Origin of the sequence: Methylobacter sp. sgz302048 (genome assembly GCF_052162025.1) — a bacterium.
Classification (GTDB): Bacteria; Pseudomonadota; Gammaproteobacteria; order Methylococcales; family Methylomonadaceae; genus Methylobacter.
Genome location: NZ_CP197401.1, coordinates 2,506,927 through 2,564,597, shown reverse-complemented (window position 1 = coordinate 2,564,597; position 57,671 = coordinate 2,506,927). Strand labels below are relative to the sequence as shown.

The window sequence follows — 57,671 nt, the reverse complement described above, 5'->3', positions numbered from 1 at the left end:
GCGGGGCAATCCGGGCGAACTGCTGACTGTTAAAGGCGATCTTCAGCAGGACGGTTTGGGGTTAGATGCCGAACTCTACAGGCAGCTTCAGTCCTCCGTGGATAGGGTGCTGCATTCGGCGGCCCTGACCAGCTTCGGACGTCCCGAGGAACGCTACGAAGCCATCAATGTGGCCGGCACGCAGCGGATGATTGACTTTGCCATGAAAAAGCCAGGCGCCTGCATTCCTTTCATCTACATCAGCACGATGTATGTCTGCGGCGAGCGGCCCGGCATTTTTTCGGAAACGGTGTTCGACCGCGGGCAAAGCTTCGGCAGCCCTTACGAAGCCAGCAAGTTTAGAGCCGAAGCGCTGATCAGGAAGGCCCAGGACAATGGGCTGCCCACGGTCATCGTGCGCCCCGCCATTATCGTCGGCGATTCTGTCGACGGCACGATGCGCAAATTCGACACCATCTATGCGGTTTACCGCATTACCACGGCCGGGCTGGTGCGGACCATACCCGGCGATTACGGCGCGACGCTGGATATCGTGCCGATAGACTGGGTGGCGGACGGCGTGGTGGCCGCGCTGGAAAATTTCAGTCAAGCGCAGGGCAGAACCCTGCACCTGTGCTCCGATCAGCCGCTGGCCTTGCGCGAAATCAACGACGTCTGCGCCTTGTTTCCTTCTTTCAGCGTGCCCCGGTTTGTGCCCGGCCACGTGTTTCACAGCTACGGCATGAAAGGCCTGGAAAAGCGCTACTACGATGAAGTGATCAGCCTGTACGAATCCTACTTTCGCCGGCAGACGGTTTTTGTCCGGGATTCGACCTGGGACATTTTTGCCAAGGCGCCGCCGGCGCAGGGCAAGGAATTGCTGCACAAAGTTTTCAGCTACGCCGTCAAAGTCGGCTATTTCAGAAGAACAACCCATGAAATCTAACCGTCAGGGAGAATGTTGATGTCGCTTAATCATTCATTTCTGCTGCAGCTCTGGGAGCAGTCCCGCCAGCAGCTATACGCTCAGCTGGGTCAACGGCAGCCATCGGCGGTCTTTCTTGAAGGCTCGATCGCCGAAGGTTTTGGCAACGAGCGTTCGGATATCGACTTCGTCGCCATCATTGACGACGGCACGGAAATGGCCACCATGCCTTATATCTTGTTTCTGGAAAACCGGCGCGTCGAAGTGCGTCTGCTCAGCCGGGAGCGGCTGCAGCGTGAACTACTGCAAGTAAAAGAAGCCCTGAATGCGGGCATCGAATCCGTGGCGCAGATATCCTGGAACCAGCTGGAGCGCTGCCAGCGGTTCATCGGCTGCCTGCCTATTGAAAACGAAGCCTGCATCAAATCCTTGCAGGATCTGCTGGGCAAGGAGTCGCTAGGCAGGGCGGTCGCGCTGTGGTTCGAGGATTTTGCCCGGCAGACCGGACGCTATGCGGTGGCCATGCTGGCGCTGGAGCAGGATGATTATGCCCGGGCCTGGATAAAGACGTCGGTTTTTCACGCCGCCAAAAGTTTTGTCGCCCAGCGCGGCGAACGCTATCTGGGCTCCAAATGGCTGTCGCTGCAGCTGGATCGCGCCCAGGTCGATAAAAAGCTGGTGCAACGCTTTTGGGATTTTTATACCGAAAAATCCCAAGACAGCAGCGCCATCGACTATTTGCATAAAGGCATTGCCCTGCTGGAAGAATTCTCGGTTTCCGGCGTTGAGCTGAATTTTGAAAAAGTGCTCGCCGACAGCCGGGCCGGTGTCAGCACCTGGCAAATAGGCCGGCATCTGCACATTCTTCGCGACGAAGACATCTTTCGGCTGGACGACGGATCTGCCCGCGTCTGGCGCCGAATTATCTGGAATACGCCCTGTATACAGATAGCTCATGACAAACGCAGTGTCCAGGCGACAACAGACGCCAAAAATCATTTGGCCGATTTCAGCCGCGCCGGTCTAATTTCCCTGTGCTGGGGAGGCGAGGGCGAAATTCGGGCCCGGCAGCTGGGAACCTCGTGCCCATTACTGACGGGTAAGGCAGCGCTGATCTCTGTCGACGGGGCGCGGCTGTCCGCCAGTAGCCCGGCCGGCATTCAACTGCTGCCGGTTCCTGCCCGCCGCCTGGCGGAAGCCGGCGTCGAACTGACCTGGGCGAACATAGGCGTGGAAAACTCCCGGGAAGATTCGGAAGGCGCACTGCGCAGCGGCCAGCTGCGGGTGCTGCAGTATACCCTGCAGCGCATGATTCAGACCGCCAGCATGGTCGCCCTGGCCGGGTACGGCATCACGCCGCAGCCGCCGCTGGAAGAAGCGGTTCTTGAAGCCTTGCGCCTGCTGCCGCTGAATCCGTCTCTGGTCGAAGCCATCCAGCGCATTGAGACCGAGTCCATCCATTCCAGGGAACAAGGGCAGGAACTGTTCGAGCTTGCCGGACAAATTGTCAGAGAACTGCGGCAACTGGGCGGCGATGAGCAGTTTCCGGCCAGTTTTGATACGGCCTCGGGCTGGTGCGAAACGGTCATGTATGGTTATGACTGGATTAATCTGGCCACGCATTTGAACGCACGTTTTCCGGCCAGTGCGGTGGGCGGGCGAGGTTCCGCTGAAGAAGCCCGTGATTTGCTCGCCTCGAACATCGGTTGAAACAGGACAGGATATGGAACATAGCATGATTGCACCGCTCACCCCGGCAAATCGTCTCGAAGATATTGAACGGTTCGCTGGCAACAAGGGGAAATCCCTTTACCTGCTGGGAAACAATGGGGTTCCTGTGCCTGCCTGGATCATCCTGGGCACGGACGTCTTTCAATACTACCGGGAAGCGGCCGGTCTCGATAAGGTGATTGAGGCTCTTTTAGAAAATTTCAATGCGGACAATGCCGGCGACATAGCGGCTCAGATTCAAAATGCCGTGCTGTCGGCGCCGCTGCCCGAAACGGTCAGCGCCTTGATCAAGGAAGCGCTGACTTCATTAGGGCAGGGGCCTGTCGCCATTCGCTCTTCCGGCAAAGAGGAGGACAGCAAGGACTTTTCCTTTGCCGGCCAGTTTGATACGTATCTGGGCATCGAAGGCTTGGATGACATCCTGCTCCATGTGCAGAAATGCTGGGCATCGGTGTATTCGGAGCGCTCGCTGATGTACCGGCACCGTCATAATCTGGGCTTTGCCCATGCCGATATTGCCGTCATTCTGCAACGGCTGGTCATGGCCGACCGCAGCGGCGTGGTATTTACCGTCAATCCCGCCAGCGGCAATGCCAATGAACTGGTCATCAGCGCCGTTTACGGCTTGGGGGAAGGACTGGTTTCAGGATTGGTGGACGCGGATACGGTCGTCGTCGACAAGCGTAACGGCGCTCTGATCAGTCAGGTGATTGGGGAAAAAGCCCAGCAGGTAGGGCCGAACGGCAACATCAGCGATGTCCCGCCTGAGGCCCAGCAGCAATTGTCCCTGAGCAGCGAAAACATACAGGCGATCTGCGCGTCGGCCAGGCAGATCGAGCAGAACTTCAAGGCGCCGCAGGATATTGAATGGTGCCTGCAGGAAGGCCGTTTATGGATACTCCAGGCCAGGCCGGTCACGGCTTTCAAAGAGGAACCGAAAGGCGATTTTCAGATTTGGGACAATTCCAACATTATCGAGAACTATCCCGGTATCGTCAGTCCGTTGACCTTCACGTTCACACAAAACTTGTATTCGACAGTGTTTCGGGAATACTGCCGCCTGTTGCGCATTCCCGAAAAACAGCTCAAGGAAATGGACGGCTTCCTCGGCGCGGTGCTGGGCTATATGAACGGGCGGGCCTATTACAACCTGCTGCATTGGTACAAACTGGTCGGCACCAGCCCGTTTTATAACCTGGGTCATAAAATGCTGGAAGTCCAGATGGGGCTGGACGAGTCGCTGGACCTTGTCGCCTGCGAGGAAAAAATCCAGCCTTACCACGCCGATTCCCGCCTTGAGTATCTTTGGATTCGCGCTTTGAGCGGGGCAATGTTTTTCTGGTATTTTTTCACGCTGAAAAAGCAGGTGCGCAAATTCCGTGCGGCCTTTTACAAACTGTACGAGACCTTCAATGCCATTGACTACAGCGAATTGCCCGCCGACCGGATCTATGCCCACAGCAAGCAGTTCGAGCAGGCGATCATTGCCCGTTGGGGCATCATGATTTCGCTGGAATCCTCCATCGGCTTGCCCTATGGCTTGTTAAGGCTCCTGATCCGCCGCTGGCTGCCCGATGCGCCTGACTGGCTGGAAGTCGCCGTAATCGGCGGCATTCATGACATGGAATCCATGGAGCCGGCCTTGAAAATGGCTGAGCTGGCCGGCCATGCCAGACAGAATCCCGAATGGGAGCGCATTATCAGCCAGACGCCGGCAAAGCAATGCAGCCAGGCGTTGGCCGCAGCCGGAGCCGATGCGTTTCTGGCCCGGATTGACGCCTACATTGCCGCTTACGGCTATCGCAGCAACAATGAGCTGAAACTGGAAGAGCCCGATTTGCGCGAGGAGCCCGGCGTCTTGTTTGACATGCTGAAAGTGGCCCTGGCCACGGGCGCTAAAGAACAGGGCGTGCCGGCGGCCTATGAGCGCGATCTGAAAGCGCTGCTTGATAAGGGGCTGAATCCCGTGCAGCGCGTTCTGTTCAACATCGTCTTGCGCAAAGTCCAGTCTGCCATTCAGGCGCGGGAGACCGTGCGTTTTTGCCGCTCCCGAACGTTCGGCGTCTTCAGAAACATGTACCGGGCCATAGGCAATGATTTTGCCCGCCATGGGGTGTTTGAGGACGGGCGGGATATTTTTTATCTGCGCCTTGAAGAATTGAAAGGCTGCTTCGAAGGCATGGTTTCGGCCCGTGAGATAAAACCTTTAATTGTCCAGCGCAAGGCCGATATGGACGCTTATCGCGCAATGAAAGCCTTGCCGCCGCGTTTTGTCACCTTCGGCTCGGTGCTCGGCTGGCTGCAGCGATGGCCGGCAACGGATGGCCAGCAGCATGAATCGGCCGCAGCCGATGACGATAGCCGCGAGCTGCGCGGCACGGCCTGTTCCCCCGGCTTTGTTGAAGGCCATGTCCAGATCGTTCAGGAGCCCGGCGAGTTCAAAGGCGGCATCCTGGCCACTTACCGCACAGACCCAGGCTGGGTGGCCGTGTTTCCGTTTGCTGAGGCGCTGCTGGTCGAGCGCGGCAGTCCGCTGACGCATGCGGCGATTGTCGCCAGAGAAGTCGGTTTGCCCACGATCGTGCAAATACCGAAACTGACCCAAATGCTCAAATCCGGCATGCGGGTCAGAGTCAACGGCCAGTCAGGAACGGTCACCATTCTGGACTGAGGGCTGAATCGATCAGTCCTTTATTGCCGAACGATCCCTTATCCATTTTGAAAAAGCCGGTTTGCATTTATGAGTGAAACCCTTGCCGATATTTTGTTTGCACTGCCGCACGACGAAGAGCGCGGCATGCGTTTCATTACGCAACAAAACGAAGAACACTATTATCCCTGGCATTTGCTGAGGCGGCAGGCGCAACGGGTCGCCGCCAATCTGCAGTTTATGGGCGTTAAAAAAGGCGACCGCATCGCGCTGGTGATTGCCGAGCAGGAATATTTCATGCTCGGTTTTCTCGGCGCCCTGCTGGCGGGCGCGGTGCCGGTGCCCATGTCCTCGAATTTTATTGCCACGACCCGCAGCCGGCACAGCTATTTCGCCACGCTCGGCCACATTATTCAGGCCGCCGGCGCCCGTATGCTGCTGTGCATGGCGGCGCATGAAACTTTCTTGCAGCAGGGCCTGCGCGATGCAAGCGGGGCAGCCGTCAATCCGGCTTTGCTGGCCGTCGAAACCTTGCTGGCAGCAGAAGGCGGCGCTTTTAATCCGCCCAAAATGACCGGCAGCGACCTGTGCTTTCTGCAGTTCACCTCCGGCAGCACATCGATGCCCAAAGGGGCGATGGTCAGTCATGGCAATGTCATCGCCAACGCCAGAGCCTTTCTCGGCAATAAAGGCAGTCTGAAAAGGCGCGATGACGATATTACCCTGGGCTGGGTGCCGTTCTACCATGACATGGGACTGATGTGTTTCGGTCTGGGGCCGTTGGTGGTTGATCTGCCGGCGGTCCTGATTCCCACCGATCGCTTCGCCAGACAGCCCTGGTACTGGATGATGGCGATATCCCAGTATCGCGCGTCCATCACGTTCGCCCCGAATTTTGCTTTCGATATCGCCGCCCGCCTGACGCGCGAGCGGCACTTGGCCGGCATGGATTTGAGCCGGCTGCGCGCGGCCGGCTGCGGCTCGGAACCTATAAACCCGAAAGTCCTGCGCCAATTTTCTGCCTGTTTCGCGCCGGGAGGTCTGCGTGCGACGGCCCTGATGCCTTGCTATGGCATGGCCGAAGCTACGGTAGGCATTTCTTTTCATACTGTCGATGCGCCGATCATCACCGATCTCGTCGATGCCAGCGCCTTGCGCAACGGTGAAGCGCTGCCGGCTCAGGCCGGCAGCGGGCAGACTGCGGAAATGATCAGCTGCGGGCACGTCATTCCTGGCCACCAGCTTAAAATTGTCGGCCCGGACGGTCAGACCTTGCCTGAGCGGCAGGTGGGGGAGATCTGTTTTTCCGGTGCAAGCGTTACGCAGGGCTATTACCGGAATCAGGATGCAACCCTGGAAAGCTACCGGGACGGCTGGCTGCACACCGGGGATCTGGGCTATATCGCCCAGGGCGAACTGTATATCTGCGGCCGGCTCAAGGACCTGGTCATTATCCATGGCGTCAACTACTATCCGCAGGATATCGAGTGGATCGCCTCGCAGGCCGAAGGGATCAGGCCCAATAAAGTGGTTGCCTTCAGCGTCATGCGCAAAGGCCAGGAATGCCTGATACTGTGCGTCGAGCCCAATAGTTATAAAAATATCGAGGCCATTAAACATGCTCTGGTTGAAGACGTCGAGAAAGGGCTAGGGCTGCGCATCAGCGAAGTCGTGGTCCTAAAATCGGGCGCTCTGCCCCTGACCTCGAGCGGCAAGGTACAGCGGCGCAAAACCAAAGCCCTGTTTGAGAACGGGGAGCTGCAGGCCTATGAGGAATTGGGTGAGGCGGAAAGCCTCCCGGCGTAATCCCAGGCGATCGCCGGCATGCCCATTGCCAGAAACATAATTCATATTCACAAAAGCCATGACTCCTAGATTGATTCAAATGACTATCCATTCCATTCAGGCCTGCCATGTTCCGTTATAAAGATCCGTTCGTACAAAATCTGGCTGAGCAGATAGCCGCCCTTATTTTAGGCGAAGCCATCGATAGAGAGTCTGTCGAGCAGGCATTGGAAGAGCTTGCCTTGACCAACCTGCCTCAGCTTGCCGACTACTGGCGAAAAACCGGTTGCCGTCTGGGCATACCGGATGCCGCCTTTAAAAACAGTCATGTCTACTATTTTCCGGACCAGCCCGCGGCAAGGGTTTTTCGAACCAGCGGCACCAGCGGCGCCGATAGGGGAGCCGCCTGTTATTCGCCCTTGGGACTGAAGCTGATGGACCTTTCGATCATCGAAAACGCCAGACGGCATCTTATTCAAGAACTGGACAGACCTGTCATCATTCGCTTCGTGCCTACCGTTTCGCAGGCGCCGGAGATGATCATGGCTTATGGCATGGAACTGATCGCGACGACGTTTGGCGACAAGTCCCGCAGCGCTTCGGTCATCACCGGCAACGGCGTCGATTTCGAGCGTCTGCGTTCCATTCTGGACCAGGCCGTCAGCGACGATCAGCCTGTGGTTATGCTGGGCGGTTCGTTCGCGTTTGTAAACATCTGCGATGCGCTGGAAAAGCTCGGGTGGTTATGGCAGTTGCCTGAAGGTTCAAGAACGCTGGACGGCGGGGGCTTTAAGGGGCGTTCCCGCGTCGTCAGGGCCGGCGAGCTGAGATCGGCCATCACGAAAACGTTCGGCATTCCGGCCGGACGGGCTTTCAATGTCTTTGGCATGACCGAACTGGCGAGCCAGCTTTATGACGCCAATGACCGCGAGATAGGCCCGCTCGACGAACGCCCCAAACGCAATCTGCCGTTTCTGCAGGCGCGGGTCCGGGACAGTTATACGCTGGCCTACTGCGATAGGGGCGAGGGGCTGGTTGAAATTATGGATTCGTGCATCATCGACCGTCCTCATCGCATATTGACCGGCGACCTGGGGCTGGCGTCCGAGGACGGCGTAGCCATTATCGGCCGAGTAGAGCGCGGGCAAGCCCGCGGCTGCTCTTTGTCTCTGGAAAGCATCAAATTCTGACTTATGCCTACTAATCGTAATATTTCCTGGATACCCGCCTGGGTGGGTGCCAGCCAGCTGGAAACCTTCAATGCCAATATCATCAATGACCAGGGTAGCCAGCCGTGGCGGTGCACCCGGCCCTTGAGCGATCGCTGGGGCGTTATTGCCGATGGGCTCAGAGAGTCAACGGCCGCGCTGCGCGCCATGCCCATCGCCCATATTGTCGAGACGATCGATAAAGTCACCGCCAAATGGTGCGATCATAATTGGTCGGTGCGGCAGGCCGCACGCGCAGCCGTCGTTGAAGCGACCGGCTTTTCTGCGCAAGCGGTTGACAGAAGCTTCGATGTCGAACTGAAAAACTACCGGGCCGATTCCTTGTGGCGGGTGTTATACCGCGAGCTGGGCGATGCGGCAGCACTGGACGGTTTCGTGGCCGATGCCAGACTGCCGGGGCGCACTTACGCCATAGGCCCCGAGCTTACGTTGGCGATCTTTACCGGCAACGTACCGGGCTTGCCGGCGCTGTCCATGGTCAGAGCCTTGCTGGCCAAGTCGGCAGTCATCGCCAAAGTAGCCAGCGGGGAACCTACTTTTGCCGCCCGTTTTGCGGCAAGCCTGGCTGAAGAGGACGCGCGCATAGGCGACGCCCTGTTGGTCACTTACTGGGAACGCCATGAGCGCGACCTGCTGAAAACCGTTCTGTCTCAGGCAGAAGCCGTCATCGCTTATGGCAGCATCGAAGCCTGCCGTTCGGTTCGGGAATTGGCCCGCGATAACCGCATTTACATGGAACACGGCCATAAGTTCTCCGCGGGGCTTTTGGGGCGCGACTATCTGGCCCGGGTCGGGGCGCCGGTCATTGCCGGGCGCATTGCCGAGGATGTAGGCACATTCAATCAGCATGCCTGCATCGCGCCGCAGGTTTATTTCGTGGAAGGCGACAGGGCGGCCGTCCATAAGCTGGGCGATGAACTCAGCCGGGCCATGCAGGCTTACGCCGAAAAATACCCTTTGGGCAACTTAAGGCTCAAGGATGCCCAGACCCTGCAATTGCAGCGTGCGGCGCAGGCTTGGAAGGCGACCGTCGCCGATGCCGATAGCGGCTTATGGCAGGATTCCGCGCTGAACTGGACCATAGCGATTGAAAAAGACCTGGCTGAGCACAGCCTGTCAGGCAACCGTTACATCGGGCTTATTCCCGTGGACAGTCTGGAACAGGCACTGAAAGCGCTGCGGCCCTATGGCGAATTTCTGCAGAATCTTGCCTTGGGCGCTGATGAGCCTGAACTGTCGGTTCTGGCGAGACGGGCGGCATTGCTGGGCGCCAGCCGTATCTGCCAGCCGGGACGCATGGCGGAGCCCAGCATGATGTGGCATCATGACGGCCAGATGTGCGTCGCCGGGCTGTTGCGCTGGTGCGACATAGAAATGCACGACGCTTTACATGAACAGGAAGAACAATAATGCGCAGATTTCATTTGTTTGAAACAGTCGACTTGAACTGGTGGCCGCAGGTTTTGCGCGACGGTGTCATGGACTGGCTGCGGTTTATGATAGACAGCCACAAGAACTTCAATCTTATGGCGCCCAGGCTGCGCGATACGCTGGATAAAATGGGCACCAGCCAGATTATCGATTTATGCGCCGGCGGTTCCGGGCCTTGGCTGACGCTGGCGGCGGAACTGGAGAAAACCGGCGAGGTGCAGATTCTCCTGACCGATTTTTTCCCCAATGAGAAAGCCTTTCGCTACACGCTTGAGCAGTCCGGCGGCCGCATCCGCTTTCATCCTGAGCGCGTGGATGCCAGGAACGTGCCTTCATCGCTGAAAGGCGTGCGCACCATCATCAGCGCGTTGCATCATTTTCGTCCTGACCAGGTGCAGGCGATTCTCGCCGATGCCGTCAACACCCGGCAGGCGATCGTGGTCATTGAGGGTTCCGACCACCGCCTGTACGGCAGTCTGTTAATGCTGACCATGCCGCTGTTCATGCTGCTGTTGATGCCTTTCGTCAAGCCGTTTCGCTGGTCGCGCCTGTTTTTTACCTATCTGGTCCCCATCCTGCCAATAGCCGGCCTGTGGGACGGCATGGTCTCCATGCTGCGCACCTACACACCTGATGAACTGCGCGAAATCATCGACCGCATTCCAGGGCAGGAGGCGTTTTCCTGGGACATCGGCACGCAGGCGATCCCCGGCTCGCCCATCGGCATTACCTATCTTATCGGCACTCCAGACTCAACAGTTTCTTAAACCATGAATACAAAACCGCAAACAGTGCGCAGAACGCTCCGGCAGTATTTTTCAGAATTGGGGCTGTTGCTCGACAATCCCCTGTCGGGCTTTGAAGTTTACCAGCAACGCTGGGGGGACGTGGTCCCGCTGCCGATTCCCGGCTTGCGGGCTTTTCAAATCACGCATCCTGAACAGGTGGGCGTGGTCTTGAAAATACCCCATCGGGACCAGATGGCGACCAAGTCCCTGAAAGACCTGCTGGGCGAAGGCTTGCTGACCAATCAGGAAGACGACTGGCACTGGCGGCGGCGCATCATTGCCAAACCGCTGGGGCCCAAGGCCATCACGGCCTTTGTTGATGATATGTTTCGCCTGACCGAAAGCTGGTTTGCCCGGCTCAATCCGGAGGGCAGGGAAGTCGACGTGACGCCCGAATTAATGGGGCTGGCTTTCGATATTCTGATACACACGGTTTTCGGGGCCAATATCAAAATCGACAAAGACAGCATATTGTCCTTGCTGGAACAGTATATGCGCGAATTTACCCTCGACAATACCGGCTGGCGCCGCTGGCTGCCTCCGTTCATTGTCACGCCGGGCCGTCGTCAGCGGCGCCGGGCGATTGCCGGCATGCAGGATTTGATCCGCACCGCCATCGCGCAGCGCCGGGCTGCGCCGGAAAGCGATGATCTCCTGTATCGCCTGATGACCGCCCGTGATGAAGAAGGCAACAGCCTCAATGACGAGCAACTGCGCGATGAATTGCTGACCATGATTCTGGCCGGTTACGACACGGTAGCGTTAATGATCGGCTATTCCTTGTGGCTGTTGGCAAGGCATCCTGCCATTCAGCAGCAGGTTCATGAGGAATTGAAAGCGATTATCGCCGACGGGCCCATCAATGCCGAAACGCTCGCCAGACTGCCGCTGCTGAATACGGTGTTGGATGAGTCGCTACGCCTGTTTCCGCCCGCCTACATCATCGGGCGCGAGGCCGATAAAGACCTTGATCTGAACGGTTTCCAGATAAAGCGCGGCGACCAGTTGCTGGTTCCGCTGTGGGTCGTGCACCGCGATCCGCGCTGGTGGCAGGCGCCGGACGCCTTCAGGCCGGAGCGGTGGCTGAACGGCGAGACCGCGCACCTGCCGGCCAACGCCTTCTTCCCGTTCGGCGGCGGGCCGCGCCTGTGCGTGGGTGGCCATTTCGCCAAACTGGAAGGGGCGATTATTCTGGCGACGATTTTGCGCCACAGCCGCGTCAGCGACGTTAACGATGATCAGCTGAACTTGCTGGCAAGCGTCACATTAAGACCGGTTGACGGCATTCGTCTGCGTTTTCACAACCATTCGCCTGCGTAAATTTCAGTCAGGTTTTACGGGTTTCAGGCTTAACCGGATGCCTTCCCGGGCGCGCAGCGTGATGCTCGGGATCAGATCCAGCTTGTAGCCCGGCACAGGGCTGATTTCAAAATGCTGCAGAATGAGCGATAGTACGACCATGCCTTCGTATTTGGCAAAATAACTGCCCACGCACAGGCGCGGCCCGCCGCCGAACGGGAAGAAGGCGTTGGCCGGCAGGTGCGCGGTCTCGCCGTTCAGCCACCGCTCCGGCCTGAAGGCGTCCGGCGCCTGCCACCAGCGCGGGTCACGGTGGATCACCCAGGCCGGCGCCAGCAACTGATCGCCTTTTTTGACTGCAAAGCCGCCTATTTCCATATCATTTTCAGCCTCTCTGGCAACGACATAGGCGGGCGGGTACAGGCGCATGGCTTCATTCAGGACCGCATCCAGACGTTGCAGCGCGGGCATGTCATCCATATCGGCATGGCGGCCGCCGAGTTTTTCCAGCAATTCCTGCCGCAATTCATCCTGAAAATCCGGTCTATGCGCCAACAGCCATAAAGAATAACTCAGCATTAATGCCGTGGTCTCATGGCCCGCCAGAATAGCGGTCAGCACATGATCGCGCAGTTGTTTGTCGGTGAGGCGCTCGCTTTTTTCATCGCCGGCGGTCAGCAGGCGATACAACAGATCATTATCGGGTTCGGTTTCTCGGCGTCTGGCTATGGCCTGATAGACAATACCCTCCAGTTCGCGCATTGCCTGCTGGCGCCGTTTTCTGCCAGGGGTACTGATAGCTTTGGGCAACAAGCGCCGCCAGCTGCTGGTATCCAGATAAAATTCATACATGTACTCATCCAGCGCTTTAGCAACGATAGTCCTGTCCACCGGAATTTTTGAACCGAATACCGTGCTGATCAGAATATCAAGCGTCAGACTCAACATGGAGGCGCTGATGTTAAGGTCATGGGCGGAAGGCGTTACCGTAGCCATCCAGTCCTGCGTGATTCTGGCCATCGTACTGATAAACCCTTCGATAACGCGCGGCGCGAATGCAGGCGAAATGAGACGGCGGTGTTTTTTCCACTCAGGGCCATTATTGGTTAACAGGCCATCGCCCATGATGTCCGATATGGAACCCGTCGTGGCGTCTTTGCGGGGCAGATTGAGTACCGCGCTGACATGCGCCGGATGGAAAAATTGAATGGCGCGCATGCCGGGCAGCGGCAGAGGCACTATATCTCCCCATCTGTTTTTGGAATGCAAAAAACCATTCAAAGGATTATTTATAAAACCAAACATTTCCGTAAGATAACTCACAGAGTTCCTTTGTACGGAACGCACATTGGGGGTATTCATAATCAATTCCTTAACATGACGGGAAAATAAAGGCAGGTTTCAAATCGAATCCTAAATTAAAAGGGAGAGCGCCTGATCATCATCGAATGATTACCAGGCGCCAGGGTAAGCGCTTAAAATTAGATTCAGGTGAATCTAGTTGCCGTTTTTATCAGAGAAAGTCAGCACATTGCGCACGTTGTACTGTAATGTCTGGCCCTCGTCGGTTAAAGTGGGCTGGCTGAAACCGCCGGAGACGCCTATTCCAAAGGTTTCACTTCCCAGTTCGCACATGATAGGGAACGTGATGATGCCTGGAATGTTTGGACCAGCCGGTATCATAGGCTCCTTCGACCGGTAGGACATGGTGATTTCCCGTTTCTTTTCGCAGTGCTTGCCATGATTCTTCTCACATTGATCAGTCAGGATGTTGTAGTTGCCGTCAACAAAGAATGTACCGGGCGGCACAAAATGGCCGGCCAGATGGCCGCCTAAAACTTTGCCGTTAGGATCGATCACGCGCGCTTCCCAGCCGCCATCGCGTACTTCCCAGCCGGAGGATGGTATTTTCTCGCCGGAAATGACATAAGCGCGATAATGGGAAGCTCTCTCGACCCGGTAAGGGTGAAACCAGATGCCTGGGTCGTTCTCGGCATCGATGCCAAACTGCTCTTTGAAAAAGGCCAGCGCTTTTTGGCGGACCTCTTCAACTTCAGCATCGGTACGGTGCATGATGTTGTATTGAAAATCCCAGGCCACTTCTTCGGGTTCAGGGCCCGCTTCACTGAGAGGAATAGAACCGTTTGCCATAAAAAGCATCATGGATTTGAAGTTGTCAGGCAATATGCCTTTCTTGGGTTCTGCATTGATGGAATCGGCTTGGGCCGCATTAATATTGAAAGCCAATGCCGCAATGCCCAGGATAATTTTTGTGCGTGTAAATTTTTTCATTTTTATCCATTATCGATTTGAGTTAATAACAGTATTTCCTTTAGGTAAAGAACATTAAATAAAATTACCCTATCAAATTTTCGCTCCTTGTTGACGCCTGAAAATTAGTACGAAAATTTACTTTAGATTTCCTCAGACATCGTTTATTTAATTATCTTTAAATAAAGGAATTTATTGTTTTAATTATGCCCAATACTGTATTGGGCAAGTGACATTAATTTTATATATAAATATTTTTATTATTTACCTGATAGTTAATGGTTGAGCTTATTTAAAATTTTTATAATTATCAATTATTTATGCTTATTGAGGCTCTGTCTTGGGCTTGCGCTGCATTTTTCAGATCGCCATAAGCCGCAGAATTAAAATAATTTTTCCGATTATATGCGTTGAGTGATTCTATGGTTTTCTTCGGCTTCTTCTTGATAATCAATGCATATGATAACTACAGATGATTCATGTGCAATGCGAATATGTATATGCATGCTTCATAAGCCTTACAAACTATTATGGGGCCAATCCGGCTTTCAGAACGGCTATGGTTCTGATGCTTCGACAAGACAAGCCATGCAACCCCAACCGACACCATTCAAATTACCCATGTGATCGAGTTCCGTTGAACATCGAACTTTGTAGATAGTATGGAGAAATGGATCGTTGGAATCTGTGAAAAATTACACAGGCAATATGTGATTTATTTACATGAACAGAACCGATTCCGTTGCATTAATGAACTGATGAGATGGATTTCACCATATTTCCTTGCTTGATAATGCGTCAAATAGCAGAGATGGGGCAAAGAGAGGGATTTTCATTAATGAGCTTTCTATGATCAAACGTCGAATTGCAAGCTCGCAAGCCTGGCGTAAAGCCCGCTCTGTTTGCGTAAATCTTCCGGCGCGCCGATTTCGACGATACGCCCCTGGTCCATCACAATGATGCGGCTGACCTTTTTTACCGTGGCTAACCGGTGGGCGATGATCAGGGTTGTGCGGCCCTGCATGGCAGCATTTAATCCCTCTTGCACAAGAATTTCGGATTCCGCATCCAGGGCGCTGGTGGCTTCGTCGAGCAGCAACAGCGGCGCATTTTTTAAAATCGCGCGGGCGATGGCGATGCGCTGGCGCTGGCCGCCGGACAAGCGCGTGCCGCGCTCGCCCAGAAATGTCTGATAGCCTTCCGGCAGGCGATGGATGAATTCTTCCACCTGCGCAGAACGGGCGGCGGCCATGACTTCATCGTCACTGGCCGTGGGGCGGCCATAGCGGATATTCTCCAGGGCGTTGGCCGAGAAGATGACCGGGTCTTGCGGCACGATGGCAATTTTGTCCCGTAAGTCATGCAAGGAAATCTGACGGATATCCTGCCCGTTGAAGCGAATGGCGCCGTCTGTTGCCTCGTAAAAACGCAATAACAGCTGGAACAGGGTGGACTTGCCGGCGCCGGAAGGGCCGACCAGCGCGACGCTTTCGCCGGCGGCAATATCGAGCGTGATGTTGTCAAGCGCAGCCACCTGCAGGCGCGATGGGTAATGGAAGGTGACATTTTCGAATTGAATTTCTGCTTTATCGGGCTGCGGCAGCGGTTGACGCGGATAGGCATCGACAATGGCGGGCTTGGCATGGAGCAGTTCCAGCAAGCGTCCGGTTGCGCCGGCCGCCCGCATGATATCGCCCCATACTTCTGCCAAAGTGCCTGATCCGCCCGCCACCAAAGCCGCATACAGGATGAAAGAAGCCAATTGACCGCCTGTCATGAGGCCTGTTTGCACCTGATTCACGCCGATCCATAACACGAAGATAATGACGCCCATGACCGCCATGATAATGAGCGCCGTCAGCAGCGCCCGCACGCGGGTACGCCGGATAGCCGTCATGAAGCTGACTTCCGCCCGGTCTGCGAAGCGGCGGGTTTCCTGTCGTTCCTGGGTATAGGCCTGAACTGTCGGTACCGCGTTGAGGATCTCGCCGGCTAGCGCCGAGGCGTCGGCGATTTTGTCCTGAGCTTCGCGCGAGAGCTTTTTCACCCGACGGCCGATGACCAGGATAGGCAGCATCAGCAAGGCCATCAGGCCCAGATTCAGCGAGAACAGATAAAAACTGGTCACCGCCAGCATGACCATGCCGCCGGTCAGTTGGAACAGGCTTCGCAAGCCCATCGAAACAGAGCTGCCGACCACAGTCTGGATCAGGGTGGTGTCGCCGGTCAGGCGCGACAGCACTTCGCCGGTTTGCAAAGTCTCGAAAAACTGCGGGGTCTGCGTCAGCACGCGCGCATACACGGCACTGCGCAAATCCGCCGTGACCCGCTCACCCAGCCAGCTTACCATGTAATAACGCGTCGAGATTGTCACTGCCCACAGGCTCGCCAGTCCGAACAGAACCGCGAAGCGTCCGTTCAGGCTTAGCGAGTTTAACAGTCCGGTGCCGGCATTCTGTCGCTGCCCGAAGCCAACATCGATCAGGTCGCGAAACGCCAGCGGAACCAGCAGGATCGTGGCCGAGCCCAGGCACAGCAGAATAAACGCCAGGGCCATCCGTCCCTGGTAAGGCTGGAGAAACGGCCACAGCCCCCTCAGGGAAGACAGGTGTCGGGTGGAGTCAGGCTGGATTGATTTCGAGCTAAAGGGTCCCGGTCGTGTTTTGGATGCTGTGTGTTTCATCTTCTCATTTTAAAGCATAAGCACGAAAAACTATTCGGGTAAAAGTATTGGCATTCTGTCGCAAGGCTGTAAAGAACGGGATGCCTGCGAGCTTCAGCAGCAATGATTGCAAGCAATGAATCGAGTTCGTGCTTCATCGTCTCTTCATAACTATATACTTGGTGTGGCCGGGGCTGGAGGGTTTGGTTCGGGTACGTAGATATTGGCCACAACCTGTCCATGGTCTGTCACGTGGACCGGTTTTTTATCCATTGACGTTTTGTCATCGATAACGTGGTCGTTATATAAGCGGACATCAATTATCCGGCCTATTTTCCTGGCGTTCAGGTCGGCGAAATGATTGCTGGCAAATAGGTTGTCAAGGCTTTCATAATGTCCGTTGTGAATGTAGGTATAATGAAAATTTTCAATGCTTTTGCGTGCCTGGATGTCCTTGCAGTTTTGGAAGACGTGCTGCCATTTTTTTACTCTTTCCTCTCTCGGAAGCTTATGGAAAGGGTCTTCGCCAATGATGGCCTGATTGGTCACGGCGGTGTCGTTATCGTTTAAATCGCCTAAAATAAAAATCGGTTTTGTCTCGTCTTGATCGATTTCAGCTGACAAAATTTGTCTGACGCCGCAGGATTCAATTGCCCTTCTGATTAGAGAACGCACATTGCCTTTTGCCAGTTCAGGATAAGTCGCTGTATCACGGTCAATGCCGTCAGGCAATAGAGGTCTTTTTGATTTTAAGTGCAGGACAACCACTAAAAACAGGAGATTTTCATTGATTTTGATTTCTGCCTTTAAAACGCCTCTTGAAAACCTTTTCAAAGGGATATTGACCGGGGTGCTGTCCAAAGGCTCAGTCATCTTCTTGTCATCGAAGAAATCAAAAACGAACGGCAAATCCTCAATCACCTCCGTTTTAACAATAGGGAATCTGCTTACAATAGCATTCACAGGATTTTTGCCTGTAGGATTAGCTACATAGAGAGGCCAGTTTTCCATGTGGGTTCCTGTTAAACAATCCCTGAGCGCCTGTTCCTCAAAGATTTCCTGAAAGCCGATAATGTCGGCATTCATTCTCAAAAGCTGATTTCTTATCCAGTCTGTTTTCTTCCGGTATTGAGCCTGGCTGTAATGAGGGTGGGAGTCCTCATAAATTGGCTTATCTGCTGTGACAAGGTTTTCTGCATTGAACGTAGCAATCGAGATTTTCATTTTATTGCTCACTGTTTATGGTCAATTGATGTTTTTTCTTGATTACTTATTTCTGACTGGGCAAAAAAAGCGGCTGGCTGTCCGGGTAGATTAATTGTTTACGTACCCATCGTGTTATCAGCGCTCTTACCGCTCTCAATTCTGACAGTGGCAGTTTTACAAATAGCCTCTATCAGATTAAGCGGGAATTTAGATATTTTAATTGCAGTATATATGGCGTTTATGCGGGTCTGCCATAAGACGAGCTGCTTTATTCGAGAAAGTGCGGTTCGGCCGCGAATTGTGTAAAAACTCATGACTGAGCCCGTCAGCGATAGAGAATGCCTCGTTAGAAAGGGAACATTTGGCCTTCGCCTGAACAAAGTGAATTGACCGGCAGCTTACATTAGAGCACTGCTAAATACTAATATGCGTTACTACTTAGGTAGTTGTACGAAGTTGTGATGTTAGGCAAAAACTAGGAATATGATGACCAACAGCAAGAAGCAGTAACCCTTGGGTAGCGTACTCAAAATACATTAAGCAGAGTGGGTTTCCTATCAACGTTCATGTATTTAAGTCGTAACCGATGGATATATCTAACAGTAAAAATTAATTGGGAAGGCGATCCCAAAATCAAGATTTAAGTCGTAGTTGCATGTATTTTGCAAAAAGTATGTGGAACGAAAGCAATTGAGGATTATTAGAGAGACTAGGAGTTTATACATACTTATTCGATATGTATCTTGAGCAATGTTCCATGTCATTATTCCTGAACATCTGGATTTAAGAGGAATAAATTATTTAAACTTTGCTCAGACAGCTAGCATGGGGATGAAAATGAAGAAGAGCGAAGATTTATTTGTAGAGTCAGCGCCATTTCCCGACCCAATCGATAATCCAGCCCTTTATCAGGCTAATTTCGATGAATTTTTTTACGATGCTAATTTTATAGAGCAGCTGCGCCTTGAGAAGCAGCGGGCGCAACGGTCTAAATCCACATTGTCAATTCTATTGCTGACGCTTGATAAAGAGATTGACGATCAATTCGTTAATATGAACAAGGTTTTAGATATTGTTCGGGAAAAAATACGAAATACTGATATTTGCGGCTTTGTCAATCATAAAACCATAGGCGTGCTCCTGCCCGATACGGACGAGCGAGGCGCTAAAGAACTCTGCGACAAGCTGCTTTATGAAAATAAAAATCCACAATTTTTTTCTACCGTATCAACTTATCCTGACCATATATTTGAGAGCCTGGCAAAAAACGGAAGCATCCACCCAAGCTCTTTCCCTTTCGAGCTGGAGAAAGCAACAGGCACTTTATGGTTTAAATTCTTGTTAAAAAGAGGTATCGATATCGTAGGCTCGATTACAGGCATGCTCATTTTTATGCCTGTCATGTTAATTACGGCACTAGCCATTAAAGCCACTTCCCCGGGACCTGTCATTTTCAGGCAGACGCGCTTGGGCAAGCAAGGAAAGCCTTTTACATTCTATAAATTTCGATCCATGCATGTGAATATGGATGATCAAATACATCGTGAATATGTCCGAAGTCTGATCAACGGTGATCATGAAAAAGTGAATCAGGGCGATGTGGAAAAACCGTTTTTTAAAATTAAATCCGATCCCAGGATCACTAAGGTCGGAAAATTTATCCGAAAAACCAGTGTTGATGAATTGCCGCAGTTTTTTAATGTGTTCAGGGGCGATATGAGCCTAGTAGGGCCGAGGCCGCCACTTGCTTATGAGGCTGAGAAATACCAGGCCTGGCACCTGAGGCGAATATTGGAAATGAAGCCTGGAATCACTGGACTCTGGCAGGTGCAAGGGCGGAGCAAGACAGGATGGGATGATACGGTGAGGCTCGATATTCGGTATATCCGGAATTGGTCTCTAATACTCGATCTAAAGATTTTATTAAGAACCGTCAAGGTAGTCTTAAAGTGCAGAGGTGCCGTGTAATGTAAAGCCACTAGAATCGATTCAGGGCTTTAAGCCAAATACTTGGGAAAGACGTAATAGTGTATTGACTCGCTAACAAACTTGTTATGCGCATTAGCTTGTCTGTAAGAGTATATCGGCAAAATATTTAGATGGCCTAACTCATGGTTGTCTTGTTTGATTAACTTAATCTCTATGAGAGCGTGCGGGTTAAGAGGTTAAACATAATCAACAACACCTGACAGTTCTCATCTTTAAGTTATTTTCAGTAGATAGACAGGCTAACTTAGAGGAAAAAGAATGATTAAAGAGAATGTAGTTTTAGGCGAGGGGGTTGCTATATATCACCCCGAGCTTGTAAATCTCTACGGTTGTACGATTGGAGAAGATACCAAGATCGGTACATTCGTTGAGATACAAAAAGGCGCTTCCGTGGGAGCCCACTGCAAAATATCCAGCCACACGTTTATTTGCGAAGGTGTCGACATCGAAGACGGTGTTTTCATAGGCCATGGCGTTATGTTCACCAATGATGTGTATCCAAGCGCTGTTAACTCGAATGGCGGCCTGCAGACTGAGGAGGATTGGCAGGTAGTCAAAACCCATATTAAGACTCGGGCGTCGATCGGCAGCAATGCAACCATTCTTTGCGGCATCACGATAGGCGAGGGCGCCCTGATTGGCGCTGGCGCCGTGGTAACCCGCGATGTGCCTGATTATGCGATCGTCACCGGCGTTCCTGCCCGAGTTGTCGGGGATATACGGGTGCGAGATAAAGGCGACGCGGCGGCGACCAGTCTGGTCTAGGCCATGACCATGGGGATTATGACAGCCGCTATAAACAATTACTGCATCTCGGCATTGAAAAGTGCCTGGCTGCTCTTCCCTGAGAGGTACAAGTTAAAAATATAAGATTAAGGCTGTTTGCGAATCACAGGCTTTATCAGTGATTCAATGATTTGTTGGTGCTGAGCAAATTGGTCAGCTTTTAGCAATACCGAAAGCAATGCAATTATTTCCATCCAACAAGGAGAGCAGGCATGTTAAGAATAGGTATTATCGGTTACGGTTACTGGGGGCCCAATCTGGTGAGAAATTTCGCCGAAACACCGGGGCTTGCAGTGGCCGGCGTAGCAGACCTGGATCAGAAAAGACTCGAAACCGTTCAAAAACGCTATCCGGGCGTCAAAACCACAACTCGTTTTCAGGACCTGCTTGAGGACCTATCCATCGATGCCATTGCGGTAGCGACTCCAGTCAGTACCCATTTCGAACTGGGGATGGCCGCTCTGAAGGCCGGCAAGCATTTATGGCTAGAAAAGCCTATGACAGAGTCATCGTTGCAGGCACGCAAGCTGGTCGACGAAGCCGAGATGCGGAAGCGCGTGTTGATCGTTGATCATACGTTTATCTACACGGGAGCAATCCGCAAGATGGCGGAAATCATACAGAGAGAAGATCTTGGCGACGTTTATTACTACGATTCGACCCGGATCAATCTCGGCTTGTTTCAGCGCGACGTCAACGTAATCTCCGACCTGGCCGTGCATGACTTTTCCATTCTTGATTATTTACTCGGAGAACAGCCGGTGGAAGTGTCGGTCGCCGGAACCAATCACTTTCCAGGTACGCCGGAGAATCTGGCCTACATCTCGCTGTTTTATAATTCAGGGATGATCGCGCACAGCAACGTAAGCTGGCTGGCGCCGGTGAAGGTGCGTCAGATCCTGCTCGGAGGTAGCAAGAAGATGATCGCTTACGATGATCTTGAGCCGAGTGAAAAGATCAAGGTTTACGACAAGGGCGTCAGCTTCACTGATGACCCTCAAAAAATCTACCAAATGCGGGTCGGCTATCGCACCGGAGACATGTGGGCGCCACAGTTAGACACAACAGAGGCCTTACTCGTCGAAGGAGGGCATTTCGTCGACTGCATCGAAAACGGCAAAGTACCACTGACTGACGGCACTTTGGGCTTGCGCGTGGTGGAATTAATTGAAGCGGCGACCCGCTCGATGAACGAGCGCGGCCGAGCCGTCAAGATCAACGGAACGCCCATGTGGCAAGGAAGGGTAGTAGCATGATTCCATTTGTCGACCTTAAAGCCCAGTATGCCGGGATTAAGGATGAAGTCAACGCCGCCATTCAGGGGGTATTGGAAACCAACCAGTTTACCCTGGGAAGCGAAGTGGCAGCGTTTGAAGAGGAGTTCTCCGCCTTTTGTCAGGCTCAATACGGGATCGGCGTGAACACCGGAACCAGCGCTTTGCACCTTTCCCTTCTCGCGGCCGGGATTGGTCCCGGCGACGAGGTGATAACCGTCCCATTCACATTCGTGGCGACTGTGGCGGCCATTCACTATACCGGCGCCAAGCCCGTGTTTGTGGACATCGATCCGCGTACCTTTACGATAGATGTGAATGCGATCGAAAGCGCAATCACCGACAGGACCAAAGCTATCATTCCCGTGCACCTGTATGGTCATCCGGCGGACATGGACCCCATTCTGAACATTGCCAGGCAACACGGCCTGATCGTGATTGAGGATGCCTGTCAAGCCCACGGCAGTGAATACAAGGGGCGGCGCGTAGGCAGTCTAGGCGATATGGGTTGCTTCAGTTTTTACCCCGGCAAAAATCTCGGCGCTTATGGGGAAGGCGGCATGGTGGTTACCAATAACACCGAATATACCCGTACCATCCGAATGCTCCGCGATTGGGGCGCCGAGCAGAAATACCAGCATGTCCTCAAGGGGTACAACTTCCGCCTGGAAGGCATTCAGGGCGCAGTGCTCAGAGTCAAGCTGCGCCATTTGCATAACTGGACCGAGGCAAGACGGCAAGTTGCTTCCTATTATGACGAGTTCTTATCCGGCAGCGGCGTACCAACGCCTGAGGCAATGCCTTATGCGCGGCATGTCTACCATATCTATGCGATTCGCACCCGGCAGCGAAGTGAATGGCAGCAGGCACTGCAAGCCAAAGGGATTCAGACTGGAATCCATTATCCCATTCCCGTGCATCTTCTGCCGGCCTACGCCGACCTGGGCTATACGAGAGGGGATTTTCCTCATGCAGAACGGGCAGCCGATGAAGTGCTTTCCCTTCCTATGTTCGCCGAGTTAAGACAAGCGCAGTGCGAGGAAGTTTGTGAAGCCATAGCAGAGATGCTCTCGGATCAGGTGGCGTCTGTCGAACTTTGATTGAGCATTAAAAATCTGCGATCACGAAGCTAAAGAAGAGAATAATGATACTTATCAAGAAAGCTTTTAATCAATACGTGCCAGCTAAGCTTCAGCAACCGCTCAGACGGTTCTTCATCAGGCCGCTGAAAGGGATTATCCGTCTCGTTATAAAAGATATCTGGCTGCCGATTTATCGAATTGAGCAATCCGGATTAACGGCAATCCTGATTGGTCACCAGGCGTGCGATTCCTATTTAATAAACTTGATATATGGTGAATACCTTAAGCCTATAAGAATCGGCACTGTGCCGATCTGGAGTCTGAGCCGGGTGATGCGGCATTGGCAAGAGAAAGCGGATGTCATTATTTTTCGGCACAGAAGATTCCGGCCTCAAGGCGCATTTGCCCGCCGCATGCTGATCATGCCGTACTATGTCGCGCAATCCATTGATCTTCCCCCCCCGGATGCCGACTTGCTGGCCTTCTTCTATAACTCTACAACCCGGCGCGATCTGAAGAGAATCCGAGACTCTGAATTTAAATATGAAATCACCCAAGACCCGGCACAACTGGATTTCTTTTATCACCAGATGCTCCGGCCATTTATCCAGTATCGACACCGCGACGCCGCTGATATTCTTCCATGGGACGCCTTCAGGCTGGCTTATGAAAAAATGGAATTGCTGCTGATTCACAAGGCGGGCCTGCCAGTAGCCGGCAACCTGAATTTACAAACCAACGATTGTTATACTTTGCATGTGCTTGGCGTTCTCAATGCCGACAAGGAGTTGCTCAAGGCAGGCACTATCGCAGCCTGCTATTGGTTTTCGATAGCCGAGGCGCACCGCCGCGGCTGCGCCACAGTGAGCATGCAATGCGCGCGCCCTTTCCTTAAAGACGGCGTTCTGGTTTACAAGAAGAAGTGGCGCGGCCGAATTGTCGCGGATCACAGAGAACATGAACTGTGGCTTCTGCCCTGCGGCAACCGTCCGCCAATGCACCGCTTCCTGGAAGAGAATCCGTTTATCTGTGAACAGGACGACCGGCTAGTGAGCCTGATTTTTCTCGGATCCCACACGGTCCTGAGCGACAAGGAACTATCCAGTTACTTGAGAGACTGCCATTTCCAGGGCGACCGACTGTCGACCTGGGTCGTGCTGCTGGATAGCGAATGGGCGGCGCGGACGGAAACAATCAAAAATATAATGCGCGAACTTCCGCAGCCCAGCCACATACTGGACCTGTCCCATGGCTCTCTGGCCGAACTTCCGGAACTGATCAGCAATTGGCAAGACCTGCGCCATGGCTCCTCGAGTGAGTTTCCGGAACTGGCCTATTCAAGATCATGATCAATATGAGAGAGGTTAAAAACAGAAAGCTAATTCTTCGATTGCTCAATGAACCGATTGAAGATTGTGGCGGAACCCCGACAAAGATCAGAAGAAACTTAATAACAAGGGAGATATAAAATGGAAGCGAATAAACTGAGTATGCTGAAATTTATCAAAAAAAGTTTTAATCAATATGTGCCGGCCTCGCTGCAACAGCCGCTCAAACGGTTCTTCATTTGGCCACTCAGTAGATCCATAACTTTCCTTAGGGATTTGTGGTTGCCGATTTATCGGATTGAGCGGTCCGGGTTAACGGTAATTCTGATTGGTCACGAAGCATGCGATCCTTTTAGTGATAAGGTATGCGACCCTTACATCATGCATTTACTCTATGCTGAATACCTTGACCCTCTAAGAATTGGCACTGTTCCGCTTTGGAGCCTGAATCGGGTGATGCGACGCTGGGAAAAGAAGGCAGATCTGATCATTTTTCGGCACAGAAGATTCCGGCCTCGAGGCGCAGCTGCTCGCCGCATGCTGATCATGCCGTACCATGTTGAGCAGATCATTGAACTTCCGCCCCCGGATGTCGACTTGCTGGCCTTCTTAATTAATTCTACAACCCGGCGCGATTTGAAAAAGATCAGAGATGCTGAGTTCCAATATGAAATCACCCAAGACCCGGCACAACTGGATTTCTTTTATCACCAGATGTACCGACCGTTCGTTCAGGACCGGCACCGCGGATCCGCTAGAATCATTCCATGGGAGGTATTCCGTCGAATTTATGAAAAAGGTGAATTAATGCTGATTCGCAAGGCGGGCTTAGCAGTGGCCGGCAACTTGATTTCACAAACTGGCGATTGTTTATACAACAATCTGTTCGGCGTCTTGCATGCCGACAGAGAATTATTCAATGCGGGAAGCATTGCAGCCATCTATTGGTTTGCGATGGTCGAGGCACGCCGCCGCGGCTGCGCCACGGTGAGCATGCAATGCGCGCGCCCTTTCCTTAAAGACGGCGTTCTGGTTTACAAGAAGAAGTGGGGCAGCCGAATTGTCGCGGATCATATAGATCGCGAATTTTGGCTTCTGCCCTGCGGCAACCGTCCGCCAATGCACCGCTTCCTGGAAGAGAATCCGTTTATCTGTGAACAGGACGACCGGCTAGTGAGCCTGATTTTTCTTGGATCCCACACGGTCCTGAGCGACAAGGAACTATCCAGTTACTTAAGAGGCTGCCATTTTCAGGGCGACCGACTGTCGACCTGGGTCGTGCTGCTGGATAGCGAATGGGCGGCGCGGACGGAAACAATCAAAAATATAATGCGCGAACTTCCGCAGCCCAGCCACATACTGGACCTGTCCCATGGCTCTCTGGCCGAACTTCCGGAACTGATCAGCAATTGGCAAGACCTGCGCCATGGCTCCTCAACTGAGTTTCCGGAACTGGCCTATTCATGATGAAGATCAGCATGAGGGCGATCCAAGACAAGAAGTTAATTTTTCGATTGCTCAATGAACCGATTGAAGATTGTGGAGGACTTTTCGAAAGGGTAGAAGGAAAAAGCTGGTGACGAGGGAAACATAAAATGAAAGCTCAAAAATTGACTATTGGGACTAATTTCTCACCCGTTTTGTATCCATTTCTGTCGAATGTCGGGCCAGGTTCGCCTACGCTTAGAAGGTCTTTTGCCGGTAATCGGACCCGGTTTTCTTAGAAGGAGCGTTAATTATTGACGTTATGGACAACAACTATGATTCCCACGCTGCATAATTAAGCGGCGGGATCAGGGGCGGCATGTGGACGAATACAAGTTCATACGTTATGTCACTTGAAAAAGTTATCGTGCGGACTTTGGCTAGAGTGCATTTGATTATTTCGATGTTAACTTTTGTACGTTAGGAGGAGTCATGAAACACTTTGAGTCCCGCTCCGATCTGGCTTTGTTTGGGGCTCCGCCGGCGTTCCCGGAGCCGCTGCACGTCGGACGGCCGAACATGGGAAGCCAGGAAACCTTTCTGTCGTATATGAATGATATTTTTAACCGGCGCTGGTTGAGCAACAACGGCCCGCTGGTCCAGGAGTTCGAGCGTCTGTTGGCGGAATTCCTCGGTGTGAAACATTGCGTGGCCATGTGCAACGGTACGGTCGCACTGGAGATTGCGATTCGCGCGTTGGAGTTGAAGGGGGAGGTGATCATGCCGTCCTATACTTTTGTTGCAACGGCTCACGCGCTGCAATGGCAGGAGATTACCCCCGTGTTTGCGGATATCGATCCGAATACCCACAATCTCGATCCGGAGGCTGTGCTCAGGATGATTACGCCAAAAACCACCGGGATAATCGGCGTCCATTTATGGGGGCGCAGTTGTCCAGTAGATGATCTGCAGGCCATTGCCAATGATTATGGATTGAAGCTGATGTTTGACGCTGCCCATGCTTTCGGGTGTTCCTACAAAGGGGAAATGATTGGCGGTTTTGGCGAGTGTGAAGTCCTCAGCTTCCATGCCACCAAGTTTTTTAATACCTTCGAGGGTGGAGCCGTGGTCACCAGTAATGATGACCTCGCCAGAAAAATGCGGTTGATGAAGAACTTTGGCTTCTCGGGCTACGACAATGTGATTTATCCCGGCACGAACGGGAAAATGACCGAAATAGCTGCGGCGATGGGTTTAGTCAATCTTGATGCCATTGGCGAATTTGTCGAGGCTAACCGTCGTAATCATGAACGGTATTCCATGCAGCTGAATGAGATACAGGGAGTATCGGTCCTTGCTTATGACGACCGCGAACACAACAATTACCAATATGTGGTGGTTGAAGTCAGCGATGAATTACCCATAAGCCGGGATGAGATCATTCATGCTCTCCATGCGGAGAATGTGCTGGCAAGACGGTACTTCTGGCCCGGATGCCATAATATGCAGCCTTATAAGGCGTTTTATCCCAATGCGGGAGTGATGTTGCCAAATACTAAAACGGTGGCAGATCGCGTCATCGTGTTGCCGACAGGGATAACTCTACCAGAAAGCGCAATAGATGTAGTCGCTTCGGTAATGCGATTACTAACGTCACAGTAGGAAGCCAAAATGATTACAACAGGCATGCAACCGTACCTTTTTCCATACATTGGATACTTCCAGTTATTGGAGTGCAGCGATATTTTTGTCGTCGGAGACGACATGCAATATATAAAGGGAGGATGGATCAACAGGAATCGCATCTTGGTTGATCGGGAGCCCTGCTGGTTGACGTTTTCCATTCACGACGATTCAGCAGATTTGCCTATCAATCAAAGGTATTACGTCGAAGATCCGAATGTGCGCAGCAAGATCCTGAGGCGTATCGAGTGCGCTTATAGAAAAGCGCCGTACTTCAAGGATATTTACCCTGTTATCGCAGACATAATGAGCTTCGGTTCAAACAATATCAGCGAGTTTAATACCAACGCTATCCGATGCTTGGCAAGCTTGCTGAACATTCAATGCCGAATTTTAGTGTCTTCTGAATTGAAGAAGAATAACTCACTGAAAGGTCAGGACCGTGTTATTGAGATCAACCGTTGTGTAGGTTCCAGTCATTATATAAATCCGATAGGCGGGATGGCGCTTTATAAAGAGCGCGACTTTCTCAAGTTTGGGATTGAACTGAGTTTCCTTCGGCCTGATGTCATTCAGTATCATCAGTTCGCCGAACCTTTCGTTCCTTCTCTTTCAATTATTGATGTGCTGATGTTTAACGGGATTCCGGGCACCTCGAAGCTTTTAGCGAAATACGACCTGATCAAACAGGAGCAGTGGTTTGCTGAGCCGGATAATCACCAGCAAGAAGCACAGCCGACGCTTATACCGATGTATGGTGGTTACAGTGCGTAATGAGATCATTTGTGCTCTCCAGATGGAGAATGTGCTGGCAAGACGGTACTTCTGGTCCGGATGCCGTAACAAGCAGCCTTATAAGGCATTTTATCCAATGCGGGATTTGATGCCGACAAATAGTAAAGCGTGGCCGATCGGATCATTGTGTTGCCGGCAGGAATGACCTCGCCTGATAACGCAATGGGTCTAGTTTTTTCTGTATTGCGATTGCTAGTGTCATTTGAGGAGAACGAAAATGATTGTAACAATCATGCAGCCATACCTTTTTCCATACATTGGATACTTCCAGTTATTGGAATGCAGCGATATTTTTGTCGTCGGAGACGACATGCAATATATAAAAGGAGGATGGATCAACAGGAATCGTATCCTGGTCAATCAAGAGCCTTGCTGGTTGACGTTTCCCGTTCAGGGAGATTCAGCGGATTTGCCTATCAATCAAAGGCATTACGTCGAAAGCCAGAATGTGCGCAGCAAGATCCTGAGGCGTATCGAGTGCGCTTATAGAAAGACGCCGTACTTCAAGGATATTTACCCTATTATCGCAGACATAATGAGTTTCGGTTCAAGCAACGTCAGCGAATTTAATACCAACGCTATTCGACGTTTAGCAAGCTTGCTGAAAATTCAATGCCGAATTTTAGTGGCTTCTGAATTGGAAAAAGACAACTCACTGAAATGTCAGGACCGTGTTATCGAAACTAATCGTTGTGTAGGTTCCAGTCATTATATAAATCCGATAGGCGGGATGGCGCTTTATAAAGAGCGCGACTTTCTCAAGTTTGGGATTGAGCTGAGTTTTATTCGATCTGATGCCATTCAGTATCATCAGTTCGCCGAACCTTTTGTCCCTTCTCTCTCAATTATTGATGTCTTAATGTTTTGCCCATTGGATGAAATTAGAAAATTTCTGAAACAGTATCAATTATTAAAGTTCTCTGATAGCAAGATTCTTCACTTTGAAAGCCATGAAGAAATGATTGATGACCGGCAATATGGATTAGGGTATTTATGAATAATATTATTGGCGAGCTATTGTCAAAAATTATGGGCGGCTATTTTAAGTTGGCGCTTCCACCTCAAAGACAGCAGCCCTATTCAGACGAATTATTTTCTCAATCATCACAAGCCATTCAAACAGGGACTGTCGTTTATGATTTTGTGGCTGACCGAAATGCATACCAGAGCGGATGTTATTGGTGCGATGGCGACAATCGCACCTATGCGTGCTCGCTCGTGGATTGCGATGTTTTCAAAGTTGCCCGACCTCCAAACCTTGTATCTCGACTAATTAGGGGTTGATTGAACTATGTTTAGATGGAAAAAATTAGGCAAAGTATTCACACCGCAAGAAGTGAAAGGACGCAGCTGGTTGAGAGAATTCGCACAAGCACCGGCCACATTGTTGTTCGAGGATTTCGTGCGGATCTATTTTTCCTGCCGCCCCCCAGCGGATGAGAGCGGCCAGTACGTAAGCTATTCTGCTTATGTCGATCTGGATCGCACAGATCTGTTCAAGGTGCGGCATGTCAGTGAACAGCCGATTCTGAATCTTGGCGGGTTAGGGGAATTCGATGAATTCGGCACCTATCCGGTTTCCGTCATTCGCAACGGCGATGAAGTGCGCGCCTATTATGCGGGTTGGACGCGCTGCGAATCAGTGCCGTTCAATGTAGCAATCGGCATGGCGCTCAGCCGCGACGGAGGCAATACCTTCACCAAGCTCGGCAATGGCCCGGTGCTGCCGTATTCGCCGGATGAGCCCTTCGTGCTGAGCGGGCCGAAGATCAGGCGTTTCAATAATATCTGGTATCTCTGGTATATCGCCGGACGCAAGTGGAAGACGGTGGATGGGCGAGCGGAGCCGGTCTATAAGATACGGATGGCGACATCGGCCGATGGCATCCACTGGAACAAGGTCAACAAGGATCTGATCGAAAGCCGCATCGAGGAAGATGAAGCGCAAGCCAGCCCGGACGTATTCCACGCCAATGGTAAATACCACATGTTTTTCTGTTACCGTTACAGCAGTCATTATCGGGGCAAGGATTACGGCTATCGCATCGGTTATGCATCCAGCGCAAACTTGATCGACTGGGTGAGGGATGATGCGAAAGCAGGCATCGACGTATCGGCGGAGGGCTGGGATGCCGAAATGATCAGCTATCCGCACGTTTTCGAGCTGGATGGGAAGACCTATCTGGCCTACCTTGGCGATCAGGTCGGCCGATACGGATTCGGGCTGGCCGCGCTAGACGGAAAACTGGAGTAAACGATGAGTGCGATGAAGTGGAATAAGCTCGGCAAGATATTTGACCCGACACATCACAAGCTGCCTAACGGCTGCATGCAGTTCGCACAATCGCCGCAAGCACTGGTGTTCGACGATTTCGTGCGGATCTATTTCTCCACCCGCTCGGTAGATAAAAACAGCGGGAAGCATTTGAGCCATATCGCCTTTGTTGATATGCAGAAGAATTTGCGCGATGTGATTCGCGTGTCCGACAAGTCTGTCATTCCGCTCGGTGGGCTGGGCTCCTTCGATGAGCACGGCATCTTCCCGATGAGCATCATGCGCCACGGCGATGCCGTGTACGGCTACACCTGCGGCTGGAACCGGCGGGTGTCCGTCTCGGTGGACACCGCTATCGGTTTGGCCATCAGTCGTGACGACGGCCTCACCTTCCAGCGCATCGGGGACGGGCCGGTGCTTTCAGCATCTCTGCATGAGCCCTGCCTGGTCGGCGACGGCTTCGTGAAGGTCATCGGCGATGTGTTCCATATGTGGTACATCTTCGGCACCGGCTGGAAAAAGTTCTCTTCGGACGCCGCGCCGGACCGTACCTACAAGATCGGCCATGCGATCTCCAGCGACGGCATCAACTGGACCAAGGAAGAGGCGCGGCAGATCATCCCGGACAAACTGGGGCCGGATGAAAGCCAGGCACTGCCGACAGTGATCGGAATCGACGGCCGTCATCACATGTTCTTTTGCTATCGCCAGTCGTTCGATTTCAGGAATAACAGGGATCGCGGCTATCGTATCGGCCATGCTTACTCCGACGACTTGATGAGCTGGACGCGGGACGATATGAATCCGCTGCTTGACGTAACGTCGGGCGATTGGGATGGGGATATGTTGTGCTATCCCCATGTGTTCGAGTGCGACGGCAAGGTGTATTTGCTCTATAACGGTAATGAGTTCGGACGCTACGGATTCGGGCTGGCCGAGTTGATAATATGATCAAGTACCGATTGAACAAAGCATCCGAGGCGGAGATTGCTGAACATCTCTGGCTCTGCAATACCGATTTCATGCCGCCTATGAGCGGACGTGTCGACATAAACGATTATGCAAAAAAGATCGTCAGTAAGTCGACGAGATACGAAGCGTGGATTGATGACAAGCTGGTTGGGCTGGTGGCCGTCTATTGCAATGATATGGAGAAGCGCACTGCCTACATCACCAATGTCAGCGTGTTGCGTGAGGCGACGGGCAAGGGCATCGCCGAGAGCTTGATGAAACGGTGTATAGAACGCAAAAAAGCGTTGGGGATGCGTCAGATCAGCCTGGAGGTGGCGAGTGACAACATACCGGCTATCAGATTATATGAAAAATGTGGGTTTGTTGCTAGCAAGGCGAAAACGCCATTTATCACTATGGATCTGTATTTGAATTAAAAGCGGGGAAGAAAATGAACGGCAAACGTGATTATAACGTCGAAATAAAAGATACATATGATCGCAAATACGCCTACAACTTCGATGGGGGCACCTTTACATGATCAAATCGTTTGAAGGCTTTTTCAACATGGGACGCTTGCTTGATTCGGCCAGCTTCAAGGACGACTTCACCAGAAAGCTTCTATCTTATTTCGATGAAATCACCTGTATCAAAACTTCGGATATTGACTGCCGATGCGCTTACTCATCTGATACTTTGGAGCGAGCCGCCATTGCAGCAAGGCTGAAGGTGATTCATAGACTGGGCTTTTTTTTAATGTGCGAAAGGGTAGGGCAAACGAGAATCTCATTTGCTGCTATTGTACAGATGTTAGAGTTGGAGAAACGTTGCTTGAGGTGGGCGCATGTCCCTAACCCATAAATCCCTGTCAGCAGTTTTTTGGAGTGGAGCGGATGTTTTTTTGCGCCAGGGACTTCAATTCTTTGTTTCGATTCTGCTGGCGCGATTGCTTTCTCCTGAAGAGTTCGGTCTGCTGGCGCTACTGTCTATTTTCACGGGCATCGCGACTCTATTTATTGACAGCGGTCTCAACTCGGCCCTGGTGCAGCGGCAAGACATCACGCGCAAAGATGAATCCACGGTGTTCTTCTTCAACTTGGTTACCGGCCTGCTTGTAGCGTTGGGGCTCGGTCTATCGGCGCCGTGGATCGCCACGTTCTTTGAACAGCCAGTCTTGCAGGCAAAGGTCCATATTATGGCCACGAATCTATTTACGATGCCATGGATTGCCACGTTCTTTGAGCAGCCAGTCTTGCAGGGCCTGACCTATGTGATGGCCTTGAACCTATTCGTGGGATCATTGGGATCCATTCAAGGTGCGCTGCTGACCAAAGCACTTGACTTTAAGACTCTGATGAAGATAAATGCGGTAGCCACGCTATTGTCCGGTGTGTTAGCGGTGTGCTTGGCGTGGAAGGGATTTGGCGTTTGGAGTCTGGCCTTACAAACCCTGGCTTCGACAGCGATTTCAGTGACGCTGCTGTGGCTGTGGCATCCGTGGCGGCCACAATGGACATTCAGCCTTGTCTCCCTGCGCTCGCTGTTTCGTTTCGGCGGGTTCATGTTGCTCTCAGGCCTGTTGGACACGCTGTATACCCGCCTCTACAGCGTGATTATCGGAAAGCTATATTCTGCCCGGCAGCTGGGTTTCTACACGCGGGCCGACAATATTCAACAGTTGCCTGTAAGCGTACTGACCAACGTGCTCAATCGGGTGGCCTTCCCTGTATTTTCTGCTGCCGCAGCCGACAAGGCTCGTTTGGCGCTGGGCATGCGCAAGGTTCTGCGGATAATTATGCTGTTCAACGTTCCGGCCATGCTGGGGTTGATGGCAGTGGCCGAGCCTCTGGTGATCACCTTGATTGGCGAGAAGTGGCTGCCGAGCGTGCCGATCCTGCAAGTACTTTGTCTCGCCGGGATGATATGGCCTCTGCATGCGCTTAATCTCAACGTACTCATGGCGCAAGGGCACTCGAACCTGTTTTTTCGTATTGAAGTAATAAAGAAGATCATTAGTATCGCCGCCATTGTAACAGCCAGTTTCTATGGCGTAATGGCTATTGTCTGGAGCGAGGTTATCGCGGCTGCTCTGTGTTTTCCGATTAACGCATATTACACTGGGGTTTTTCTCGGATATTCGGCCTGGAAACAGACGCTGGATATTCTGCCTTATCTGGCTGTCTCCATGTTGATGATGCTAGTCATCTGGCCCATCCATATTTATTTCACGTTTCATCCAGCTGCTCAGCTTGGTCTTATGATTGGGGTGGGCGCATTTGTTTACCTGCTTGCCTGCCATTTGCTTCGTTTAACGGCATTTAATGAGTCATGGACTTTGTTGGTCCAACGCAGAAGAACCGTGCAGAACCTTTAACTTTTACCTTGGGGAGCCTGAGTCAATGAACCAAGAAGCGACCTGTGAAGTAAAATACACTGAAGTCAGTGATCCGGCGGTGATGATCTTAGCGCCCATCGTCAGCGTCCATATGATAACCTACAACCACGGCCTGTACTTGGCCGAAGCCATCGAGGGCGTGATCGCCCAGAAGACCGATTTTCCCATTGAGCTGGTTATTGGCGAGGATTGTTCAACCGATAATACTCGAGAGATAGCACTGGATTACCAACGCCGTTATCCGCACCTCATTCGGGTGATTTACCCGGAACAAAATGTTGGGATGCATAGAAATTTTCGTCAGGTTAATGATGCATGTCGAGGAGAATTTATAGCCTATTGTGAAGGAGATGATTATTGGATTGATCCTGAAAAACTACATGAACAAGTGGCCGTGCTTTCAAGGTTGAAAAAAATCGATATCACTTTTCATAGTAGTTATTTTAAATCCGAAAAACAACAAACAATAATTCTCGGTCATGTTAATTCTTCAACTGATAAGGTATATACCTTATCAGAGGTGATTGATGGTGACATAAACTATGCAATGGGTTTTATGCCTACAGCAAGCATCATGGTCCGCCGAAGCCTGATAATGTCGATTCAAGATTGGTTTGATGCAAGGATATCTCCTGTGGGGGACCATATTGTGGAAGTTTTTGGTTCACGGAATGGAGCATATTATATGAATAGACCAATGAGTGTTTATCGTAGAGAGGCAAACGGATCCTGGTCAGAAAGAATGAAAAATGATCCTGATGCGTGTGTTGAAATGCACTTACAATTCCTTTCTATGCTGATAAAACTAAAACAGGCTATTCCAGAACAAGAAGAAGCATTCCTGCGCCGTATTATTTATTGTTGTGCCCATTTATCAAAAATAGGAACAGATAAAAATTTCACACAGATCAAAGAATCTATCTTACCGGTTCTCAAAGATATTTATAGACTGAAGGCAATTGACGAATACAGTATCGGGAATGAGCCATTGGAAGGGGCTCTTTTTACAAAACTTTCGATCGATTGCGGAACGACTAAGGAATTGGCTGATCTAGATTGCGGAGTATGTTGGCAATTTTGCAGGGTAGTGAAATCGGTCTTTGATTATGGAATATTGATTTTGCAAATGATCAATACAAATCATTCCAATTCAAGTGATTGTGAAAGACAAATAGTAAAGTGGAAAGTGGAAGAGCAAAGTAGTTATTTATTTGCGCGATGGAAGCGCTTTCGCAAATTGATAATTGAAAAAGTAGGATTTGTTTTAAAGGCAGCAGCAAGTACATTTCTTGCTCGTCAGAAATGCTAATTGTTAATGAATGTTTTATCAAGAGATTAGGGAAATGCTTTTGGAAATTAATGAAGATGCAGTGAAATGTCGAGCTCACTCAATAATGGAAAAACCATTCGAAATGGTTTGGATTACGTTCGGGATTTTTTTGTCAGAGGCTGAAATTGGTGATGATCGCCAATTTCATGAAGGCCCTGTTTCTAACAGGCTGAACTTGTCTTTGGGGTCGATGGTCCTAAAGGATGTCGATAATTTTAACGAAAAGTTAGAACGAGCCAAGGTTCATCAAGGACTATCGTCATTATATGTAACTAACTGTGCCAGGCACAATTATATGTTTGATATTCTGCGGCTGTCTCAGCAGGGTCGAAAAGCTGGAAATTACTTATTTTTTGAATGACTTATTAAATCTAAATGTATCGAAATAAGTAACTACTACTTAACACACAATTAAATGAGCTACGAGTCCGTTACTTATGAAACAAAACATTAAAACACTTACGGATTACCTTGACCTTGTTAAGCGGCGCAAGCATTACATTGTAGCTATCTGGTTGCTGGTAAGCTTCATATCGGTAACCGTCGCTTATAACCTCCCCAAAGTTTATCGATCAACGGCAACAATGCTGATCGAAGCCCCCATTCCGACAAACTTTTTCGAATCCACAGCATCGCATTATGCGGAAGAGCAAATTCAAACAATTTATCAAAAGGTCATGACGACCGATAATGTGCTTTCGATTATTGATTCAAATGGTCTTTACAACGATATCAAGGATGCCTATACAAAATATGAACTGGCGAATTTATTCAAAAAGAAAGTTGAAGTTAAGTTAGTCACTTCTTCTTTAGCGCCCGAGACCAGTACTGGAGTGGCCGAGATCGCCTTTAATATTTCATTTAATGATGGCGATGCAATTAAGGCAAAAGAGATAGCGAGCAAGCTGGCCGTCCAATTCATCGAGCAAAATGATAAGGCCAGAGCTCAGCGGGCTATCAGAGCGACGGGCTTTCTCATGGAGGAATCGGACAAGTTAAACCAGGAGCTTCAGGAAATTGACAGCGAAATTGCAAAATACAAGGAAAAACATAACTTCATTCTGCCGGAACAGGTGCAAGGGAATTTAGCTGCGATAGATCGTGCGGAGAGCGAGCTGAAAGATACCGACGCTCAAATCCGCGCTACGAAGGAAAGGATCATTTTTTTGGCAGCGGAGTTGGCGAGAGCACAGCAGGAACTGCCCAGTAGACTTGATGACAAAACACCAAAAAGCAAGGCTGAGGCCCTAAGGCTTTTGCGGGCAAAGTACCTTCAATACTCCAGCATTTATTCCCCTTCGCATCCGTCTTTGGTTCGCCTGAAGCGAGAGATAAAAGCATTGGACCCTACTTTTGAAGAGCAGTCGGCCGAGTCGGATGCTCTCAAACAATTGGCAGAGGCTAAGGGCGAACTTGAATTATTGGAAAGGAAATATGCCGGCAATCATCCTGATATAGAAAAACGCAGAAAACAGATTGACAGACTGCAACAACAATTGAAAAACACGCATCCACGCCCGCAGCAGGGACAGGATGAAGCCGTGAATGTTATCAATCCCGCTTATCTGGGTGTAGAAGCGCAATATAAAAGCAGTCAATCAGAGCTTCAGTCCTTGATGCAGAAACAGGAGTATTTGAGAACAAAGCTTGAAAAAACACAAAATACTCTCTCGCAGGCCCCTCAAATAGAAATGGCTTATACCGATTTGATAAGGAAGCGAGACAACATCATGAAGAAATACACTCAGCTCAAGGAAAAATGGCTGGATGCCAAGCTTGTCCAGACATTAGAAGAGCAACAGAAGGGTCAAACTCTCACCCTCATCGAGCAACCCGTCGTTCCAGCTCATCCGGAAAAAGCGATCAGAAGAATAGTGGCCATTGGCGGATCTTTTATAGGGATTGTTGCCGGCCTTGGTTTTGCCTTTTTATTAGAATTTTTGGATCCTGGCGTAAGGGGGTATAGAGCAATTAGCGAAGTGACAGGACTTATGCCGTTAGTGGTAGTCCCCTATATCGAATCGCCTGCCGAGTTGGAAGACCGGTTTGTGAAGCAGAATCGAATGAGGAAGATTGTAGTCTGGATAGGGATGTTTTTCATCATGTTGACTACTGTTGTAATGCTCATATTTTTCCTTCCGGCACCGCAAACATGAATCAACATCAAGTTATTAGTAATATGAGAGTTATCATGTAGTTACGTCCTTAATTGGAGAATAATCAATGATTAACAGTACTGATGGACACTCGCTCGACTCGATCCGATACACAAAAACTCAAACGGTCAGTATTGATCCGGATGTATTGCAGAATAATCGAGTTATTATGGGGCTCTACAATGATCCTCGAGCCGATATTTTTCGTGTGCTCCGGACGAATGTCCTCAGACAGATTCGAGAGAATAATTGGAACAGTTTTGCCATAACCAGCGCGACGCCAGGCGCAGGCAAAACTTTTGTATCTGTTAATCTCGCTATTGCTATAGCTATAGAGGGAAACCAAAGCGTTCTTATCGTTGATGCCGATCTTAGGCGCCCAAGTGTAGGTCAATATCTGGGGCTTGAATGGGAATTTGGGCTTGTCGATTGCCTGGAAAGGGACGTTTCTTTGGAAGATGCATTAATTAATCCCGGTATTGAGCGCATGGTAGTCTTACCTGGCAACAATTCCGACAACAATGCTTCGGAATTGATCTCATCCCGGAAAATGTTCAATCTGATTCAGGGGATTAAATCGCGTTATAAAGACCGGATTATTATTTTCGATCTTCCGCCCCTCTTTGCAGCGGATGATGCGTTGTTGTTTATGCCTTATATCGATGCTGCTCTACTGGTTGTAGAGGATGGAAAGAATACTTCCGACGAGCTTCAAGATGCCATGTACATTCTGGAGCAGACGAATCTGCTTGGATTGGTCGTGAATAAATCAAGTCAATCAATTCCAACATATCAATATAGATACGCAAATGAGACAGCTTGAACTTGACATTGCTTTCAGGACTATGGTAGGCATAATCCGGAATTAATATATTTCTTAATTACTTCAAAAGCTTATGAAAATTTGGATTGATCTTGATAATACACCGCATGTGCCTTTTTTCAAACCCATAATACGGGAATTGGAAAAGAAAGGATATACCGTTGTATTGACTGCGCGCGATGCTTTTCAAGTTTGCGAATTAGCCACTCTTTGTGGCCTGGACTATAAAAAGATAGGCAGACATTACGGCAAGAATCCTTTTTTTAAAGTGTTGGGGCTTTGCTGGCGCAGTCTACAATTGCTTTCGTTTGTCATACGTGAAAAGCCCGTGCTAGGCCTCTCTCATGGTTCTCGATCGCAAATTCTGTTATGTAATCTTCTTCGGATTCCGACCGTAATGATTATGGACTACGAGCATGCGCAAACTCCATTATTATTGCAACCACGCTGGGAAATTATTCCAAAGGCGCTCTCTAATGAACTCCTGCAGTGCAAAGCGAAAGAGAGAATTCTTACTTATGAGGGGATCAAGGAAGATGTTTACGTGCCTGAATTCATTCCAGATCCAAGCCTTGCTGCCGAGCTTAATCTTAACAGTGACGATGTTATAGTGACAGTTCGTCCGCCAGCAAATGAGGCGCACTACCATAATCCGGAGAGTGAAACCCTTTTTGTTGAATTCATGGAGCGGGTTTGTTCTACACCAGGAATCAAGTCGATCCTCCTGCCGAGGAATAAGCTTCAGGAAATGCAAATCAGAGAGAACTGGCCGCAGTGGTTTGCAGACTTTAATGTCATTATCCCTGCAAAGGCAGTAGATGGACTTAATCTGCTTTGGCATTCTGACCTGGTGGTTAGCGGGGGAGGGACGATGAATCGTGAAGCGGCGGCATTGAATATTCCTGTCTACAGTATCTTCCGGGGCAAAAGTGGGGCGGTGGACCGCCAACTGGAAAATGAAGGACGGCTAGTATTGATAGGAAATGTTGATGAGGTGAGCAATAAAATCCTGCTTCAACACCGCAGTAAAGAGGCAACCTCAACAGGATTAGTTCCCCGAAAAGCTCTTAGCGGAATAGTAGAGCATATTGACGCCATAATGATTAAAGAGAATTACCCTAGCAGTTTATAGCAGTATTCTAGCCAGGAGCTGATCATGAGTAAAAAACTTAAAATTCTCATCATTGCAGGAGCCCGACCGAACTTTATGAAAGTAGCTCCCATTATCCAGCAAATACGGAAATACTCTGAAAATGCGGCTAGCCATGGAGTACGGCTGGAGCATCGATTGATTCACACCGGTCAGCATTATGATGAAAAAATGTCTGACATTTTTTTTTCTGATCTTGGTATTTCCGCGCCAGACATTAATCTGGCTGTAGGCTCTGGATCTCATGCCATGCAGACTGCCAATGTGATGATGAAATTTGAGCCTGTCTGTGAAAAGGAAAAACCAGACTGGGTAGTGGTAGTTGGAGATGTTAACTCGACTATGGCATGCACTTTGGTTTGTTCGAAACTTGACATTAAAGTGGCGCATGTGGAAGCTGGTCTGCGCAGTTTCGATCGAGGAATGCCTGAGGAGGTGAACCGGATTGTCACAGATTCATTGGCGGATCTGTTGTTAACACCTTCGGCTGATGCAGATGAAAATCTAAGAAGAGAGGGTGTTTCAGACTCAAAGATAAAACTTGTCGGCAATGTCATGATTGATGCCTTAGTGGCAAATGTTGAAAAAGCGAAGGCCAGTCAAGTTCTAAGCCGACTGGGATTAGTTAAGAAGGCTTTTATCTATGTGACGCTTCATCGTCCCTCCAATGTGGATCACCAGGCCAGTCTCTCCATGATCATGAAAGAGTTGCAACGCATCGCTGGCGAGCTCCCTGTAGTGTTTCCGATGCATCCTCGAACACGCAAAATGTGTGAGAGGTTCGGTATTCCGCTTGATGAGTGCAAAGGGCTGCGTATCGTGGAGCCGTTTGGTTATCACGACTCCCTGTGTTTAACGGAGTCGGCGCGATTGGTACTTACTGATTCCGGCGGTCTTCAGGAAGAGAGTACTTATTTTAAAACCCCCTGCCTGACGCTGCGACCGAATACTGAACGTCCGGTTACGATCACGATGGGCAGCAATAAGCTTACAAATTTGGATCAACTGTCCGCCGATATAGACGAGGTACTTGGTCGTAGTACAGCTATCAGCCAGATACCGCCGTTCTGGGATGGCCGGGCATCGGAACGAATTATAAACAGCCTTATTGAAGCTAGTTGATACAAGCTAGAGCGTTGGTAACGGTGAAATGAGCGATTAAAAATCAGCGTATAGGAATTACGCATTTTTACCTTTATCCACCGGAATGTGGATAAGGAAGCAGAGAGTAGCATACTCAAAGCAGGAGCTCTAGATTATGCGGGAGCAGTTACTGAGAACTGGGAAATGGAGTGATTCAAAAGAGGGAAAAAACTGTTCTAAATCCTGCGGAGTAATTTTGGCCAGCGTAAATCATGAGCATGTATGTTTAAACAAATTTAATTTATTAAGTCGGGAATCCCGAACTGCATCTGCAGCATTTTGCAGCCAAGGCATGTGGGGTTTGGGCAGCACTTAAGCTCCGATTAATAAAAACTTTTGTCTGTCTGCCGGTCATGGCCGACAGGAAATTTATCAACTTCTTATTGTATTTAATGCTTAGGCGTATTGGTGGGGCTATGGAATTTGAGCAATCTGTATTTCCTTATGTTGTTATTACTCCAGCACACAATGAGGAGGCATTCATTGAGAAAACAATTCATTCAATGATCAGCCAAAATGTCCGGCCTCTCAAGTGGATTGTAGTGAACGATAACTCAACAGACCATACAGGAGAAATTGTTGAGCAGTATCTCGCTCAGCATGAATTTCTTCAGTTGATTAATTTAAAGCGATCAGGCGAGAGACACTTCGGAAACAAAGTCAGGGCTTTTAATCGGGGGCTGGCCGAAGCTCAGGTTTATAACTATCAGTATATAGGAAACCTGGATGCCGACATCTCTTTAGAGAGGGACTACTTTGAGAGGATTCTGCATGAGTTCGCCAAGGATCCAAATCTTGGAATCGCCGGAGGAATGGTTTCTACCTGTATTGGCGATAAGTTTGTCAGCCAGGAGGTTGCGCTCGACAGCGTGGCCGGGGCGGTGCAATTGTTCCGGCGCGGATGCTTTGAGCAGATAGGCGGATATTTGGTGTTGCCTCAAGGCGGGATCGATGCCGCAGCGGAGATTATGGCGCGCATGAAAGGATGGAAGACGCGGACATTTCCTGATCTTCGCGTGTTTGAACATCGTCGAACGGGTACGGCAACAGTCAGTCCGCTGGTGTCGAAAATAAAGGATGGACAGCGTTTTCAATCGCTAGGATATGGCTTCATGTTTCTGTGCTTGCGCTGTATGTATCGATTGATGGACCAGCCAAGAATTGCAGGAAGCGCGGCTATCCTCTATGGCTATTTAAAGAGCGTTATCAACAGAGCACCAATTGTTTTGCCACCGGATGTTGTCCAGTATTTACGGGCAGAACAGCGCAGCAAGCTCATACGCTTCTTAAGGCGTTCGTCCTGGGTGCAAAAAAATGTGTAGTTACGCTGTAGCCGCCATCAGTGGCCAAGCTGACTTACATATCGACATTACACCACAAAGCTAAAGTCGGGAAAACTGTCACTCGACAGAGCTTTTGCATGATTAGACGGAGATATTCCAAAGGAAAACAAAAGAGATCAAGAGTATTCGCATGATGCCTTGCGCTGGCACTGGCTGATACTTTAAAGAAATCTACTTATAATTGATGCGGAGGCAAGGCCTGTTATGTGCGGTATTTGTGGTATCTTTGATCAGTCGGGAAATTCCATTGACCAGCTTACTCTCGAGCGAATGAATGCTGTTATCAAGCATCGAGGGCCGGACGGCGAAGGTTTTTTTGTGAATGGCGGAATCGGATTGGGACATCGCCGGCTCAGCATTATTGATTTGGAGGGTGGCGCACAGCCCATACCGAATGAGGATGAAACACTACAAGTCGTTTTCAACGGTGAAATTTACAACTATATCGAATTGAGAGAGGAATTGTCAGCTTTAGGACATCAGTTCCGAACACTTTCCGATACCGAGGTTATTGTCCATGCCTACGAACAGTGGGGTACTGAGTGTGTTAATCGTTTTAATGGAATGTTTGCCTTCGCAGTAGTCAATATACGCGAAAAAACTATGTTCCTGGCGAGAGATCACCTGGGCATCAAACCACTCTATTACGTTTGGATAGGAACCCAATTGCTGTTTGCATCTGAGATCAAGGCATTATTGCAGCATTCCGGCTGCCCGCGCGAAGTTGATCTTGAATCGTTGGCCGAGCTATTTACATTTCGATATGTCCCTTCACCGAAAACTCTGTTTAAGGAGATCTTTAAGCTGCCTGCCGGGCATTCGATGCTGGTAAATATGAGTTCTGCCAGAACAGAGCGATTTTGGAAATGGATCCCTCAAATAAGAAAAAAATGGCATGAACAGGAATTGATAGAAGAATATCAGGGACTGCTCGACGATGCCGTGCGGCTGCAATTGCGCAGTGATGTGCCGTTGGGGCTGTTTCTCAGTTCCGGTATCGATTCAGGCGTCCTTCTGGCCATCATGAACAAGTATTCTCCTGGACGGATCCAGGCATTCACGCTCGGTTTTGAGGGAGGAGAAAAAACTAATGAAGTTGCGGATGCCCGATTGCTTGCCGATATGTTCGGAGCCGAACACCACTTCGAAATGGTGGGTGCTAAGGATTACATCGAGTATTACAACAGCTTCCTATGGGATATCGAAGAACCTGTCGGGCATGAGGCTGCTAGCGCTTTTTACTTTCTGGCAAAAGGGACTGGCACGCATGTCAAAGTCGCTTTGACCGGACAAGGAGCGGATGAGCCTTGGGCCGGTTACGATCGTTATATCGGTATTAAGCTTTCGAACCTATACAACCGCCTGCCATTCCCTGTTACGGATTCGATCGCATGGGCTGTCACCCGAATGCCTGGGCGCTTCGAACGGTTAAAGAGAGGCGTCACGTCTCTTGGAGAACCCGATATGCTGACCCGGTTTACCAAGGTTTACTCGTTTTTTAGCGAGGATATGAAGCGTCAGCTCTTCGAGACAGCCCTGAAAGAGAAGGTCTTCGTTAACGGATATCAATCCAAAGAGGCAATTCGTCACCTGCAATCAGACGTTAACCATCTGGATCCTGTTACGCAGATGCTCTATGTTGATACGCGAGCAAACCTGCCTGATGATCTTCTCATGGTAGGGGATAAGACCGCCATGGCGAACTCGCTCGAAGTCCGCGTTCCCTTTCTGGATTATCGGCTGGTAGAGTTTATTGAAAGTCTGCCTCCAGACTTAAAGCTGCACGGTTTTACAGGAAAATACCTTCACAAAAAGGCTCTGCAGAAATGGCTGCCAAAGGATGTGATATACCGTAAGAAAAAAGGCTTTGCAAATCCCATCGAAGAATGGTTCCGCACAGGGATGCGGAGTTACCTGGAGGAATATCTTCTGGGGTCGGATTCGGCTTCGGCCTTATTCTTTGACCAGAAGTTCATTCGTCAGATGTTAGCCAATGATAGAGAAGGTAAAGACCAGTTTCGCCGCCATATTTATCTCTTGCTTTCATTCGAATTGTGGCACCGGAAGTTTATCGGCTAGCAACCTATATCTACACGAGAGGATGACATGGATCTATCAATTATTATTGTCAATTGGAACTCCAAAGATTATCTGCAAAAGTGCATAGCATCGGTTTTCGCATGGACAAGCAATATTGATTTTGAAATCGTAGTTATTGATAGTGCATCCTACGATGGTGCCGACGAAATGCTCAAGCGGTGCTACCCGCAGGTTCGATTTATACAGAGCGATCTAAATCTGGGGTTTGCCAAAGCGAATAATGTGGCCTTCAGAGAGTCAACTGGCCGGTATGTCCTGTTTTTGAATCCGGATACCGAACTCATCGGTCCGGCTATCAATATTTTGTTTGACGCTGTTCAAATGCTGCCAAAAGCCGGAGCAGTCGGCTGCAAGCTGCTCAATGCGGACAGGTCCGTCCAGACCAGTTGTATCCAGGCGTTTCCGACGATACTTAATCAAATGTTGAGTTCTGAATATCTGCGGTTCTTATTCCCAAGGTCATCGCTTTGGGGTATGAATTCGCTTTTCGGAGCCAAGAATGAGCCGGCGAAGGTGGATATGATCTCCGGGGCTTGTTTAATGTTGAGGCGTTCGGTGTTTGAGCAGGCGGGTCTCTTCAGTGAGGATTATTTCATGTACGCTGAAGACTTGGAACTCTGCTACAAAATCAGGCAGATCGGTTATTCAAATTACTATATCCCCACTGCCTCTGTCATTCATTTCGGCGGAGGCAGCACAGAGAAAGGCCCCAGTGAATTCTCGGTTGTTATGGCGCGTGAATCTCTCTGGCGATACATGAAAAAAAATCGAGGGAATATTTATGGTTCAGCCTATCGGGCTTCTATTGCGGTTTCGGCAATCGGGCGACTGCTTGTGCTGGTGATTTTATTGCCTCTGCACTGTCTCAGGCAGAGCGAGCCATCATGGAATTCATCGTTGAAAAAATGGTGGACTATCCTGGCTTGGAGCTTGGGGCTCAAGACAGCAGTATCGAACCAGTCATGAAACCGGCCATTAATTTTCAACCATTGCCAGAACTATCCGCAGACTGGAGATAACTATATGTGTGGTATCGTAGGTAAACTCTCTCTTGACGGTCGACAATCAGTTAATCCTGATCTCATTAAAAGGATGGCAGATGTGATCGCGCATCGTGGGCCTGATGGTGAAGGGCGTCATGTAAAAGGACCTATTGGACTGGGGCATCGGCGGTTATCCATTATTGATCTGAACACCGGTTCCCAACCTATGTGTAATGAGGACGGTACGGTCTGGATCGTTTTCAATGGCGAGATCTATAACTATCTCTCACTGAGATCGGAATTGAAAGCTCAAGGCCATATCTTCAAATCCGCCACGGACACGGAGGTCATCGTCCACCTTTATGAAGAATTAGGGGCGGAGTGTGTGTCACGTCTGCAGGGTATGTTTGCCTTCGCCATCTGGGACGAACGTAAGCAGATGCTTCTCTTGGCCCGCGACCGCGTTGGCATTAAACCGCTTTACTATACCGATACCGGAAAGGCTCTCCTGTTTGCTTCCGAAATTAAATCCTTGCTCGTGGATCCTTCAGTCACCAGAAGAATTAGTGCGCGTAGCATTGATCGCTTTTTAACGTACTATTATCTGCCGGGAAATGACACTTTGTTTGAGAACATATACAAGCTTGATCCCGGGCATTATCTGACGGTAAGTAAAGGCCGGATCAGGAAGCGCCGGTACTGGAATTTGCAGTTCAACACCGCGCATTGGGAGCGGTTCGAGGACGCGACGAAATCTCTTCAGGACCTGCTGATGAACACGGTTAAAGATCACATGATCAGTGATGTGCCAGTCGGCGTGCTGCTGAGCGGAGGCGTGGATTCGACCGGCGTATTGCGCTATGCGACCGAACAGAGCGGCCAGCCGCTTCATACGTTCACTGTTGGCTTTGATGGCGAGGCTTTTCCTGATGAGAGACCTTACGCCAGGCTTGCCGCCCAACATTACGGCGCCATACATCAGGAGATAACCATTAATGCAGGCGAGTTTGGCGACCTGCTTCCCAAATATATCTGGCACATGGAGGAACCGGTCTGCGAGCCGCCAGCTTTCGCGCTTTATTTAGTGTCGCGGCTGGCTCGGGAGTCGTCGGTCAAGGTTTTGCTGTCAGGCGAAGGAGGAGATGAGGCGTTCGGCGGTTACAACAAATACAGAAAGCTGCTTGCGCTGGAAAGACTGAAATCGGTCCTGGGAGGCGCGAAAAGCCCCTTGAGTTTCGGGGTCGATGCGCTGGCGCATCTGGGGTGGGAGCGTATTAGAAAATACGCCAGGATCATTGATCTTCCGTTGTCGCAGTACTACTTCAGTTGTACGGCAACGCCCGACACGCCGTTCAATCGCCAAAAAAAATCCCTTTACCAGAAAGATTTCTTAGACCTGCTCGGGCCAGGGATATCCCATGGCCCTACGCGAAGTCTTTTTGAACAAGCGGACAGTCTTCCGCTGCTTCATCAAATGCTCTATGTCGATACTAAATCCTGGTTGCCGGATGACCTGCTGGTCAAGGCGGATAAAATGACCATGGCGACCTCAGTTGAACTGAGGGTGCCGTTGCTTGATTTCCAGGTACTTGAATTTGCGGCTTCGCTGCCGCCACATTTTAAGGTTAAAGGACTGACGACCAAACGTATCCTGAAAGAGGCCCTGAGGGATTCCGTTCCTGATGCGATTCTCAAGCGAAAGAAAAGCGGTTTCCCGGTGCCTTATGACAAATGGCTGAAAACGGAATTGAAGGAATTAGTTTTTGAAACAGTTTTAAATCCCAACAGTAATCTAAGAAGTTACTTTTGCAGGGAAGGGCTGACGAAATTGCTCGAAATGAACCAGCGGGCGGACGGTTATTCTCAAGAGGTTTTCAGTCTGCTCGTGCTCGAGTTATTACACCAGCAATTCATTAACAGTAGCCAAGGGAGCATAGTCCAGAGGGCGGATATAACTAATGTGTCCACTGCTTCATGTTAACAGGACGATAATTCCAGGAAGAATCTGCATGTTTTGATTTGCGGTGGGCCGGCGAAGTGTCCGGAGTAAGAAACAGAGAGAAACGTGCATAAACAAAGCAGACTACGGCAACGCTCCAAAGCAGCTTGGCTGCCGGCTTTATCCTGAGCACTGAAGCGTTTGACAAAAAGATTTTTTTATCCCTGTTCGGAGAGACTATTCATGCAGTCCGTAAAGTCTATTACAGTCATAATCCCGACATTTAATCGCCGGTTGTTCATTACCGAAGCGGTGGGCAGCGTTCTTGATCAGGATATCGATGATCTTGAAATTATCGTAGTCGATGACGGATCGACGGATGGAACGCGCGACGCCCTCATGCCTTATAGGGAAAATATCCGTTATATCTATCAAGGCAACCAAGGTGTCAGCGCCGCACGTAACCGCGGTATCCAGGAAAGTCGCGGTGAGCTGCTGGCCTTCCTGGATAGTGATGACCTCTGGGCGCCGGAAAAACTCAAAACTCAGATAGATAAGGTACGGACCGAGAATGTTTTGTGTTTTGAGGGTGTGGAATGGTTTGTCGATCGTGAAGAAGACCGAGAGTTTCTGGATCAGTGCGAAGATGTGATGTGGCCGCGCTGCGATGCGTCTGGCGATGTGATCGATCCTGTCCTTGACGTGGCCGAAGGGCGATACTTTCATCTGGGAACGCTGCTTTGCAGGAAAAGCACATTTCTGGAAATAGGACTCTTTGATGAAAGTCTGTGTTATGGCGAGGATGAAGACTGGTTCAGCAGAGCTTCCTTGAAAATACCATTTTGCTATTTCTCTGAACCCTTGCTGAGAAGACGCTTTCATATCAATCAGATAGGTCATGAGCGCGAAGAATCCATACGCAGTTTAATCAAGGTCTTCGGCAATATCAAAGCTCGAACAGCGGGGGCGTACCCGAAGGCGCACGCTGTTGCCAACAAGCGTCTGGCCGCCAAGTGGTCTCATCTGGCAAACAGATTGGCCGATCAGGATCGTTTTCAGGAAGCGGCGGGAGCGGCCTGGACAGCTTTTAGCCTGGAGCCGCTCAATATGAAACGTCTGGTGAAAACAGCCTTATTGTCTTGTGCAATGTTCCGGTCAGGGCAAAACAGCTGACACCATAGGCCAATCGTTTCCGTAATATCGGCAGAGCTGGCGAGAGAAGTTTCAGGTTAAGCCGATTACTAAATTTAGCAGGAGTAAACATGAAGATATTGGTATCTATTGCAAATTTCGGCACGAAGAACGTTGAGTACGCAAAGCGCCTGATTCAGGAATACCGCGCCATGCCTTTTGACGTGGACATCTTTGTCCTGTCCGAGGCCCCGAAAGATTATGGAAATGATGTCAAAGTTCTTGTAGGGCTTCCGTCAAAGGAGCCATGGTCTCTCCCGTTCGGTCATAAAAAGTTGTTTGCGGACAATGTCGACAAGTATGATCTTTTTATATATACCGAAGACGATATGCTGATTAGAGAGCGCAACATACACGCTTTTTTGAAGGCATCTGATGAGCTCGGAGATAACTATTTGCCTGGCTTTATACAGTATGAATTGTATCCCGATGGCAAGAAAAACTACCCGCAAGCCCATGGTTCCTATCATTGGATTCCCAATTCGGTGAGAAAATCCGGTGATTTCATTTTTGCTCAATTTTCGAACGCGCATTCGGCCTGCTATATTTTGACCCAGGCTCAACTCCGCAAGGCTCTGGCATCAGGAGGATTTTTGGTGCCGCCGCATTGTGGCCGATACGACTTGCTGTGCTGTGCGTCAACTGATCCTTATACTCAATGCGGATTCACGAGAGTCGTCTGTTTATCCCATCTGCAAGACTTCGAATTGCATCATTTGCCCAACAAGTACTTGGGTCTTTGCGGCTTACATGAGGACAAATTCAAAGTGCAGACTGAGGCTTTGCTGGAAATCCTAGAGCAAAAAAGGTCTGCCGAGAAGTTATTCATTACCGAGAAGCGTCTGGATACCTTACATTGGGATAAGAGCTATTATGAATCATGCCGACACGATCTTTTGCAGTTCATCCCACCCGGCGCCCAGGATATTCTCACGGTGGGTTGCGGGTGGGGTGAGATGGAAGCTCATCTGAAAGAAAAAGGCAAAAACGTAGTAGCAATACCTCTTGATTCAGTAATTGCCAAACTGGTAGAAAATACGGGAGTTACTGTCACGCCGGCTGATTTCGAACAGGCCTTTGGCATGCTTGCCGAGAGAAGATTTGATGCAATTGTCTTGCCGGAAATTCTCCAGCATCTACCTCATCCTGTAGCGGTTCTTTCAAGGTTGAAAACGCTGCTGAATGAGAACGGTGTTCTTGTGGGCAGTGTTCCGAATTTGAGCCTGAGCAGGCGAATTTCCGGGCTATTGCGTGGGGAGAGCAAGAAGTATGGTCAGAAATTCGCTCGGCTGGCCGGCGGTTTTAACGAGACAAATCTGAATCTGACAAGCTCGGCGATAGTTAATGAATGGCTGAAAGCCAGCGACCTTTATCCTCTGGACGTGAGCTATAAAGAGTTTGTCTCATTGGGTCCTTTGTCCATGCTGGTGTCCAGCTTACCCAAAGGAACGGTGACTCGAAACATTGTGTTTGCTGCCAACCGGAGAAGTAACTGAGACGAAGCCGGGAGAATTTCATTACTAACTTTTTCTCATACTCACTGGTTTATTATAGGAAAAAGAGCGCCTTATCGGGGCGCGAGAGGGAATGCGGGCACTCTTCTGACTGACAGGCGATTCCGTCATCCTGGTGGCTCTTGAGCTAATAATTGCAAGAGTTATATAGAAAAAAACAAAAGTTTGGTCAAAATATGAAACCGACGTGAGTGTGGCGGCGTGCGCGAAGAGGGACGCTCCGAAAGCCCATACCATAAATGGAGAACTATCCTGTGGTAAGTGGTTCGCCTGCTGCAAGCCTTGCCCCACGAAGGAAAATCCTTTGCCCAGGATGGCCATGAACAGCAACATTAAAGGCAGTCCGCCATAAACTCCCATCAATATATAGTGATTCGTGATGTCAATATGATCCTTGCTCCATTCAACGCCATAAGCTAACCAGTGGCGAGTGACATCCGTGCCCGCAAACCACCATTCCGAGAAATGGTTTATGGCGGCTTCGATCACTACAGCCCTGTGCCAGCTCGTACTGCCACCAGCCAAATCAATTCGTGCTATAAGATAATAGGCAGGAGCTTTCATAACCAGATCCAGCGCAATGTAGGCCAAAACTGAAAGCCACCGGAGCAACCGCATCTTGTCTCGCCAATGCCACATGAATAAAGCGCCAATACTAAAAAATGCGCTCATAATCGGTCCGCTGGAAGATGATGCAAAAACTATCAGGCAACATGTCATAATTCCTGCCAGGGAGGTTTTTCTGTGTTGTTGCCAGAGGCCCGCCATTAACGGCAGACATACGGCGCCAATCGTTCCTGCCAGAATTGAATGCGCAAACGGCCCTTGAGCGCGAACCCTGCCATTGCGAACTGAAGACATTTCCGGAATTTCTTCGCTCAGCATCGAGAACAGATTGTGCCCTCTAAAGTGTTCATAAAGCATTTCGGCAGATAGTGGAATCAATAGGATGGCTGTGATGCGGACTAGCTTAACCACATCGTCCAATGATTGGCAAAAAACGCGAAGAAAAAAATAAATGCCGCACGAGTTGTAAACAAGGCCGAGCCGGTTTACCAGCACGCCCATGACATCCTTATGAAAGACGGGGCTGATGAGCGCCCAGGCGGCCCAGAGCAGCATCAATGCGTCAAGGCTGTTCAAGCGCCCCGCTATGCGTTCGCCGCGTATAATCACCCGGACGAGCCCAATGATGACCAGTACTCGCAGAGCGGGAAAATTGAAGGGCCCCAGTTCAATCCCCTGCCCGAGGGGAAAGTAGCAGGCTCCAACCAGAAAGGGCAGGGCAGCCCACCGTTTTGGGAGTGCTAACAATGCAACCGTATTAATCACCAAAAAAACAATAGTTATACTGTTCATTTTGCTCCAATAACAGGGATATGATCATTTCTGGTTTATGAATCGGGAGGCAAGCGGTGCAATTGTTGGCAAAAGAAATTATTTGAAATCAGCCGACATAAGAATACACCATCACAACCAATAGTAATGTCATTATTCTGAATAAGCCAGAATAGAATGATTCCGTGTGGAAAATATTTTAAGGCGACATAAAAACGTTGATAATCAGGGGCCACCTCATCTTCTTTTGGTCGACTAAGTACTCTACCTTATTGACTGTACGGTCTGGTGTATCTACCATTTTGTTTACAAAATCCATCTCAGGTTAAGGGGCGATTTTTTCAAACTGGGAGATGTTGTTGAGAGCGATACATATGTGCGCAATAAAATGGCCTTCACTTGCTTGCTCGCCACATTAGCGCTTAACCCGATTTTTTGTTCCATTACGCCTCATCCTCCATCCCTATGAAATATATCTGTCTTTGGTTAATTTCACCTTAACATTAGGAGGTTCTCATGGAACCGATTCAATTCAGCGCATCAAATAGGGATGGTATGCGTCTACGCGGCATGACCGCAGTTATAGTCTATCTGGCCTTTATGCCCCTTCCTGCATCAGCCGCTTCGTCAATGGCTCCAGATGCGAAGGCTCGTACGCAATCTAATTACGGGAAGCTGCCGCTCAGCTTTGAGGGCAATCAGGGCCAGGCGGATACTCAGGTTAAATTCCTCGCCAGAGGCCAGGGTTACACACTGTTTCTGACGCCCGGAGAAGCGGTGCTGAGCCTGAAGAAATCTCAGGCCCAGGCCAAGACTCCCTCTTCCTCAAAATTTTCTCCTTCATCGCCGCCTAATCCCAAATTCTCTCCTTCGCTTCTGCCCAATACGAAGTTTTCCTCTTCTGCCGAGATGATAGGGGCGGTGCTGCGGATGCAATTTATCGGAGCGAACCCTGCTCCCCGAATCGTAGGCAAGGAAGCGCTGTCCGGACGGGTCAACTACCTGGTCGGCCAAGATCCCAAACAATGGCTCACAGGAGTACAGACCTATGCTAAGGTCGCTTATGAGAGCCTCTATCCGGGCGTGGACTTGATATACTACGGCAACCAAAGGCAATTGGAGTATGACTTTGTGGTGGCGCCAGGAGCCGATCCCCGCCAGATCAAACTGGCTTTCCGGGGTGCCGACAAAATCGATATCAGCTCGGCAGGAGAACTGGTGCTGCATACGCACAGCGGTTTACTTCGCATGCACAAGCCGGTCGTCTATCAGGAGATAGGCGGTATCCGCAAATCCATCGGCGGCAGCTATATGCTCAAGGATGGTCAGTCGCTCGGTTTTCAGGTGGACTCCTACGACGTCACGAAGCCACTGATCATTGACCCGGTCCTGATCTATTCAACCTATTTGGGCGGGAGCGGGGGCGATGAGGGCTTCGGTATTGCCGTGGATACGCGAGGGCGAGCCTATGTGACAGGACAGACTACCTCAGCCAATTTTCCGACCGCGGGCGCCATACAGCCGGCTATAGGCAGTACTAATGGCAATCTTGGCGATGCCTTCATCGCCCAGTTCACAGCCGATGGTTCGGCGCTACGCTATTCCACCTACCTTGGCGGGACAGGGAATGAGATTGGCTTTGATATCGCCGTGGACAGACAAGGTCGGGCCTATGTTATAGGATCGACTGGCTCGGCAGACTTCCCGGTCGTGAATGCCGTACAGCCCAACTTCGGCGGCGGTTTTTCTGATGCCTTCGTGGTCCAGCTCACGGCCGACGGCTCGGCATTGCGCTATGCGACTTACCTCGGCGGGAATGCGGATGACCAGGGCGCGGGCATCGCCGTAAACCGGCAGGGACAAGTCTCAGTGACGGGGACTACAGGCTCGGACGACTTCCCGATCATGAGCGCCCTGCAGCCTGTTCTCATCGGAAGTGCCGATGCCTTCGTCGCCCAGCTCACGGCCGATGGTGGAGCGCTCCGCTATGCGACTTACCTGGGCGGGAGGGAGCGCGACGAGGGCCTGGATATCGCTGTGGATACGCAGGGCCGGGCCTATGTAACCGGGAATACGCGATCATCCGACTTCCCGATTGAGAAAGCTCTGCAACCTGTTTTTGGCGGTGGTCCTGATGATTCATTTATCGCCAAATTTACAGCCGATGGTTCGGCGCTGAGCTATTCCACTTATCTCGGCGGAAGCGATGGCGATTCAGGCTCGGGCATCGCCGTGGATCAGCAAGGCCGCGCCTATGTGACAGGCGTAACCAATTCGACCAACTTCCCAACCGTAAACGCCTTGCAGCCTACTCTCGGCGGCGGAGGCCATCATACAGATGCCTATGTCGCCCAAATCACGGCCAATGGCGAAGCGCTCCGCTATGCAACCTACCTGGGCGGCAGCGGGTTTGAGGTAGGCTTCGGTATCGCTGTGGATCGATGGGGTCAGGCCTATGTGGCAGGATGGACCGAATTGTCCGATTTCCCGGCAGTGAATGCTGTGCAGCCAACTTCAGGCGGCCAGGTTGATGCTTTTGTCGCCAAGCTCACGCCCGACGGCAAGGCGTTGCGCTATGCGACCTACCTCGGCGGGAAAGTAGATGATCTGGCCAATGGTATTGCCGTTGATCAGCAAGGCCAGGCCTATGTGACAGGAAGAACCTCTTCCAAGGATTTTCCGACCAAGAATGCCCTGCAGCCAACGTTTCGTGGCGGCAGCAGTTTTTTTAGCGATGCCTTCGTGACAAAAATCGGAAACTGATAAGAACTTTGAAAGGGAAGAGCGCAATAGCCATTGCCAGGCAATTTAAGGGAAGACAGAGAAATTTCAATGGCGAACACTCTGGAGCACGGGGATATTTTGTTTCAAAGGCGGGTTTGGATGGAGTCAGTGTTAGAGAATATATCCGGCATCAGGAAAGCCAGGATGAATATTTTGGACAGTCAAGCTGGATATGAGCGGCGGCTTGCCGCAATAAGAGCCCTTTGAGGGCGTAACCCAATAAACCTCCGGCTATGCCGGAGGTAACTTAATTAATGACAACCCACTAGCTTCAAGCCAGTGGGTTATAAGTTAATTTGAGATAACCTCTGGCAAGATGCAGAGAGTTATACTCGCAGTTAACAACAGTTCAGATATTACTGAACTCTGAGGTTGGTCGGAGGCAGGAGGGTAGATGTGCCTGTTGTGGCGCTTTGGGTGCTGCCTCCGAATTCATATGCTCCGATATCAAATTTTCCATCAGTTCCTCTTGTATTGCTCAGCAAATCTTTATTGTAAGGCGAAGATAAAGAATAGCCGGCGTTTGTGGGTGATTTTAATGAAAAATCATTGCTATTAAAGTTAGCAAAAATGGAAGTTGGAACATTGGTTTGAGCATGGCTTTGGCCGCGCGCATTCGAATCGGAGAACCCGTTATAGTCATTAACCGTTCCAGGCCCGCCATCGAAACCGACACCTCTGTTGTTTATGAACAGGTTGTTATAGACCAGATTGTTCGCCCCACCGCCAAATGCAGTACCCGCGTTACCACCTATGCTACCGATAAAGGTATTGTTATAAACTTTGCTGTTGGAAGTCTTAAATCCTTTTGCATAGCCATCGAAACCGATAGAAGCATCCCCAGTCTGGAAGTTGTAAACGATGTTGCCGTAGAATTCCAGCCCGCTGCCCGCGCCAGGGATAGGGTTAGGACCGTCGGTAATGGCAACAATAGCTGTGCCTCCACTGTCCAGATAGGCGTTTCTGAACTTGTTATAGCGAATTACCGCGTTAATACCGCTATAGTAAAGATTGACGATCTCACCATGGTTGGCGCCATTGCTCACTACACCATCAGATGCACTGTATTCAACGATAGCTCCTGTGGTTGAGCGTAGGAACCAGACATTATTGCTGCCGCGGACATACATGCGGCTGAATACCAGGCCAGTGTGCTGAGGGCCGCCATAAGTGTCTGTATCAACGGCATACTGGCGGATAGTCTGGTTCGACGGCAGGTTCTTGTACGGAGCGTCGATATAAACGTTTTTTACCGTAATATTGTTAGCCGCCGGTCCGCCATTGGGGCCGATGATGATATTCTGGTTCAGCTGATTGCTGTGGTAAACCTGAATGCCATACGATGCACCATCAAACCAGTCGTTTTCGTTTCTTGTTTGGCCGTCAAAAACATAGTTGCTTCTGTTAAAGACAATCTGGGAATCAAATACGGCTTGCGTAGATCCGTATGTCGCTTGCCAGCCTGTATCCGTGCCATGATCAGAAGCGATAGCTTTTTTGATCGTGATTACAGAGGAGCCTGATTCAGGGTCATCAAAGGTATAGGCAGGATACTTACCGCCTGCTATATAGTAGGTGTCGCCTCGCGTCAATGTGGAAGGCAGCGAAGTGTAAGCATTATTCCAATCATTACCATTATTGGCACCCGTGGCGCCTGCTCTGACGTAATGATTAGCCGCTATCGCCGCTTCGGTGGCGAATAGAGATAAAGTAAGCATTGCTGCTAGTGTAATAGTTTTCATTTTTCCTCTTTGTATTAGGATTTATCACTATATAAAGTTATCCGGAGCCTTGGGCGCATCATCCTTTTTTGAGCAAACTGTTCGACAGCTGTACTAAGATCAAATCACACATTAGATTCAGTGTTACAGATTTTTGTAGTACTCGCTCTTCTCGTCAGTAGCTGTCTTCCGCTTTAACAGAGCCCAGTGTTAACTAGTTGTTGCTAGCTATCCGGAATAATCTAGGTGGAGCTGACTTCGCTCAATGCGGTATCAGCTCCATCAGTATGTCAACTAGACAGTTAGTGATTCAGTATTAATAACCATTTCCATAGACTGACATCGACGCATTGGTTTTATAGCCACGTCTCGAACCAGTCCAAGTGGCGGGTAATTCTTTCAGTGCTTTACGGCCACTGCTTCTCTCCATCAAACCTTTGCCCGATCCTATACGATCCAGGAATCCGACTTCCCCATCCGCACCCATGATCGCGATCCAATAAGGTTTGCCAGCGGTAACACCGGCTCCGGCAATTGAAACTGTGTTCCATGCATCAGGCTTAATCGTGCTCAACTTGCCTTGAGCAACAAGAGCGCCAGGATGCCCTTTATTATCCTCATAAATGCCTGCAACCAGTTGTTTCGCGGTTGTGCTGACGTCCAGATAAACTTTTACTTGAGTTACCACTCTGGAATTTTGGGATACCGTTTGGAAGGCTTGAGCAATGCCCTGAGGTACATATTCGACCCAAGGCTCTTCGTTTTTATCACCCATAACAAATTTCGGCGGGTTTGAGACACTGATTGCAGTCTTCAAGTTGTACTGGACTTCCGCTGCGGACAAGGCGCGATTATAAATTCGCACTTCATCGATAAGGCCCTTGAAATAGGCTTCCCAAGTACTGTTTCCTCCGATGCGCAGTTCGCCGTTGGATGCTTGAATCAGGCTTTTTTCTGCGCCTTTGGCGACTTCAACGCCATTCATATAAAGCCGTCCGTATTGTCCATCATAGGTCACCACAAGGTGGGTCCATTGGTTTACTGGCAGCTGGTTCTGGCCGGGGAGAACATGGTATTGCCCGTCATAAATTCCAGCAGCAGGTACATTAGCATCTGCATTAAGAAGGCCATAGACTGCTCCACCGGATTGTTCCTTCGCAATCAAAGCTTTTTCGCCAGCCTGAGACTGTGGGTTGACCCATGCCTCGAGAGTCATGCTGGTTGAAAGATCTAATGATGGGCTGTCTTTGATCGTGACCCAATCATTCACGCCGTCAAACTGCAGCGCTTGTCCATAACGACCCTTGGCGATTCTGGCAGCTTCTCTAATAGTGCCATGATTACCTTTGCCCGAGGCATCCGCAACCGTATTGCCGCTGGTTTCCTCAAATCCGTAGGCTGCTACCAAGCCATTATTACTGGTAACTTGGCCGGTAGTACCTCCATTAGTCGCTCCTGCAGTACCTCCGCTAGTGGCTCCATTAGCTGCTCCATCAGCTGCTCCGCTAGTGACTCCGTTAGCTGCCCCGGTAGTGGCTCCATTAGTTGCTACGGTAGTTTTTGTCGTGGCAGGTATTGTCTTACTAATTTCATTAGAGTAACCGCTTTCGTTGGTTCGGGCCGAATTATAGGCCTTCACTGCGGCATAGTATGTGACACCTTCCTTCGCTCCCGATATCGTGAGCGAGGTCTTGTTGCCGACATCTACATTGTCCGTGTACTTGCCGCTGCTCTGGCCGTAGGAGACGATATAACCGCCGACATTGGGGGACTGGCTGGCATCCCAGGCCAGATTCACGCTGGCTGCGAAAGGTTGGCTGCTGAACAGCAACAGGGCGAGTCCAGCAGGTCCAGGACGCAGAAAAAGCTTGCGTGAAGAGGTGTTTTTTAAATAACTATTCATAATTGTTTCCATGGCCCTCTTAAATTATAGGAATCGGGCTTAAGGTTAATAGATGACTTTAAGATGTTATGGGGAAGATCAACTAAACGGATACAAGCTAGTCTTGTTTTTCTTTTTTGTGATAAAGGCGAAAAATAGAATTTGAAAAACAGCAAAGGAACTATTTAAAAATTCATGCTAGCAAGTTGAGCATCAGTTCAATGATAAGTGTTTGTACTAATGGATATTCGTACTAAACGGCCGGATAATAAAATTGAAATTATTCCTTATCATCACTTATGGCCGTAACACAGACGCCAATGGGATTGAAGGCT

43 protein-coding genes (1 of these 43 running past the window's edge) are annotated in these 57,671 nt (G+C 50.1%); 36 read left to right on the top strand and 7 right to left on the bottom strand.

The features are described 5' to 3' along the window. From ACTNE6_RS11620 to ACTNE6_RS11585, 8 genes are all read left to right on the top strand, one after another. Positions 1-925, top strand: partial view of an SDR family oxidoreductase gene (locus ACTNE6_RS11620; protein ID WP_442496821.1) — the 3' portion only. Its footprint begins 158 nt before the window's first position; the window shows 925 of its 1,083 coding nt (coding positions 159-1,083); the start codon falls outside the window, past its left edge; its stop codon occupies positions 923-925. Between the two features lie 18 nt (positions 926-943). Beyond that, entirely contained in the window at positions 944-2,614 is a 1,671-nt protein-coding gene (locus ACTNE6_RS11615; RefSeq protein WP_442496820.1) for a nucleotidyltransferase domain-containing protein, read from the top strand. A gap of 25 nt (positions 2,615-2,639) precedes the next feature. After that, positions 2,640-5,306, top strand: coding sequence for a phosphoenolpyruvate synthase (locus ACTNE6_RS11610; RefSeq protein ID WP_442496819.1), 2,667 nt, complete (start codon positions 2,640-2,642; stop codon positions 5,304-5,306). Positions 5,307-5,375: 69 nt separating this feature from the next. Continuing rightward, the gene (locus tag ACTNE6_RS11605) at positions 5,376-7,091 is read left to right on the top strand and encodes a fatty acyl-AMP ligase (RefSeq protein ID WP_442496818.1); all 1,716 of its coding nucleotides are present in this window, start codon (positions 5,376-5,378) and stop codon (positions 7,089-7,091) included. A 107-nt stretch (positions 7,092-7,198) separates the two neighbouring features. Next, positions 7,199-8,260, top strand: a complete 1,062-nt coding sequence (locus tag ACTNE6_RS11600) for a LuxE/PaaK family acyltransferase (protein ID WP_442496817.1) — start codon at positions 7,199-7,201, stop codon at positions 8,258-8,260. Positions 8,261-8,263: 3 nt separating this feature from the next. Beyond that, a complete protein-coding gene (locus ACTNE6_RS11595) occupies positions 8,264-9,709 on the top strand; it encodes an acyl-CoA reductase (RefSeq protein ID WP_442496816.1) in 1,446 nt (481 codons plus the stop codon). After that, on the top strand, positions 9,709-10,497 hold the full coding sequence (locus tag ACTNE6_RS11590; RefSeq protein WP_442496815.1) for a hypothetical protein: 789 nt from the start codon (positions 9,709-9,711) through the stop codon (positions 10,495-10,497). Before ACTNE6_RS11595 ends, ACTNE6_RS11590 begins: the two co-directional genes overlap by 1 nt. Positions 10,498-10,500: 3 nt before the next feature. After that, positions 10,501-11,838: a cytochrome P450 gene (locus ACTNE6_RS11585; RefSeq protein ID WP_442496814.1), complete on the top strand. Its 1,338-nt coding sequence runs from the start codon at positions 10,501-10,503 to the stop codon at positions 11,836-11,838. Positions 11,839-11,841: 3 nt separating this feature from the next. Here ACTNE6_RS11585 and ACTNE6_RS11580 read toward each other — a convergent pair whose 3' ends face one another. The 4 genes from ACTNE6_RS11580 to ACTNE6_RS11565 all read right to left on the bottom strand — a co-directional run bounded on the left by ACTNE6_RS11580 (position 11,842) and on the right by ACTNE6_RS11565 (position 17,974). Beyond that, positions 11,842-13,122: a cytochrome P450 gene (locus ACTNE6_RS11580; protein ID WP_442499695.1), complete on the bottom strand. Its 1,281-nt coding sequence runs from the start codon at positions 13,120-13,122 to the stop codon at positions 11,842-11,844. 192 nt (positions 13,123-13,314) lie between these two features. Next, positions 13,315-14,109: a hypothetical protein gene (locus ACTNE6_RS11575; protein WP_442496813.1), complete on the bottom strand. Its 795-nt coding sequence runs from the start codon at positions 14,107-14,109 to the stop codon at positions 13,315-13,317. Between the two features lie 832 nt (positions 14,110-14,941). Beyond that, positions 14,942-16,771, bottom strand: a complete 1,830-nt coding sequence (locus ACTNE6_RS11570; RefSeq protein WP_442496812.1) for an ABC transporter transmembrane domain-containing protein — start codon at positions 16,769-16,771, stop codon at positions 14,942-14,944. Positions 16,772-16,921: 150 nt separating this feature from the next. Continuing rightward, a complete protein-coding gene (locus tag ACTNE6_RS11565; protein WP_442496811.1) occupies positions 16,922-17,974 on the bottom strand; it encodes an endonuclease/exonuclease/phosphatase family protein in 1,053 nt (350 codons plus the stop codon). An 819-nt stretch (positions 17,975-18,793) separates the two neighbouring features. Between ACTNE6_RS11565 and ACTNE6_RS11560 the strand changes: the two genes are divergently transcribed. From ACTNE6_RS11560 to ACTNE6_RS11435, 26 genes are all read left to right on the top strand, one after another. Then, the gene (locus tag ACTNE6_RS11560; RefSeq protein ID WP_442496810.1) at positions 18,794-19,924 is read left to right on the top strand and encodes a sugar transferase; all 1,131 of its coding nucleotides are present in this window, start codon (positions 18,794-18,796) and stop codon (positions 19,922-19,924) included. Between the two features lie 279 nt (positions 19,925-20,203). Continuing rightward, positions 20,204-20,710 carry an acyltransferase gene (locus tag ACTNE6_RS11555; protein ID WP_194972036.1) on the top strand — a complete coding sequence of 169 codons (507 nt, stop codon included), beginning with the start codon at positions 20,204-20,206 and terminating at the stop codon, positions 20,708-20,710. Positions 20,711-20,943: 233 nt separating this feature from the next. Next, a complete protein-coding gene (locus ACTNE6_RS11550; protein WP_194972037.1) occupies positions 20,944-21,987 on the top strand; it encodes a Gfo/Idh/MocA family protein in 1,044 nt (347 codons plus the stop codon). Continuing rightward, complete coding sequence (locus ACTNE6_RS11545; RefSeq protein WP_442496809.1) at positions 21,984-23,105, top strand: DegT/DnrJ/EryC1/StrS family aminotransferase; 1,122 nt, start codon at positions 21,984-21,986, stop codon at positions 23,103-23,105. The genes ACTNE6_RS11550 and ACTNE6_RS11545 overlap by 4 nt, the downstream gene beginning before the upstream one ends. 44 nt (positions 23,106-23,149) lie before the next feature. Further along, positions 23,150-24,436: a GNAT family N-acetyltransferase gene (locus ACTNE6_RS11540; RefSeq protein WP_442496808.1), complete on the top strand. Its 1,287-nt coding sequence runs from the start codon at positions 23,150-23,152 to the stop codon at positions 24,434-24,436. 525 nt (positions 24,437-24,961) lie between these two features. Further along, the gene (locus ACTNE6_RS11535; protein ID WP_442496807.1) at positions 24,962-25,882 is read left to right on the top strand and encodes a hypothetical protein; all 921 of its coding nucleotides are present in this window, start codon (positions 24,962-24,964) and stop codon (positions 25,880-25,882) included. A gap of 450 nt (positions 25,883-26,332) precedes the next feature. Next, positions 26,333-27,502, top strand: a complete 1,170-nt coding sequence (locus tag ACTNE6_RS11530) for a DegT/DnrJ/EryC1/StrS family aminotransferase (protein ID WP_442496806.1) — start codon at positions 26,333-26,335, stop codon at positions 27,500-27,502. Between the two features lie 9 nt (positions 27,503-27,511). Beyond that, positions 27,512-28,297 (top strand): WbqC family protein, encoded by a 786-nt coding sequence (locus tag ACTNE6_RS11525; RefSeq protein WP_442496805.1) that lies wholly within the window; start codon positions 27,512-27,514, stop codon positions 28,295-28,297. A 238-nt stretch (positions 28,298-28,535) separates the two neighbouring features. Further along, positions 28,536-29,315, top strand: coding sequence for a WbqC family protein (locus tag ACTNE6_RS11520; RefSeq protein ID WP_442496804.1), 780 nt, complete (start codon positions 28,536-28,538; stop codon positions 29,313-29,315). A gap of 294 nt (positions 29,316-29,609) precedes the next feature. After that, complete coding sequence (locus ACTNE6_RS11515) at positions 29,610-30,572, top strand: hypothetical protein (protein WP_442496803.1); 963 nt, start codon at positions 29,610-29,612, stop codon at positions 30,570-30,572. Between the two features lie 3 nt (positions 30,573-30,575). Next, positions 30,576-31,544, top strand: a complete 969-nt coding sequence (locus ACTNE6_RS11510) for a hypothetical protein (RefSeq protein WP_442496802.1) — start codon at positions 30,576-30,578, stop codon at positions 31,542-31,544. Next, positions 31,541-31,981: a GNAT family N-acetyltransferase gene (locus ACTNE6_RS11505; RefSeq protein ID WP_442496801.1), complete on the top strand. Its 441-nt coding sequence runs from the start codon at positions 31,541-31,543 to the stop codon at positions 31,979-31,981. The genes ACTNE6_RS11510 and ACTNE6_RS11505 overlap by 4 nt, the downstream gene beginning before the upstream one ends. 100 nt (positions 31,982-32,081) lie before the next feature. Next, positions 32,082-32,405: a hypothetical protein gene (locus ACTNE6_RS11500; protein WP_442496800.1), complete on the top strand. Its 324-nt coding sequence runs from the start codon at positions 32,082-32,084 to the stop codon at positions 32,403-32,405. Then, on the top strand, positions 32,389-33,918 hold the full coding sequence (locus ACTNE6_RS11495) for a lipopolysaccharide biosynthesis protein (RefSeq protein ID WP_442496799.1): 1,530 nt from the start codon (positions 32,389-32,391) through the stop codon (positions 33,916-33,918). The genes ACTNE6_RS11500 and ACTNE6_RS11495 overlap by 17 nt, the downstream gene beginning before the upstream one ends. A 25-nt stretch (positions 33,919-33,943) precedes the next feature. Beyond that, complete coding sequence (locus ACTNE6_RS11490; RefSeq protein ID WP_442496798.1) at positions 33,944-35,248, top strand: glycosyltransferase; 1,305 nt, start codon at positions 33,944-33,946, stop codon at positions 35,246-35,248. Positions 35,249-35,282: 34 nt separating this feature from the next. Then, complete coding sequence (locus ACTNE6_RS11485; RefSeq protein WP_442496797.1) at positions 35,283-35,630, top strand: hypothetical protein; 348 nt, start codon at positions 35,283-35,285, stop codon at positions 35,628-35,630. Positions 35,631-35,706: 76 nt separating this feature from the next. Continuing rightward, the gene (locus ACTNE6_RS11480) at positions 35,707-37,425 is read left to right on the top strand and encodes a GumC family protein (protein WP_442496796.1); all 1,719 of its coding nucleotides are present in this window, start codon (positions 35,707-35,709) and stop codon (positions 37,423-37,425) included. A gap of 67 nt (positions 37,426-37,492) precedes the next feature. After that, a complete protein-coding gene (locus tag ACTNE6_RS11475; RefSeq protein WP_442496795.1) occupies positions 37,493-38,248 on the top strand; it encodes a CpsD/CapB family tyrosine-protein kinase in 756 nt (251 codons plus the stop codon). A gap of 73 nt (positions 38,249-38,321) precedes the next feature. Continuing rightward, positions 38,322-39,380: a DUF354 domain-containing protein gene (locus ACTNE6_RS11470; RefSeq protein ID WP_442496794.1), complete on the top strand. Its 1,059-nt coding sequence runs from the start codon at positions 38,322-38,324 to the stop codon at positions 39,378-39,380. Positions 39,381-39,404: 24 nt separating this feature from the next. After that, on the top strand, positions 39,405-40,520 hold the full coding sequence (gene wecB, locus ACTNE6_RS11465; protein ID WP_442496793.1) for a non-hydrolyzing UDP-N-acetylglucosamine 2-epimerase: 1,116 nt from the start codon (positions 39,405-39,407) through the stop codon (positions 40,518-40,520). A 437-nt stretch (positions 40,521-40,957) separates the two neighbouring features. Then, positions 40,958-41,863 (top strand): glycosyltransferase, encoded by a 906-nt coding sequence (locus ACTNE6_RS11460; RefSeq protein ID WP_442496792.1) that lies wholly within the window; start codon positions 40,958-40,960, stop codon positions 41,861-41,863. 225 nt (positions 41,864-42,088) lie between these two features. Continuing rightward, positions 42,089-43,963 (top strand): asparagine synthase (glutamine-hydrolyzing), encoded by a 1,875-nt coding sequence (gene asnB, locus ACTNE6_RS11455; RefSeq protein ID WP_442496791.1) that lies wholly within the window; start codon positions 42,089-42,091, stop codon positions 43,961-43,963. Between the two features lie 27 nt (positions 43,964-43,990). Then, on the top strand, positions 43,991-44,950 hold the full coding sequence (locus ACTNE6_RS11450) for a glycosyltransferase family 2 protein (RefSeq protein ID WP_442496790.1): 960 nt from the start codon (positions 43,991-43,993) through the stop codon (positions 44,948-44,950). Between the two features lie 57 nt (positions 44,951-45,007). Then, positions 45,008-46,948 (top strand): asparagine synthase (glutamine-hydrolyzing), encoded by a 1,941-nt coding sequence (gene asnB, locus ACTNE6_RS11445; RefSeq protein ID WP_442496789.1) that lies wholly within the window; start codon positions 45,008-45,010, stop codon positions 46,946-46,948. A gap of 201 nt (positions 46,949-47,149) precedes the next feature. Continuing rightward, a complete protein-coding gene (locus ACTNE6_RS11440) occupies positions 47,150-48,079 on the top strand; it encodes a glycosyltransferase family 2 protein (protein ID WP_442496788.1) in 930 nt (309 codons plus the stop codon). 89 nt (positions 48,080-48,168) lie between these two features. Further along, entirely contained in the window at positions 48,169-49,593 is a 1,425-nt protein-coding gene (locus ACTNE6_RS11435; protein WP_442496787.1) for a class I SAM-dependent methyltransferase, read from the top strand. A 24-nt stretch (positions 49,594-49,617) separates the two neighbouring features. Here ACTNE6_RS11435 and ACTNE6_RS11430 read toward each other — a convergent pair whose 3' ends face one another. After that, positions 49,618-50,970, bottom strand: coding sequence for a hypothetical protein (locus ACTNE6_RS11430; protein ID WP_442496786.1), 1,353 nt, complete (start codon positions 50,968-50,970; stop codon positions 49,618-49,620). A 495-nt stretch (positions 50,971-51,465) separates the two neighbouring features. On the opposite strand from ACTNE6_RS11430, the gene ACTNE6_RS11425 reads away from it, so the two are divergent. Both ACTNE6_RS11425 and ACTNE6_RS11420 read left to right on the top strand, forming a co-directional pair. Further along, positions 51,466-53,712, top strand: a complete 2,247-nt coding sequence (locus tag ACTNE6_RS11425; RefSeq protein WP_442496785.1) for a DUF7948 domain-containing protein — start codon at positions 51,466-51,468, stop codon at positions 53,710-53,712. 8 nt (positions 53,713-53,720) lie between these two features. Next, on the top strand, positions 53,721-53,909 hold the full coding sequence (locus tag ACTNE6_RS11420) for a hypothetical protein (RefSeq protein WP_442496784.1): 189 nt from the start codon (positions 53,721-53,723) through the stop codon (positions 53,907-53,909). Between the two features lie 180 nt (positions 53,910-54,089). Here the strand turns inward: ACTNE6_RS11420 and ACTNE6_RS11415 are convergent, their stop codons facing one another. Both ACTNE6_RS11415 and ACTNE6_RS11410 read right to left on the bottom strand, forming a co-directional pair. Then, positions 54,090-55,475 (bottom strand): hypothetical protein, encoded by a 1,386-nt coding sequence (locus tag ACTNE6_RS11415; RefSeq protein WP_442496783.1) that lies wholly within the window; start codon positions 55,473-55,475, stop codon positions 54,090-54,092. A 295-nt stretch (positions 55,476-55,770) separates the two neighbouring features. Continuing rightward, complete coding sequence (locus tag ACTNE6_RS11410) at positions 55,771-57,357, bottom strand: LamG-like jellyroll fold domain-containing protein (RefSeq protein ID WP_442496782.1); 1,587 nt, start codon at positions 57,355-57,357, stop codon at positions 55,771-55,773. Between the last annotated feature and the right edge of the window lie 314 nt (positions 57,358-57,671).

Coding starts and splice junctions, on each gene's coding strand:
- ACTNE6_RS11560 (WP_442496810.1), top strand. CDS start 18,794: ATGAAGAAGAGCGAAGATTTATTTGTAGAGTCAGCGCCATTTCCCGAC.
- ACTNE6_RS11600 (WP_442496817.1), top strand. CDS start 7,199: ATGTTCCGTTATAAAGATCCGTTCGTACAAAATCTGGCTGAGCAGATA.
- ACTNE6_RS11480 (WP_442496796.1), top strand. CDS start 35,707: ATGAAACAAAACATTAAAACACTTACGGATTACCTTGACCTTGTTAAG.
- ACTNE6_RS11515 (WP_442496803.1), top strand. CDS start 29,610: ATGTTTAGATGGAAAAAATTAGGCAAAGTATTCACACCGCAAGAAGTG.
- ACTNE6_RS11530 (WP_442496806.1), top strand. CDS start 26,333: ATGAAACACTTTGAGTCCCGCTCCGATCTGGCTTTGTTTGGGGCTCCG.
- ACTNE6_RS11550 (WP_194972037.1), top strand. CDS start 20,944: ATGTTAAGAATAGGTATTATCGGTTACGGTTACTGGGGGCCCAATCTG.
- ACTNE6_RS11410 (WP_442496782.1), bottom strand. CDS start 57,357: ATGAATAGTTATTTAAAAAACACCTCTTCACGCAAGCTTTTTCTGCGT.
- ACTNE6_RS11500 (WP_442496800.1), top strand. CDS start 32,082: ATGATCAAATCGTTTGAAGGCTTTTTCAACATGGGACGCTTGCTTGAT.
- ACTNE6_RS11485 (WP_442496797.1), top strand. CDS start 35,283: ATGCTTTTGGAAATTAATGAAGATGCAGTGAAATGTCGAGCTCACTCA.
- ACTNE6_RS11495 (WP_442496799.1), top strand. CDS start 32,389: ATGTCCCTAACCCATAAATCCCTGTCAGCAGTTTTTTGGAGTGGAGCG.
- ACTNE6_RS11540 (WP_442496808.1), top strand. CDS start 23,150: ATGATACTTATCAAGAAAGCTTTTAATCAATACGTGCCAGCTAAGCTT.
- ACTNE6_RS11545 (WP_442496809.1), top strand. CDS start 21,984: ATGATTCCATTTGTCGACCTTAAAGCCCAGTATGCCGGGATTAAGGAT.
- ACTNE6_RS11535 (WP_442496807.1), top strand. CDS start 24,962: ATGCCGTACCATGTTGAGCAGATCATTGAACTTCCGCCCCCGGATGTC.
- ACTNE6_RS11580 (WP_442499695.1), bottom strand. CDS start 13,122: ATGTTTGGTTTTATAAATAATCCTTTGAATGGTTTTTTGCATTCCAAA.
- ACTNE6_RS11415 (WP_442496783.1), bottom strand. CDS start 55,475: ATGAAAACTATTACACTAGCAGCAATGCTTACTTTATCTCTATTCGCC.
- ACTNE6_RS11565 (WP_442496811.1), bottom strand. CDS start 17,974: ATGAAAATCTCGATTGCTACGTTCAATGCAGAAAACCTTGTCACAGCA.
- ACTNE6_RS11590 (WP_442496815.1), top strand. CDS start 9,709: ATGCGCAGATTTCATTTGTTTGAAACAGTCGACTTGAACTGGTGGCCG.
- ACTNE6_RS11595 (WP_442496816.1), top strand. CDS start 8,264: ATGCCTACTAATCGTAATATTTCCTGGATACCCGCCTGGGTGGGTGCC.
- ACTNE6_RS11450 (WP_442496790.1), top strand. CDS start 43,991: ATGGATCTATCAATTATTATTGTCAATTGGAACTCCAAAGATTATCTG.
- ACTNE6_RS11425 (WP_442496785.1), top strand. CDS start 51,466: ATGGAACCGATTCAATTCAGCGCATCAAATAGGGATGGTATGCGTCTA.
- ACTNE6_RS11440 (WP_442496788.1), top strand. CDS start 47,150: ATGCAGTCCGTAAAGTCTATTACAGTCATAATCCCGACATTTAATCGC.
- ACTNE6_RS11435 (WP_442496787.1), top strand. CDS start 48,169: ATGAAGATATTGGTATCTATTGCAAATTTCGGCACGAAGAACGTTGAG.
- ACTNE6_RS11615 (WP_442496820.1), top strand. CDS start 944: ATGTCGCTTAATCATTCATTTCTGCTGCAGCTCTGGGAGCAGTCCCGC.
- ACTNE6_RS11525 (WP_442496805.1), top strand. CDS start 27,512: ATGATTACAACAGGCATGCAACCGTACCTTTTTCCATACATTGGATAC.
- ACTNE6_RS11490 (WP_442496798.1), top strand. CDS start 33,944: ATGAACCAAGAAGCGACCTGTGAAGTAAAATACACTGAAGTCAGTGAT.
- wecB (WP_442496793.1), top strand. CDS start 39,405: ATGAGTAAAAAACTTAAAATTCTCATCATTGCAGGAGCCCGACCGAAC.
- ACTNE6_RS11610 (WP_442496819.1), top strand. CDS start 2,640: ATGATTGCACCGCTCACCCCGGCAAATCGTCTCGAAGATATTGAACGG.
- ACTNE6_RS11575 (WP_442496813.1), bottom strand. CDS start 14,109: ATGAAAAAATTTACACGCACAAAAATTATCCTGGGCATTGCGGCATTG.
- ACTNE6_RS11605 (WP_442496818.1), top strand. CDS start 5,376: ATGAGTGAAACCCTTGCCGATATTTTGTTTGCACTGCCGCACGACGAA.
- ACTNE6_RS11520 (WP_442496804.1), top strand. CDS start 28,536: ATGATTGTAACAATCATGCAGCCATACCTTTTTCCATACATTGGATAC.
- ACTNE6_RS11460 (WP_442496792.1), top strand. CDS start 40,958: ATGGAATTTGAGCAATCTGTATTTCCTTATGTTGTTATTACTCCAGCA.
- ACTNE6_RS11470 (WP_442496794.1), top strand. CDS start 38,322: ATGAAAATTTGGATTGATCTTGATAATACACCGCATGTGCCTTTTTTC.
- ACTNE6_RS11430 (WP_442496786.1), bottom strand. CDS start 50,970: ATGAACAGTATAACTATTGTTTTTTTGGTGATTAATACGGTTGCATTG.
- ACTNE6_RS11585 (WP_442496814.1), top strand. CDS start 10,501: ATGAATACAAAACCGCAAACAGTGCGCAGAACGCTCCGGCAGTATTTT.
- ACTNE6_RS11570 (WP_442496812.1), bottom strand. CDS start 16,771: ATGAAACACACAGCATCCAAAACACGACCGGGACCCTTTAGCTCGAAA.
- asnB (WP_442496791.1), top strand. CDS start 42,089: ATGTGCGGTATTTGTGGTATCTTTGATCAGTCGGGAAATTCCATTGAC.
- asnB (WP_442496789.1), top strand. CDS start 45,008: ATGTGTGGTATCGTAGGTAAACTCTCTCTTGACGGTCGACAATCAGTT.
- ACTNE6_RS11505 (WP_442496801.1), top strand. CDS start 31,541: ATGATCAAGTACCGATTGAACAAAGCATCCGAGGCGGAGATTGCTGAA.
- ACTNE6_RS11555 (WP_194972036.1), top strand. CDS start 20,204: ATGATTAAAGAGAATGTAGTTTTAGGCGAGGGGGTTGCTATATATCAC.
- ACTNE6_RS11475 (WP_442496795.1), top strand. CDS start 37,493: ATGATTAACAGTACTGATGGACACTCGCTCGACTCGATCCGATACACA.
- ACTNE6_RS11510 (WP_442496802.1), top strand. CDS start 30,576: ATGAGTGCGATGAAGTGGAATAAGCTCGGCAAGATATTTGACCCGACA.